At 53.7% G+C, this 57,671-nt stretch carries 57 protein-coding genes, 1 tRNA gene, 1 pseudogene and 2 riboswitches (2 of these 61 running past the window's edge); of the genes and pseudogenes, 12 read left to right on the forward strand and 47 right to left on the reverse strand.

Translation table 11 applies throughout. The annotated features are described in order from the left end of the window. Positions 1 to 290: the 3' portion of a hypothetical protein gene (locus tag G7K71_RS02355; RefSeq protein WP_166343183.1), read on the forward strand. The gene continues 196 nt to the left of window position 1, outside the view; 290 of the gene's 486 nt are visible here — the last part of the coding sequence; the start codon falls outside the window, past its left edge; its stop codon occupies positions 288 to 290. 19 nt (positions 291 to 309) lie between these two features. Here G7K71_RS02355 and G7K71_RS02360 read toward each other — a convergent pair whose 3' ends face one another. Then, on the reverse strand, positions 310 to 1,176 hold the full coding sequence (locus G7K71_RS02360) for a TIM barrel protein (protein WP_166345010.1): 867 nt from the start codon (positions 1,174 to 1,176) through the stop codon (positions 310 to 312). Between the two features lie 360 nt (positions 1,177 to 1,536). Here G7K71_RS02360 and G7K71_RS02365 point away from each other — a divergent pair, with 360 nt between their 5' ends. The 5 genes from G7K71_RS02365 (at position 1,537) to G7K71_RS02380 (ending at position 4,559) form a co-directional block, all read left to right on the forward strand. Continuing rightward, positions 1,537 to 3,105: an ABC transporter substrate-binding protein gene (locus G7K71_RS02365; protein WP_166343185.1), complete on the forward strand. Its 1,569-nt coding sequence runs from the start codon at positions 1,537 to 1,539 to the stop codon at positions 3,103 to 3,105. Positions 3,106 to 3,207: 102 nt separating this feature from the next. After that, on the forward strand, positions 3,208 to 3,804 hold the full coding sequence (locus tag G7K71_RS02370) for a hypothetical protein (RefSeq protein WP_166343187.1): 597 nt from the start codon (positions 3,208 to 3,210) through the stop codon (positions 3,802 to 3,804). A 149-nt stretch (positions 3,805 to 3,953) separates the two neighbouring features. Then, positions 3,954 to 4,190, forward strand: coding sequence for a hypothetical protein (locus G7K71_RS02375; RefSeq protein WP_013822164.1), 237 nt, complete (start codon positions 3,954 to 3,956; stop codon positions 4,188 to 4,190). Positions 4,191 to 4,267: 77 nt separating this feature from the next. Beyond that, entirely contained in the window at positions 4,268 to 4,396 is a 129-nt protein-coding gene (locus G7K71_RS19735; protein WP_279286267.1) for a hypothetical protein, read from the forward strand. Positions 4,397 to 4,483: 87 nt separating this feature from the next. Further along, positions 4,484 to 4,559 (forward strand) — tRNA-Ala (locus tag G7K71_RS02380). Between the two features lie 316 nt (positions 4,560 to 4,875). On the opposite strand, the gene G7K71_RS02385 is transcribed toward G7K71_RS02380, so the two are convergent. From G7K71_RS02385 to G7K71_RS02535, 32 genes and pseudogenes are all read right to left on the reverse strand, one after another. Next, positions 4,876 to 5,556, reverse strand: coding sequence for an SOS response-associated peptidase (locus G7K71_RS02385; protein WP_228292811.1), 681 nt, complete (start codon positions 5,554 to 5,556; stop codon positions 4,876 to 4,878). 100 nt (positions 5,557 to 5,656) lie between these two features. Continuing rightward, complete coding sequence (locus G7K71_RS02390; protein ID WP_207712593.1) at positions 5,657 to 5,932, reverse strand: hypothetical protein; 276 nt, start codon at positions 5,930 to 5,932, stop codon at positions 5,657 to 5,659. A 781-nt stretch (positions 5,933 to 6,713) separates the two neighbouring features. Beyond that, positions 6,714 to 8,189, reverse strand: coding sequence for a transposase (locus G7K71_RS18985; protein ID WP_207712594.1), 1,476 nt, complete (start codon positions 8,187 to 8,189; stop codon positions 6,714 to 6,716). Then, positions 8,164 to 8,772 carry an IS607 family transposase gene (locus tag G7K71_RS02400; RefSeq protein ID WP_243174535.1) on the reverse strand — a complete coding sequence of 203 codons (609 nt, stop codon included), beginning with the start codon at positions 8,770 to 8,772 and terminating at the stop codon, positions 8,164 to 8,166. The genes G7K71_RS18985 and G7K71_RS02400 overlap by 26 nt, the downstream gene beginning before the upstream one ends. A 42-nt stretch (positions 8,773 to 8,814) precedes the next feature. Next, positions 8,815 to 9,417: an SEC-C metal-binding domain-containing protein gene (locus G7K71_RS02405; RefSeq protein WP_243174537.1), complete on the reverse strand. Its 603-nt coding sequence runs from the start codon at positions 9,415 to 9,417 to the stop codon at positions 8,815 to 8,817. Between the two features lie 209 nt (positions 9,418 to 9,626). Beyond that, entirely contained in the window at positions 9,627 to 10,892 is a 1,266-nt protein-coding gene (gene iscB, locus G7K71_RS02410; RefSeq protein ID WP_166343191.1) for an RNA-guided endonuclease IscB, read from the reverse strand. A 318-nt stretch (positions 10,893 to 11,210) separates the two neighbouring features. Further along, the gene (locus G7K71_RS02415; protein ID WP_313884866.1) at positions 11,211 to 11,819 is read right to left on the reverse strand and encodes a plasmid pRiA4b ORF-3 family protein; all 609 of its coding nucleotides are present in this window, start codon (positions 11,817 to 11,819) and stop codon (positions 11,211 to 11,213) included. A 151-nt stretch (positions 11,820 to 11,970) separates the two neighbouring features. Beyond that, positions 11,971 to 12,822, reverse strand: a complete 852-nt coding sequence (locus tag G7K71_RS02420; RefSeq protein WP_166343195.1) for a helix-turn-helix domain-containing protein — start codon at positions 12,820 to 12,822, stop codon at positions 11,971 to 11,973. Positions 12,823 to 12,841: 19 nt separating this feature from the next. Beyond that, the gene (locus tag G7K71_RS02425) at positions 12,842 to 13,201 is read right to left on the reverse strand and encodes a ComEC/Rec2 family competence protein (protein WP_395858240.1); all 360 of its coding nucleotides are present in this window, start codon (positions 13,199 to 13,201) and stop codon (positions 12,842 to 12,844) included. 110 nt (positions 13,202 to 13,311) lie between these two features. Beyond that, positions 13,312 to 13,545 (reverse strand): hypothetical protein, encoded by a 234-nt coding sequence (locus G7K71_RS18990; protein ID WP_207712820.1) that lies wholly within the window; start codon positions 13,543 to 13,545, stop codon positions 13,312 to 13,314. Positions 13,546 to 13,580: 35 nt separating this feature from the next. Further along, positions 13,581 to 14,270, reverse strand: coding sequence for an MBL fold metallo-hydrolase (locus G7K71_RS02430; protein WP_166343197.1), 690 nt, complete (start codon positions 14,268 to 14,270; stop codon positions 13,581 to 13,583). 61 nt (positions 14,271 to 14,331) lie between these two features. Next, positions 14,332 to 15,018 carry a hypothetical protein gene (locus tag G7K71_RS02435; protein ID WP_166343199.1) on the reverse strand — a complete coding sequence of 229 codons (687 nt, stop codon included), beginning with the start codon at positions 15,016 to 15,018 and terminating at the stop codon, positions 14,332 to 14,334. 116 nt (positions 15,019 to 15,134) lie between these two features. Next, entirely contained in the window at positions 15,135 to 15,530 is a 396-nt protein-coding gene (locus G7K71_RS02440) for a DUF1284 domain-containing protein (protein WP_166343201.1), read from the reverse strand. A 179-nt stretch (positions 15,531 to 15,709) separates the two neighbouring features. Then, positions 15,710 to 17,548, reverse strand: a complete 1,839-nt coding sequence (locus tag G7K71_RS02445) for a DUF3352 domain-containing protein (RefSeq protein ID WP_166343203.1) — start codon at positions 17,546 to 17,548, stop codon at positions 15,710 to 15,712. Between the two features lie 84 nt (positions 17,549 to 17,632). After that, positions 17,633 to 17,833: pseudogene (locus G7K71_RS20165) on the reverse strand (hypothetical protein); the annotation flags it as partial. Between the two features lie 4 nt (positions 17,834 to 17,837). Continuing rightward, the gene (locus tag G7K71_RS02455) at positions 17,838 to 18,026 is read right to left on the reverse strand and encodes a thermonuclease family protein (protein WP_166343205.1); all 189 of its coding nucleotides are present in this window, start codon (positions 18,024 to 18,026) and stop codon (positions 17,838 to 17,840) included. A gap of 350 nt (positions 18,027 to 18,376) precedes the next feature. Beyond that, on the reverse strand, positions 18,377 to 19,588 hold the full coding sequence (locus tag G7K71_RS02460) for a methyl-accepting chemotaxis protein (RefSeq protein WP_166343207.1): 1,212 nt from the start codon (positions 19,586 to 19,588) through the stop codon (positions 18,377 to 18,379). A gap of 31 nt (positions 19,589 to 19,619) precedes the next feature. Then, the gene (locus G7K71_RS02465; protein ID WP_013822130.1) at positions 19,620 to 20,243 is read right to left on the reverse strand and encodes an HD-GYP domain-containing protein; all 624 of its coding nucleotides are present in this window, start codon (positions 20,241 to 20,243) and stop codon (positions 19,620 to 19,622) included. A 315-nt stretch (positions 20,244 to 20,558) separates the two neighbouring features. Then, positions 20,559 to 20,660: riboswitch (cyclic di-GMP riboswitch) on the reverse strand. A gap of 219 nt (positions 20,661 to 20,879) precedes the next feature. After that, complete coding sequence (locus G7K71_RS02470) at positions 20,880 to 21,230, reverse strand: response regulator (RefSeq protein WP_166343209.1); 351 nt, start codon at positions 21,228 to 21,230, stop codon at positions 20,880 to 20,882. Between the two features lie 85 nt (positions 21,231 to 21,315). Beyond that, positions 21,316 to 22,257 (reverse strand): Hpt domain-containing protein, encoded by a 942-nt coding sequence (locus G7K71_RS02475; protein WP_013822128.1) that lies wholly within the window; start codon positions 22,255 to 22,257, stop codon positions 21,316 to 21,318. Between the two features lie 18 nt (positions 22,258 to 22,275). Beyond that, entirely contained in the window at positions 22,276 to 24,621 is a 2,346-nt protein-coding gene (locus G7K71_RS02480) for a chemotaxis protein CheA (RefSeq protein WP_166343211.1), read from the reverse strand. A gap of 10 nt (positions 24,622 to 24,631) precedes the next feature. Beyond that, a complete protein-coding gene (locus G7K71_RS02485) occupies positions 24,632 to 25,003 on the reverse strand; it encodes a PleD family two-component system response regulator (RefSeq protein ID WP_013822126.1) in 372 nt (123 codons plus the stop codon). Between the two features lie 12 nt (positions 25,004 to 25,015). Beyond that, the gene (locus G7K71_RS02490; protein ID WP_166343213.1) at positions 25,016 to 25,831 is read right to left on the reverse strand and encodes a protein-glutamate O-methyltransferase CheR; all 816 of its coding nucleotides are present in this window, start codon (positions 25,829 to 25,831) and stop codon (positions 25,016 to 25,018) included. A gap of 73 nt (positions 25,832 to 25,904) precedes the next feature. Continuing rightward, a complete protein-coding gene (locus G7K71_RS02495) occupies positions 25,905 to 26,483 on the reverse strand; it encodes a HEAT repeat domain-containing protein (RefSeq protein ID WP_013822124.1) in 579 nt (192 codons plus the stop codon). Then, on the reverse strand, positions 26,480 to 27,529 hold the full coding sequence (locus G7K71_RS02500; RefSeq protein WP_243174540.1) for a chemotaxis response regulator protein-glutamate methylesterase: 1,050 nt from the start codon (positions 27,527 to 27,529) through the stop codon (positions 26,480 to 26,482). Before G7K71_RS02500 ends, G7K71_RS02495 begins: the two co-directional genes overlap by 4 nt. Next, on the reverse strand, positions 27,519 to 29,021 hold the full coding sequence (locus G7K71_RS19210) for a chemotaxis protein CheW (RefSeq protein WP_313884868.1): 1,503 nt from the start codon (positions 29,019 to 29,021) through the stop codon (positions 27,519 to 27,521). The genes G7K71_RS02500 and G7K71_RS19210 overlap by 11 nt, the downstream gene beginning before the upstream one ends. A 19-nt stretch (positions 29,022 to 29,040) precedes the next feature. Beyond that, positions 29,041 to 30,978 (reverse strand): methyl-accepting chemotaxis protein, encoded by a 1,938-nt coding sequence (locus G7K71_RS02510; RefSeq protein ID WP_166343217.1) that lies wholly within the window; start codon positions 30,976 to 30,978, stop codon positions 29,041 to 29,043. Positions 30,979 to 32,079: 1,101 nt separating this feature from the next. Further along, positions 32,080 to 32,217 carry a hypothetical protein gene (locus G7K71_RS02515; protein WP_166343219.1) on the reverse strand — a complete coding sequence of 46 codons (138 nt, stop codon included), beginning with the start codon at positions 32,215 to 32,217 and terminating at the stop codon, positions 32,080 to 32,082. Between the two features lie 175 nt (positions 32,218 to 32,392). Then, entirely contained in the window at positions 32,393 to 32,950 is a 558-nt protein-coding gene (locus tag G7K71_RS02520) for a flavin reductase family protein (protein WP_013822117.1), read from the reverse strand. 50 nt (positions 32,951 to 33,000) lie between these two features. Next, entirely contained in the window at positions 33,001 to 33,639 is a 639-nt protein-coding gene (locus G7K71_RS02525) for an alpha/beta hydrolase (protein ID WP_166343221.1), read from the reverse strand. 83 nt (positions 33,640 to 33,722) lie between these two features. Then, entirely contained in the window at positions 33,723 to 34,094 is a 372-nt protein-coding gene (locus tag G7K71_RS02530; protein ID WP_013822115.1) for a cyclophilin-like fold protein, read from the reverse strand. A 149-nt stretch (positions 34,095 to 34,243) separates the two neighbouring features. Beyond that, positions 34,244 to 34,612, reverse strand: coding sequence for a hypothetical protein (locus G7K71_RS02535; RefSeq protein WP_166343223.1), 369 nt, complete (start codon positions 34,610 to 34,612; stop codon positions 34,244 to 34,246). 194 nt (positions 34,613 to 34,806) lie between these two features. On the opposite strand from G7K71_RS02535, the gene G7K71_RS02540 reads away from it, so the two are divergent. Both G7K71_RS02540 and fbp read left to right on the forward strand, forming a co-directional pair. Next, the gene (locus tag G7K71_RS02540) at positions 34,807 to 35,352 is read left to right on the forward strand and encodes a pyruvate kinase alpha/beta domain-containing protein (protein ID WP_013822114.1); all 546 of its coding nucleotides are present in this window, start codon (positions 34,807 to 34,809) and stop codon (positions 35,350 to 35,352) included. A 179-nt stretch (positions 35,353 to 35,531) separates the two neighbouring features. Further along, positions 35,532 to 36,626 (forward strand): fructose-1,6-bisphosphate aldolase/phosphatase, encoded by a 1,095-nt coding sequence (gene fbp, locus G7K71_RS02545; RefSeq protein ID WP_013822113.1) that lies wholly within the window; start codon positions 35,532 to 35,534, stop codon positions 36,624 to 36,626. Positions 36,627 to 36,798: 172 nt separating this feature from the next. On the opposite strand, the gene cobT is transcribed toward fbp, so the two are convergent. The 3 genes from cobT to G7K71_RS02560 all read right to left on the reverse strand — a co-directional run bounded on the left by cobT (position 36,799) and on the right by G7K71_RS02560 (position 40,346). Further along, a complete protein-coding gene (gene cobT, locus G7K71_RS02550; RefSeq protein WP_166343225.1) occupies positions 36,799 to 37,866 on the reverse strand; it encodes a nicotinate-nucleotide--dimethylbenzimidazole phosphoribosyltransferase in 1,068 nt (355 codons plus the stop codon). 85 nt (positions 37,867 to 37,951) lie between these two features. Continuing rightward, a riboswitch (cobalamin riboswitch) is annotated at positions 37,952 to 38,233 on the reverse strand. A 77-nt stretch (positions 38,234 to 38,310) separates the two neighbouring features. Next, positions 38,311 to 38,841 (reverse strand): ferredoxin domain-containing protein, encoded by a 531-nt coding sequence (locus G7K71_RS02555; protein ID WP_166343227.1) that lies wholly within the window; start codon positions 38,839 to 38,841, stop codon positions 38,311 to 38,313. Between the two features lie 17 nt (positions 38,842 to 38,858). Beyond that, positions 38,859 to 40,346 (reverse strand): DUF342 domain-containing protein, encoded by a 1,488-nt coding sequence (locus tag G7K71_RS02560; protein ID WP_013822110.1) that lies wholly within the window; start codon positions 40,344 to 40,346, stop codon positions 38,859 to 38,861. A 267-nt stretch (positions 40,347 to 40,613) separates the two neighbouring features. On the opposite strand from G7K71_RS02560, the gene G7K71_RS02565 reads away from it, so the two are divergent. Further along, positions 40,614 to 40,913 carry a transposase gene (locus G7K71_RS02565; RefSeq protein WP_166343229.1) on the forward strand — a complete coding sequence of 100 codons (300 nt, stop codon included), beginning with the start codon at positions 40,614 to 40,616 and terminating at the stop codon, positions 40,911 to 40,913. 107 nt (positions 40,914 to 41,020) lie between these two features. On the opposite strand, the gene G7K71_RS19740 is transcribed toward G7K71_RS02565, so the two are convergent. Continuing rightward, positions 41,021 to 41,143: a hypothetical protein gene (locus G7K71_RS19740; protein WP_013822108.1), complete on the reverse strand. Its 123-nt coding sequence runs from the start codon at positions 41,141 to 41,143 to the stop codon at positions 41,021 to 41,023. A 448-nt stretch (positions 41,144 to 41,591) separates the two neighbouring features. On the opposite strand from G7K71_RS19740, the gene G7K71_RS02570 reads away from it, so the two are divergent. From G7K71_RS02570 to G7K71_RS02580, 3 genes are all read left to right on the forward strand, one after another. Beyond that, positions 41,592 to 43,418, forward strand: coding sequence for an NADH-dependent [FeFe] hydrogenase, group A6 (locus tag G7K71_RS02570; RefSeq protein ID WP_166343231.1), 1,827 nt, complete (start codon positions 41,592 to 41,594; stop codon positions 43,416 to 43,418). Positions 43,419 to 43,549: 131 nt separating this feature from the next. Then, positions 43,550 to 45,565: a glycoside hydrolase family 15 protein gene (locus tag G7K71_RS02575; protein WP_166343233.1), complete on the forward strand. Its 2,016-nt coding sequence runs from the start codon at positions 43,550 to 43,552 to the stop codon at positions 45,563 to 45,565. Between the two features lie 56 nt (positions 45,566 to 45,621). Beyond that, positions 45,622 to 46,302: a Crp/Fnr family transcriptional regulator gene (locus tag G7K71_RS02580; protein WP_207712596.1), complete on the forward strand. Its 681-nt coding sequence runs from the start codon at positions 45,622 to 45,624 to the stop codon at positions 46,300 to 46,302. A 66-nt stretch (positions 46,303 to 46,368) separates the two neighbouring features. Here G7K71_RS02580 and codY read toward each other — a convergent pair whose 3' ends face one another. From codY to G7K71_RS02630, 10 genes are all read right to left on the reverse strand, one after another. Further along, positions 46,369 to 47,154 (reverse strand): GTP-sensing pleiotropic transcriptional regulator CodY, encoded by a 786-nt coding sequence (gene codY, locus G7K71_RS02585; RefSeq protein ID WP_013822102.1) that lies wholly within the window; start codon positions 47,152 to 47,154, stop codon positions 46,369 to 46,371. 15 nt (positions 47,155 to 47,169) lie between these two features. Next, positions 47,170 to 48,579, reverse strand: coding sequence for an ATP-dependent protease ATPase subunit HslU (hslU, locus tag G7K71_RS02590; RefSeq protein WP_013822101.1), 1,410 nt, complete (start codon positions 48,577 to 48,579; stop codon positions 47,170 to 47,172). A 25-nt stretch (positions 48,580 to 48,604) separates the two neighbouring features. After that, on the reverse strand, positions 48,605 to 49,135 hold the full coding sequence (hslV, locus tag G7K71_RS02595; protein WP_166343235.1) for an ATP-dependent protease subunit HslV: 531 nt from the start codon (positions 49,133 to 49,135) through the stop codon (positions 48,605 to 48,607). Positions 49,136 to 49,202: 67 nt separating this feature from the next. Further along, positions 49,203 to 50,105 (reverse strand): tyrosine recombinase XerC, encoded by a 903-nt coding sequence (xerC, locus tag G7K71_RS02600; protein WP_166343237.1) that lies wholly within the window; start codon positions 50,103 to 50,105, stop codon positions 49,203 to 49,205. A gap of 18 nt (positions 50,106 to 50,123) precedes the next feature. Further along, positions 50,124 to 51,437, reverse strand: a complete 1,314-nt coding sequence (gene trmFO / locus G7K71_RS02605) for an FADH(2)-oxidizing methylenetetrahydrofolate--tRNA-(uracil(54)-C(5))-methyltransferase TrmFO (protein ID WP_166343239.1) — start codon at positions 51,435 to 51,437, stop codon at positions 50,124 to 50,126. Continuing rightward, positions 51,437 to 53,680 carry a type I DNA topoisomerase gene (gene topA, locus G7K71_RS02610; protein ID WP_166343241.1) on the reverse strand — a complete coding sequence of 748 codons (2,244 nt, stop codon included), beginning with the start codon at positions 53,678 to 53,680 and terminating at the stop codon, positions 51,437 to 51,439. Before topA ends, trmFO begins: the two co-directional genes overlap by 1 nt. An 85-nt stretch (positions 53,681 to 53,765) precedes the next feature. After that, the gene (dprA, locus tag G7K71_RS02615) at positions 53,766 to 54,875 is read right to left on the reverse strand and encodes a DNA-processing protein DprA (protein WP_166343243.1); all 1,110 of its coding nucleotides are present in this window, start codon (positions 54,873 to 54,875) and stop codon (positions 53,766 to 53,768) included. A gap of 570 nt (positions 54,876 to 55,445) precedes the next feature. Then, the gene (locus G7K71_RS02620; RefSeq protein WP_207712597.1) at positions 55,446 to 56,078 is read right to left on the reverse strand and encodes a DNA polymerase domain-containing protein; all 633 of its coding nucleotides are present in this window, start codon (positions 56,076 to 56,078) and stop codon (positions 55,446 to 55,448) included. Positions 56,079 to 56,081: 3 nt separating this feature from the next. Continuing rightward, a complete protein-coding gene (locus tag G7K71_RS02625; protein ID WP_166343245.1) occupies positions 56,082 to 57,626 on the reverse strand; it encodes a recombinase family protein in 1,545 nt (514 codons plus the stop codon). Next, a protein-coding gene (locus tag G7K71_RS02630) for a hypothetical protein (protein WP_166343247.1) crosses the window boundary here: on the reverse strand, positions 57,623 to 57,671 show its final stretch. The gene runs 119 nt beyond the window's last position; the window shows 49 of its 168 coding nt (coding positions 120-168); its start codon lies beyond the right edge, outside the window — the gene reads right to left on this strand; its stop codon occupies positions 57,623 to 57,625. Before G7K71_RS02630 ends, G7K71_RS02625 begins: the two co-directional genes overlap by 4 nt.

The raw sequence follows: 57,671 nt of genomic DNA on the forward strand, positions 1-57,671 counted from the left end.
TGCTGGGTGGCCTGGCCGGTCTGGTGGCCGGTGCCGGAGCCCTGGCTATCCCCGGCATCGGACCAATAGTAGCCGCCGGCCCCATTGCAGGATTGCTCTCCGGCGCTGCTACCGGGGGCATTGCCGGAGGATTGATCGACTGGGGCATCCCGGCAGAACGGGGACGCTACTACGAAGAAAAGGTCAAACAGGGCAACATCCTGGTTTCCGTACGGTGCGATGATAACAAAGCCAATGACGCAGCTGCGGTTTTGCGCCAGTTTGGCGGCCAGGACGTAGAAACCCACTAGAATTCCAAGGCGGGGGGAATCAACCCCCTGCCTTTTCTTTTATTTGCTCGTAAAGTGCTTTAAAGACGAGGGCGTCTTCCACCTGGCGATCATAGGATTCGCAGATAATGGTGGGAGTGAGATTTCTTTCCACGATCAGCCGGGCCAAAAGGCTGAAATCGGGACCAAAACCATCATCCAATGTGGTGCGGTGTCTTTTTTCCCCGGCTTTGGTGAATTCAATGGGGCTGAAATGAATATGCAGTTTCTGAACCGCCTCTTTGCCCAAAAGGCTTTCAACCCGATCTAAAACGGCTGCAAAATCCTCTACCGTTTTCAATGCCCCCTGACCGGCCGCATGTAAATGGGCAAAGTCCACGGCCGGCACCACCCGGGGGTCCAGGGTACAAAACTCCAGCACCTCGTCCAGATTCCCCAGTTGTGCCGGTTTGCCCGCCGTTTCCGGCGCCACACGGATATCCCCCAACCCCATTTCCTCCGCTACCGCTAGAATCTCCAGCAAGAGCTCCCTGGCCCTGGCCATAGCGCCGGTTCTGTCCTTTCCACCTCCCGTTCCCGGGTGAAAGACCACCGGGGAAGCCCCCATCCACTGGGCGGCCTGCATAGATTTCAGCAAGTGCATCTTTGTTTTTTCCCTGAAAACAGGATCAGTAGTCCCTAAAGTAATGTAATAGGGGGCATGAACGCTTAAGAACACCCCGTTTTCCCGGGCCACTTTCCCAAGTTTCCTGGCCGTGGCTTCTCCGATATGCACTCCCCGAACACACTGATATTCATAGGCATTAAGACCCTGCCCCCTTAACCAGGCGGGCATGTCCAGGGAACTTTTATACCCCTGGGCCTGAAAGGATGGCGGGTTTCCTGCCGGCCCGAAACGTATGCCCATCACAATACCCCTTCCCCTTGCCAAAGATCAACACTTCTTCTCCTGAAATTGTACTTGCCTGTCGTTTGCACGCGTTCTCCGGTGACCCAGCACTCACCGAGTCAGGATACCTACGCAGGCATTTAAACTGAATATAGTTGGCAATCATCTCATCAGAAAACTCTGGTTGTAGTGAGTGCTGGGCAGGTCAAAACTTCTACTTGTAAAAAAGCAGTGGCCAGTAATTTCGACAACAGCTGCCCTTTTCCTCCCCGAAAAAAGGAAAAGTTTAACCATTATTTATTAGAGGTTTTTTCCGTTAGAGGTAGAATTATTCATATATTCCTTATATAGTATGATATGGTATCAGGAGGAGTAGCCATGCTCAAGCGAATCATTTTTCTGTTAACCCTCTTTTTGTGTCTCTGGCTTTTTTACATAAAGGGACTGGTGCCGGTGGTACCTACATCCTGGTTAAAGGAAAAACAGGAGTTTTTAGTTTATTTGCAGGAAACAGAAGCTCGCACCCTGGACCCGGCGCGGGCAGACGACCTGGCTTCCGCCCGCGTGCTGGCCAATATCTTCGAGGGATTGGTACGGCTCAGGACGGGTACGGAAATTGAACCATGCCTGGCCACACGCTGGGAAGTTTCCCGGGATGGGCGGCAGTGGACGTTCTATCTCCGGCCCAACGTAACCTTTCATGATGGCACTCCTTTTAATGCTGAGGCGGTAAAGTTTAATGTCGAGAGGTTGCTCAATCAACAAAATCGTTATACTTACGCCGCTTTTACTTACGGTATGGTCCAATCGGTAGAAGTGATAGACTCCTTAACTGTACGATTTAATTTAAAATACCCTTATGCTCCTTTTCTTTATAACCTGGCCATGCCCGTGGCCGCTCCGATGGTCAGTCCCCGAGCGGTGCAACAGTACAAGGAGGAGTTCTGGAAACACCCTGCCGGAACGGGTCCATTTATCTTTCAACAGTGGAAAGAGAACAACGAAATAATTCTTGTAGCCAACCCCCGCTATTGGGGGGTTAAGCCATCCATACCAGGAGTAATCTTCCGTACTGTTCCTGATCCAAACATGAGAGTAAAACTCCTTTTATCCAGAAGCGCCCAGATCAGTGAAGGTATTCCCCCGCAAGGGCTGGCAGCCTTAAAAAACAAGGGGTTCCGGGTGATCAATACACCCGGTCTTGACATTAGCTACCTGGGCTTTTATACCAATAAGGGTCCATTTCGTGACGCAGTGTTACGCCGGGCGGCCCGGCAGGCCTGTGACCCCCAGGAACTGGCGGAACGATTATTCCCCGGGCAAACAATCATGGCCAGAGGCCCCCTGCCTCCCGGGACACTGGGTTATGAACAAACTCCCGAACCGTTGTCACCAGAACCCGAAAGGGCCCGCCGGGATTTAATTGCCGCCGGCTACACCCCCGGGTTGCAAATTACTCTTCTGGCCTATGCCAGTACTCGCCCCTACAACCCCGCGGGGGGAGAAAGACTGGCCCGGGCTCTGGGCGAACAACTTGAAAGGGCCGGTTTTTCCTGTTCCATTAGGATTTACCCTTGGGACGAATTTAAAAAAGCACTCTTCCGCCAGGAAGGAGACGCCTTTATTTACGGGTGGACGAGCGATAACGGTGATCCGGACAATTTTCTTTATACGCTCTTCTCTTCGGCACAAACTGCCAGCGGTCTTAATACCACCCGTTATCGCAACCCCCGGGTAGACACCCTGCTCATTACTGCGCAACAAACAGTGGACAGCAGCCTTCGGGCACGGCTTTACCGGGATGTTCTCCTGTACATCAAGGAGGATGTTCCCATGGTATTTCTCCACCATAGTTTACACACGCTCGTTGTCGCTGATAATGTTCAAGGTGTAATAATACGCCCCCACGGAATACCTTATCTGGGAAACGCACAAATAAGCGAATAACTTTACAATTTGTATAATACCTAAAATATACCAGTTATAAAGCTGGAATTTTTCAACCATACTATGGCTGAAAAGCACAATCATTTTGAGGAGGAGTGTCAAGTGCACCGGATCGTCCAAATGCAGCAGCAAATCCAAAGATTAAGGGATGAAGCAAACTCCATCAGCCAGCTCTGCAACCAACTTCAGCAACAGCAATTACAACGCCTCACTTTTCTCGCCGGCCAAATGCAACAGGATCTGAATAGCCTGAGCAGTATGGCCCAACAAATTAGTTCCACAGTTCAGGCCCAGGGTCAATTCGGGCAAACCGCAGGCGGCTACGCCGTGCAATACGGTGTGGGACAGACAGGAGTTGGCGGATATGCCCAGGGTTATCAACCCTTCACCGGCCAGTACGGTCAGGCTGGCGAACAATTTGGCACCGCCCGCTTCGGAACTACCGGCACTGGGGGTTATAACATCAGCCAGTACGCAACACAGCCCACTAGTTACGGCAATGTCTCCGGATATGCCACCCAGGGCACTACCGGACAATTCGGTGGTTACCAGACCGGCCAGCAATTCGGTGCCGCAGGACAGTACGGTGGTTTCCAGCAACCAGGCCAATCCGGGTTACAGGGCGGCGGATTCCAAGGTAGCATTTATGAGCAGGGCAATTACTCGCCAAACTACACCGGGGTAATATCAAACAACTAAAATTGACGGTTTAACGGGGTCCCAATAAAAGGCCCCGTTGTTATTTTTTTACTACAAAAGTAGGATCTTTTAGACACCGTCTACCTCTTAACAATTTTTCCTGGAAATGTATAATAGGTATAAGAATTGATTTTGGGGGGGAAATCTTAGTGAAAACACTGCGGGACGGTGCTTCATACAGTCACCGGGAAGTGGTGGACTTGCTGGTGGAATTTTCTGCCTTTAAAGACCGCGTGGAGAAGAAGTTTAAAGAACTGGCTAAAGAACTTGATGGCAAAAATAACGAACACGAACTGTGGGTGAACCTCTACCTCATATCCACGGACTATGCGGAAGAGCAATACAATAAAAAGCAAAAACAAGAAGCTATGCAAAAGGTTTCATAAAACACACCCTACCCTCACGGGTAGGGCTTTGTTTCAAAACTTCCCGCCCAGGAAATAATAAACCTGGAGGTGTGGAAATGTTCAAAGCAGATACAAAGAGAAACCCTTCCACCTGGTGGGCCATACCTGTGGGTTTACTCATGGGTGCGGGCTGGTTGTCCCTGGCGGCCTACTTCATTTACAGCTTTATCCAACCCAGAGATTAGCCACAGGCGCGGGACGACAATTTCTCCGGCTCAGAATTTAAACCCCTTGTAACAAGGGCGTTTTCATGGTATAATGCAAATTGCCGTGGGGGCATAGCTCAGCTGGGAGAGCGCTAGAATCGCACTCTAGAGGTCGTGGGTTCGAGTCCCATTGCCTCCACCAGGAAAATCAAGGCTTTCCGGGGTTTTCTGCGCCCCGGAAAGCTTTTTTACTAACGTTTTGCAAACATTTTGCTAACCACCGCGGACGGTACTCTCTCCTTGCCCATTCTTTTTGCCAAAAAGTAGACTGTCTACACTTCTAGCCGCTTCTTTTTGTACTCTAGGCACCACATGGGTGTAAGTCTCCATCAGTGTCTTGGTATCGGCGTGTCCTAAACGAGCGGCGGTTATCTTCGGGTGCTCCCCCGCTTCCAACATTAAGTTGGCATGTGTGTGGTTTTCCTAGCATGCAATTAACCGGGCTTAACAAGCGAGTATTACGGTTCTGCACTTCCATCTTCCAGGATGAGCTCGGGCATGTCGTTTTTTGGTGAGTTGACCAATTTCGAAACGGGGTAAACATGAAGCTTTCCCTCATAGGGGCGGAGAATTTTCCTCAAGGCGTTAAAATCTCCAGTCTCAAGCCACTCAACGTACTCTTCCTCGTCGCTAAGTATGACAGGCATCCTGTCGTGGATCTCCTTTATGGATTCACTTGCCTCGGTAGTAATTATTGTAAAAGAAAACACGCTTCCTTCTGGGGAATCCCACCTGTCCCAGAGACCGGCAAAGGCAAACACCTCTTTGCCGGGAAGCACTATCCTGTAAGGGGTGCTCTTTTTTCCCTCTCTTTTCCACTCGTAAAAGCCGTCGGCGGGAACGAGGCACCTTCTCCGGTATCGCAAGGAGTCCCTGAAAGAAGGCTTTGTCAAAACAGTTTCAGCCCGCGCGTTGATGAGTTTGCTCCCAATTGAGACGTCTTTCGCCCAGTGAGGAATAAGACCCCAGCGCATAGCTTTGAGAAGCCGCCCGGATTCCTCTCCGACGATTACAGGGACGGCCTGCCCCGGCGCGATGTTATACCGCGGAGAGTACGGGATATCGAACGGGACGCAGAAGGTTTTGCTGATTGTTTCCGGAGTAGCAGTTAAAGTAAAGCGACCGCAGATGATGAGCACCCCCTCCGTGGATAGTAAATTTCCCGCCGCTAAAAAGAGGAAAATTTCAACAACGCGGCCTTCTTTATCACATCCTTCCCGTACTTTTCCCTCAGTTCATCTATTTTAAATCCAATTCGATTTCTTTCTTGGCGCAACAAAATTTATATTTTTGGCAGCTACCACAAGGACAAGGGCTATAAGGATCGATAAGATTTCTTTGCTGCTTTATTGCTTTTTTGGGATCCGTAATGTCTTCAATCGCTTCAAACCCTATGATATAATCTAACCCATAAGTACCACATATCTCAGCAACTTTCCTTGCTCTCTCTTCGGAATTGACCTTCACAATAACTGGGCGCTGCTCTGATCCTAATAGTGGCATTAAATTCATCACTCCTTACTTTTCCTTTCCTTCTCCAAATCCCGGAGCCTCTCCAACACATCATCCCGGTGGGTAACGTTTTTTCTAACGCCAGGCGGTAAATGCTCTCTGCTTTATCGTAATCGCATGGGGCCTTGCTGTCCCGAAACAGCCAGTACATGTTTCCCCAGCCGATGTACGCCCAGGCGGAATCGGGGAATTCATTCACCAGAGCCTGAAAAGCTTTTTCTCCTTGTTCGACTAGACCAAGGGCGAAGTAAGATTCCGCTTCCGCCCTCTTCATGTTTTCGATGATCAGCCTCTCTGTTTCCGGAAACAGAGAGCAAAACTCCCGGCAGTATTCTATCCTCTTCTCGTAAAAGAGGTCAATTTTCCCTATACAAGGTTATACATTAGTTGACTAAATATAACCCTGTACCAAGGTACTCATTGTGCAGATGGCATTGCCACCGACGGCTACCTCCGTCACCGTCTGGCCCGACTTAAACCCCAGAAGGGGAAGCCCCACATACCTGCAAAGCAAGTATGCACCTGGCAGGCTTGTGGCTTTAAGGCGGCACTCCAGCGTTTTTCCGTCCCGCAGAACAAACTTCCTGCTTACGCAAGGAGTTGCCTTTTGGGCACATACCGGAGGGGGGAGTTACCCCGCCTACCTGCCGCCCCCGCTCTCCCCTTGAACGGTTACTAAACCGCGAACGTTGCTCCATCCGGTCGGATACCCTGCTCTTTTCTATCACGGGCGCCGGCTTCCCAGGAAAGCCGGGCATAAGGCAGGAACGGCAGGCTTGAAAGTTTATGCAACTTTTAGCTTCGCGTAGGTCAGGTAATTTTCGATTGTCCAGCTCTTTTTATAATCACCGTTTTTCCTGGCTTTTTGGCGGGCGGCCTTGACTATGCCGAAAAGCTTGCCCCAGGTGGAAAGGTGCGGCTGTCCTTCCTTCGGCGCCAGCAGCCTTTTAATTTCCCTGGGCAGCTTTTCTTTGTAGCCCAGTGCCCGCCTGGCGATGACCAGAGCAGCGGCCTGGTGGACGGCCAGGCCGTAGGTATCTTTATACTTGGCAAACCCGATGAAGGAAGTAAACTTCGGGTTTACCGTAAAAACTGCAATCCCTTCTTTTCTTAAACGGATGACCAGGTTGGTGAACATGGCTTTATGCGAAAAGTTGTGGCTCATACGGTTGAAGAAGCGGTTGGTGTCGTGGTCCTGATTGAAAAACAGCTCCTCTAACGCAACCTGGGTGACGCTCTGTTTCTTTAACCACCAGGCAATTTCTTTACAGAGGCTGCCGATGATGTGTAGTCTTTTTTCGTGGCTCACGTAGGGCAGGTCCGGACAGGGAAAATTGCGCGAAATCAGGTAGTTACCGTTGGGGTGAACGATGGTTACCGAAATGACCTGCAGATTCAGGTCTATCCCGGCCATTTTTAAACTCCGGTCAACTTCTTTGGCATCTTCCAGGGAAAAGGAAATGTGGCAGAAAAACCGGTTCTTTTTGCGAATGACCTGTACCGTGTACGGCCTGCCGGTTGCCAGGTGTTCGGCCAGGTACTTCACGTAAGGGGCAGGAATAGACAGCGGCAGTGTCACCCAGTCCTCATCCCGGCGGGGAATCCCCCGGCCCAACTTTACATCTTCATCGTTCGGAGGCAAATAAATATTCAGAAAGAAATTCTCCCCGTCGAAGAAGATTTCCGTATTGGCGTTGCCCTGCTGGCCTCTAAGTCCTTTCTGATTAGCCTGGCCAACACTGGTAAAGGAATTGCTTCGTAGTTCTTTCCACTCTTCTTTGGAGAGCCTGCCTTGGGTCAAGGCGATGAGGTTTTTCTTGCCGCCGAAGACGGCGGGAGGAACAGTGCCTTTTTCTTTGTGTGATTGCCAGTAAATCAGCTTGTTTTTCAATTTTTCTATTCTGTTTAAAATCCCCTTGCGGTGAGGAGACTTTTTAGTCCGTTCCAGTTTCTCTTCGGCTTTTTTGATTTTTGCTTCCAGGTCGTGAATGTACATGTCGATGAGCTCTTTCTGGGAGCGGATGGTGTCTCCCGCTTCGGCATAGGCCCACTGGCACCAGCGGGCGTTGCGGATGAATTTACTCTGGAGGGAGGAAATAATTTCTTCTCTCTTCACTCCCCGGCGGATGGCCTGGTAGGCGGTGCGCTTGGCAGCCTGAAAGACGCGCATGAAATTAATCAGGATTGCTGCCAGGCGCTCGTCCACGGTTAATATGCCTTTTATAGTGAACATATTATTCGGCTTTTTCGGCGGCTTCAATGTCCTTTATGGCCTCCCTTACTTTTTTTCGGAACTCTTTACTCCGGTGGCCGTACAGCTTGGCAAGAATAGCTAACATGTCAGCAACAAGCTCTTCCTGAAGGGATTTCGGTTCTGCCCCATTGACGATTTCTATCCGGACACCGAAAGCGTTGAGGTATTTTTCGATGTAATTGTAGCCGAACCGGGCCAGCCTGTCTTTGAATTCGATTACTACCAAGTCGATTTTCCCTTCGCGAGCCATTTTAAAAATCCGGTCGAGGCCTTTTCTTTTTTCGTTCAGTCCTGAACCCTGTTCGGCAATGACTGCTTTTATCTCGTAACCCTTTTCCTGGGCATATCTTTCTAAACGCTGCTTTTGGCGTTCCAGATTTCCTTCGCCGGCCTGCTTTGCCGAAGATACCCGGGCATAGATTACGGCCCGAACACCCTCGGGCTGATTTTCTCCCAAAAGGCGAAGGACCTCGCTTCGGGCGTAGCGCCTTTGACCGGAAGGAGTGCGGATGGCCTTAATTTTACCTGCTTTCTCCCACCGGCGCAGAGTTATGGGTACAACGCCCAGAATTTCGCAGACTTTCCTCATTGGTAAATAGACTTCCAGATCATGTTTCATGAGGTAAGTATATCATTGTATAGGGAATATGTCAACTGTTGACAAGACCGGGTCTTTTAGCCCCGCGTTACTCAGTTCCATCTCCAGGTCCTGGCACCAGTTAAAAAGGTTCTGCAGCCCTGAAAAGACTTTTTCCGCGTCATTGATGGACTTCATCTCCGGAGTAAAACGTTTTTTCAGGTGCTCCCACACTTCCAACCATATCCGGCAGCCTTCTTCCTCTTTTCCTTCGCTGCAGAGACGGTACCCTTCCTGCATCATGTCGTCCAGTTTCTCGGAATTAATCATGTGTGGGGCCAACCTTTCCCAAAGGACAACGGCGGCCATCCAGGGGAAGTCCTGGTCGTAGCCTTTCGCGGTAACTTTATTGGTCTTCCACCAATGTTCGGCCAAATCGCATACTGAATAAAAGTTTTCGACTTCTTTAAGAAAGCTTTCTTCGGTTACGTTTATTCCGAAGTCACGCAACTTTAAGATGATCTCTTCTGTGGTAAAAGAGCGGACCTCATCCAAAAACCAGTGCTTTTTCCTGCTCTGACCAAGGCAACATTTCTTATATTTCTTCCCGCTCCCGCAGGGGCAGGGGTCGTTTCTGCCGATTTTAGGCAAAGTCATCCTCCTCAACATCTTATCTGTTCCCTCTGTCAGTTTACGAAGGGACAGCTGCCCACAAATCGAATCATTCCACCTGGGAAACTTTCCATACGCCAACAGCCTGCTCCCAGCTGACACAATTGCATGCCGTCACGCAAAGAACACCTGAAATTTTATAACACTGCTGCGAGTTCATGATCAAATCCCGGCGCGGATACCTCTGAATTTATTCAGGGGAGGAGCGCCGGCTTACCCTCCTTTCTGGGAAGGAACATTAGACCCTTAGCTCTCTCTACTATTTGCAGCCGGTCGGGAACAATATTGACCAACCTATGACCGGTTTTTAAAACACGGGCGTTCAGCCTGCCGCTGGAAAGCAGGGTGTCCACCCGTACCAGTTGGTTAGTTTTCTTATCCCGACAGAGGTCCCCGCGCTTTATGCCCGCTATGTTCTGCCAGGGGTGGCGATAGCGTTTGAAGACACCGCCCTTTTCGGGTTCCGACAGGTACTGCTGGCGAACAGCACGCTGGCGGGGACGAATTTCGTAACCAGAAATATCTGGAATGTAGACACTTTGTCCGTAGGTGCCCATAGCGATGGCGTCGTTGATGTGGGTCTTAGGCAAGTTAAGGCGCTCGCGCTCTTCTTTGGTCTGCCAGCCCTTCTGAATGACTACCTCCGGGATGAACTTTTTGATTTCAGATACAATGTAGTTTTTGGCCGCGTTGATGAAGGCCGCGCCTTTAAATTCTCTCCCGGGCGATATGTCGAGTTTAAGCTTGCCCAGGGTCACCAGACGGTGGCACTTTTCGCACAGCGCAACCAGGTTGTCCGGGTTGTCGGTACCGCCTTTGGCCTTCTGTTTGAGATGGTGGACCTCTTTAATTTCCGCCCCGCAGTTTATGCAGCGCCTATCCCGGTGCTTGACGTATTCCTTAACGTTTTTAAATCCCTTCTGGCGGCCGTTTTGGTAGTCTTCGGGTTTAATGTCCGGGTCCTGCATTTTATGGGTGTCGAAACTGCCTGCTTCGATGATTGCCCTGGTTATTGGGGCGTATTTGGCCAACACTTTGAGCACGTTGATCAGCACGTCGGCCTTCGCTTTTATCGTAGGCGGTAGCCAGCCTTCCGGGCGGCGCCGGTTGTCGAAGCGGGGGGCGCGGTACCTGATGCGGTAACGCCTGGCCCTTCTCCTCTGCCGGCGGACGACCAGCACCTGGCCTTTTGTGGGCTGGTTTATGTAGCGCCGGTGGGTGATTTCGCCCTGGAAAATGATTTTATCGTTGGACTGCAGGGCAACACCGCCTTTCCTAAAACCGGGATCGAGTTTGACGGTCAGGTTCTGAGTGTATTCCGTAGTCTGGTAGGTCAACTGAATAGTAAAAGGGTTCCTGCTGACGATTTTAGCCTTTTTTTCTTTGAGCAATTTTCGCGCCTTGGCTGCATGGGTGGGCATTAAACGCTTTCCTGTTTTGCTTAAAACAAAGACGTACATGGGGTACGTAAGCCTCCTTCCCATCCGGGAGTGACGCCCCTTTTCAAGGGCTGCTGCCTCGTCCATGTTGGCGGCCGGTACACCCGCCGGGCCGTTTCGCCCTCGCTCTCACGGTTGTCTGCACCCGGCAGTCGCAGGGTCCGGAACTGGCGCAACATCCCGGAGTGCGTCCTTGAACTCTTACCGCCAAGATAGGGCTAACTGTAGCCTCAAAAGACATCTTGTTGCCCTCGGACTGGTCAACCCGGCCTGCTTTCGTAATAAGCAGGCCCGTCACCAAAGTGGAAAGTGTGAGATTAACCTATCATGCTTCCCACTTTAGTGGGGAGTAGTTGACTTTATCTTTGCCAGTGCCCGGTTCACTTCGTTGATATAGAAATATTCCGGGTCAAACTTTCTCCCGCCCGTGTCCTTTTCTGCCCAGACCAGGTAATCGTTGTACTCCGGGTGCCCGGGATCACGGATTATGCGCAAAAATTCTTCATAACCCGAAACTCCGCCGACATCCTCCGGTGGCCTGTGGCGGGCACCGGCTACACATACCGGATAACGCCGTCCTTCCTCGACCGGCATGATTGTCTCCAGGATTACATCATGCCGCCAGTTATCCCCAAAGTCGTAGGTATAGACGCATTTTTTGCGTTCACTGAGAAGAGCGTCGATCTTTGTTCTTTTGGCGTTCAGTTCTTTTGCGCCTCCGTACAATTCTCCCGGGGCATAATCAGGGTCGGGAATGTGAACCACCACATCACCGAAGTCAAAATCAAACAGGTGGTAGTCCTGCCAGCCAAAGGCGGCCTGGATGATTTTGTGCAGCTTGTAAAAAGTAATGCCTGCCGGCACCAAAACCCGCCTCCAGATGGGTGGTTCGATTTCCTGTAACGTTATTTTAAGCTGATATACCACATTTGATCCCACATAATCCACCGCCTTTCTTTTTTAAAAAATAACGAGGTTGCCGAAAGGATTGAATACCAGAGTTCAAAGGAAAGTACCGGACCTGACGTGGTGACAGACGGGAAGAGATTCTCCTGGGAAGAATTCGGCAGGATGGTTTACATCTTTGAGGGATGGAATTTTAAGTTGGTTTTCGAAGACGACTAACAAAAAGAGTAAGGTCCCCAAGCCTCTCCCTTACCGCCGGGTTGTACAGCCCCGCCCCAGCGTAGAGCCAGTCCACCACGGCACGGAAGCTCCCCCCGGTGTAGCACAAACACCAGGTCTCACCTGTTACTGTAGCTATCAGATGGAGCTTCCTTGGCAGCCAGCCCGCCCCAACAGCTATAACCCGGTTCATTTCCTCCAGCAGGGGCTGGCTGCCGTACACCCTTAACCTGGGCGTAGGCATCCTCTTTTTCCCGGTGCGGGCTACATCTGCCGAGGAGTGCAGTTCCACCCAGGCCCGTACGAAGCCCCTGTCGTCGATATTCCCGCACGGATACGGCCTCTCCGGGGCCTTCCTGGGCGCCCACCCGTGGCGCTCCAAAAGATTCCTCACCGCAGCTACGTCTGCCGCGCGCGTTATCTTCAGCCGCCACTGGTTCCCGGTCCTGGAGTAGCTTTCGTGTCCTTCCGCCGTAACACCCAGGTATTTCCGCACAACGTTCACGTACCAGCTGTCTCGGTGGCGTACCCAGTAGCCCTCTCCGGATGTGGAGGCGGTTCCCCACAACACCCCCAGCACGTAGGCCCCAATGTCGGTGGCGGTGTCGAGAATCTTTACCGGGCCGGGCTTTCGTTTCCTGTACTGCAGATCGGGCATCCCGGCCTCCCGGAACTTCCGCGCTATGACGCGGGCCATTGAGGGGCTAACGCCTAGCATAGCAGCTATTTCCGTATTGCTTAGGCCCTGTTTCCGCCAGGAGAGCCACTCGGAGGCAATGACGGTGCAGCCTTTGACGGTAAGGGTGTGTTCTCTAATAGTGCCCACTCCATTACCCCTCCTGAAGCTAATACGCCTGCTGAAGTACAGCGGCGGCTTTTTTGTACCTGGGAAGGAAAAGACCATACGCCTGTACGTTCGGGTTGCCGAGGGAGAGCACACCGGAGTCAGGCGCCCTGGGCCTGATGGTGCTGCTCAGCTTTTCAATGGTAATGTTCTTCCCGTCGGACGTAAAAACCACGGTGCCGTCCCGGTCGGTCCGGTAGACATGGATTCCGGCATTCGCCAGTTTAGCCAGCGTCTCTTTATGCGGGTGGCCGTAGTCGTTCCCCGCGCCAACAGAAATGACGGCGTATTTCGGGGCCACCGCCTTCAAAAAAGCCGGGGCAGTGGAACTACTGCTGCCGTTGTGCCCTACTTTGAGCACGCTTGCCTTCAGGTTCGCCCCGGAGGCCAACATTTCTTCTTCCGACGAGCTTCGGCGTCTCCTGTCAGAAGAAATGCCGTACTGCCGTACTGTATCCTTATCACGACGGATCAGTTGTTCAAATCCTCATAATTAGCCGAACGGGGCATGGCGTTATCGTGAAGCATGGCGGCTTCGACGAGAAACTTCGGATCCGGGTGAAGATAGCTAACTTTATCCGCCACTTCCAGTGCTTTGCGGGCGACCGCTTTCCCGTGCTCAACCAACAGATGGTAAAGTTCAGTTCCCGGGTTATAATATTTCCGAAGAATTTTCAAGGGTGCTGCAATCAGCACTTCTAACATTTCCATCATACTCCATTTAATCCGTTGGCCAAAAACTACGCTCTTTCCAGATAGCGTTGCAGATAGCTTTCGATGTACCGCTTGACCTTTTCATAAGGCTGATAAATCCCGAAATGCCCCTCGCAGAGGATATCAGGCTTGAGAGCCAAAAGCCTTCGCATCGATTGTTCCCAGGCGGCCAGATCCGAGCCCCAAGCGGGATGAAACGGACCGTGGATGTCCTGTCCGAAAAGAATCCTTTTCCCTCCGAGGTCAACGTAAGGGGAAATTCCTCCGGGAGTGTGGCCGGGCGTATGGAGAAAGACTAGTTTGAGACCCCCCAGATTCAGGGTTTCTTCATCGCCCCGGAGAACAACGTCCACCTCCACCGGCCTGTACTTCACGCCGTAATAACTTGCCGCGGTCAGCGAGACATTTTTCCCTTCCACTGCCGGGAGTTCATGCTCGTGGGCCACTACTTTGGCCTGTAATTTTTCCTTAAGATAGGCCAGCCCTCCCGTATGGTCAATGTGGCCGTGCGTCGCCACCAGATATTTCACTGAAGCGGCGTCAAGGGCAAGCTTCTTTAGGTTGCCGATCAGGTCGGGGGCACTGCGGCCCAACCCGGCATCGATTATGGCCAGCTCACCGCCACCGTCGAGAAGGTAAACGCAGCAGTCCTCCGGGGCGGTAATTTCCGGACCGCCGATCTGGTAAAGGCCGTCGCAAATTTTAAACGGTTTCACTATAAATCCCTCCAACCGCAAACATGGGGGCACTGTGTTCCTGTTATGGATTTGTGAAGTTTTACTCCTCCTTCACATTACCCAAGTTGTCAACCCAATAGATCCTCAGCGGCAAAGCCCTGCGAAGCCAGGAAATGCGTGAAGCCAGTCTTTCGTATGTAGGAAAGCCATGGGGCAAGGCCAATGCAAGTTCCACCGCGGGGTTCTCGCTTCGGTACAGAATGACGTCAAATACTGCCTGGGCGAAATAATGGCGGGCCTGTGTATAGGAGTTGTTCTCCGGAAACCCTTTGACCGAGACCCATAATTCCCGGTCCTCCGGCGTAACCGCAACTATGTCTTTCCCCTGCGACCTGGACGCAGTGTCCGTAACGCTCCGGATGAAATAACCCTGGCCTGCCAGGTATGCAACCAGCTTAGACTGGATATTCCCCTCCCAGTACCAGGAAGGTGTAGTCTTTGAATCCTTCTCTTTTTCGGATGAAGTTTTGGTCCGGGTGATGTCAGCTATATCCAAATAGTTAGCGTAATTCTCTACCCCTTTTTCAATCCAACTAACTATTTTGATTCTCGCACAAAAAGCGCACTCCCCTTGTCTACGCCTGATCTTTCCCGAATTTGCCAAATAGGTACAGTTCTGATAAACTGTCTGACGTGGATTTATTCCAGTGATCCTGGCCAAGCAATCATCGCACACCGGCACGGCGGTTTCAGAGAGGGTCTTTAGTATACGTTCCCTATGAGTCAATCGTTACCCTCCTGTACATGACATAATCTTGCTAATTTTAGGAAAGAAACAAAACTGCTACAGCCATAAGTATGCGTGTCCCCCATGTTGGCGGCAGTATGGAGGGAAAAGCCGGTTCAACCCAGCCCCAACGCTTTCTTTTTCTCGGCGCACACTTCTCCCCAGTCGCACCCCTCGCAGAAAGCCGCCAGCCACTCTTTGGGCGTCTCCATCACTTTGGCCTTTATTTCATGCCACAGCACCTTTGACCCAACTTCGACACCAAGGTACGCGGCCGCTTCCGCATCCATTTCCCTGATTTCTGCGTCCACCCCAGGCTTGGCGACGCACTTTTCTCCTTGGAGCGTTGGGCAAGCCCGGCAGATGTCGTCCGCGCCTTGAACTATCTCTACTTCCTCGCCCTCCGTAGCCCTGCGCATTACGTTTTCCAGGTTTTCGACAAATTCTCGGTTATATCCCTCGCCCCGGTAGAAGTGCAGGCAAATTAAATGGTGTCCCCGTAGCCTGATCATGCTAATTACTCCCACCTTCTTAGCTAACTAAACCGGCCACTTCAGACCGTTTTGCCGACTATGGTCTTAAATTCCAAATAGGCAGGTTTCACCATGAAACGCATGTCCTCTTCCGGCCTGTTGACCCCAGCTAGTTCAATTATTAACCTGATGATCTGGCGTGCCCTTAGCTTCCACCACTATATGATAACGTCTTTGGCCGGAAAAACTCGATCTTTTTTGTATCTAGTAGTCTCTAGTGGCCAGGCTTCCTTTTCGTAGCTAAGTTCCTTTCTTGAAAAGTTTACAGGCTCTTCCACGAAAACGGCCAGCGTACCGGAGAGGAAGTTGTCATCCGTCCTTGCTTGCCGGTAGCTTACCGCTTGCAGGGGCTTTACAAATGGGTAGACTTCTCGATCAAAAGATCTCCGGTCCAATCTGTCCAGGTTGCTACGTACCGTGTCAACAATTCTTTCCACGTCAATGAAAATACAACCTTCGTATTTGGGCTGAAGGCTGGCAAATGCTTTTTTGTATGTATCGCTGTCGGCCAGGGAGCTGGCGTCGCCCGTTACGGCCTCCTTAACCAGATTTTCCGAGGATCCAATAACCAAAATATTATCCCTGAAACCGTAGCCCAGCATAAATGCCTCAGTATACGGGTCATAGAAATATTTGACGTTCTTGCCGTCGATCTTCACAGAATCCGAAACAAATCCTTCTTCATCTAGCAAATCAGCTATCTTGTCCATTAACCTTTTTGCCTTCTGGACATCCTTTACGGAAAACATGGCGAGCATCCCCAGGTGAGTTTCTTTACCCAATAACCCGTCTCTGTCCGGGACAATAGCCAGACCATATTCACTGCCCAACCAGGAAAGGAGATCACTTTCAATATCTATACCCAAATTGTATTCGATTTCCGCGTCGATGTCTTTAAAATCGGGTTCTTTTTGAATGTCTTCCAGAATTTTTTCCATTACGTAATTCAGGTGGACGCCCCCTATGAATACCAGGGAGTTTTCGGGAGCCAAAGCGATGGTCTTCTCAACTTTTTCGGGAGGGGGAAGGTCTTTGGGTAATTTTCCTTTATCGTAGGCCAGCGAGTAGTCAAAGCGCGCCCCTTCTCCGGTAAAGCTTATGGAAAAGCCCAACCCCTGATATGCTTCCAGGTAGTGAAGGCTTTCAACGGGGAAATCCGTGTTCAACTCGCCCTTTATAATATCGGGAATGTTTTCAGCGTTGATATAGCAAGTACCCGACCTGTTTGCTGGCAGCTTTTTCATTACCTTTTTGTAGTTTTCATTTCTGGCCAGGGTGGCCGCACCTTTTTGTCTGGTCATGTCTATTGCCTTTTCGATGGCTTCTTCGCTTTCCGCCAGCAGCAAAAACCCCTCATGCAGGGCGTAGGCTACCGGTGAAGAACCCCCGGTTTCAACGGTTATCTCGACCCCCTGATAAGTCCGGTCCTTAAATGCCATACCTTCTTTTTCCCAGTGCTGGCGCACTTTTTGTAAGCAGGCCGAAGCTTTTTTCATACTGGTGGTAGAAACAGCGAGCAGGTATGACTCCTCGTTGCTGTAATCAGGGATAATTAGGGCTATTTCCCTGCCAAGCCAGGGTTTTACGTCTTCTTTGAAGTCCAAACCGAATTCATCCTCAAAGTCCCTTCGCAAATCGTCAAAAGCATCTTTAACTTCCGGGATGGAAAAGTAAATGTCTCTGATACGGGCAAAATTTTTTACCTGATCCAGATTGGGGTTAACGACCAAAAATAGGTCGGTATCGCCTGGCGCCAGTTTGGCTGCACGGGCACTGTTAGACGGGTTAAGGAAGGGGAGTACTTGGGCGAGGGATTCTCGGGCAACAAAACCGATAACAAGAAGAAGACAGGTAAGTACGCCGAGCCCAATCCAGATGGCCTTTTTCGATTTCGAAGAACTGGGCGAAGGCGCGGACTCATTCAGGGGAGTACCGCAGAAGGGGTAAAATTTTGCCTCTTCATTCTCGACCGTGACGTTGCATTTCGCACATTCCACTTTGAACCAACTCCTTTCTTGAAGAAAGGGTTTCTTAATTTTCCGAACTTCCCCATGGCTAAAGCCAGGAGGTTCTGAGGAGAACTACCGCGGCCTCTTCCCAACCCCAAAGGGTGGGTCTGCGGCGGCTAGGAATCGGTCATGCATACCCTTCCAGCAGTAGCTCCGCGTGTACCTCTTCGCCCGCACTTCCTTCTCCGTGGACGAGGCCGGCGGAGAGAGCCACACGTAGGCCAGGAGGCGGCCGTATTTATCCTTCTGCTGAACGTCGAACTCCAGCCAGACTTTCTTACTTAATAGTCGCTTTTTGGTGTAGGCTGCCGATTCCCTTCCCGTAGGGCTGCTCTTTAATGCGCAGGTCGGGGTGGGAAATTTCGGGGCAGTTGACGCCGATCATCCGTACTCTTTCGTCACGGTTGTTGAGTTTTACGTGGACGGTGTCACCATCGGAGACGGACGTGACGACCGCGGGGAGCACCTTCGGAGCCTGAGACTACGCCTCGATCCCCACGGCAAACCCCAAAACGATGAGGAAGGCGAGAATGACTGGCAGAACGACCCGGGTTCTCCGCATGAAAAACACCTCATGGAAAGATTCACCGAAGACTACCAGGCTCCCCCACAATGAACTGGAAGGCCGGGCGTGTCCCGCACCATCCAGGTGTTTTTAACCTTTCTGTGGTGGCTGAAATCTTTTTTAATTCACCCGGCTGTCAATAAACAGGTACAGGTCGTCACCCAGGAAATAACAAAAGTCCATATCTTTAGCCGTGTTTCCAGGTCGAAATAGGGTTCCGAAGCAATTCCTTTACCTAAGTCCTTCTCTTTTTAACTTTTGGCTATTTTGGCAATCTCTTTTTTCAGCGCCACGAAGCAACGTAGCAGTTCAAGGGATGCCTGGGCCAATTCTTCGGCTGCTTCTGCCCGAGCTTCTCTCACCAGAGCAGCACCGACAGTATGAACCAGGCGGTGAGGCTCGTCTATAGCCCGCCAGGCAGGCAAGTGGCCGAACTGCCTGCCGCCCTCACCTATATACCAGCGCCCAAAGGCGCATTCGGTATGATCAGATATCTTTTCGCCTGTTCCAACTTTCGCCACTACAGTGTTAATAAACCGGGCATGGTCGAAAAGCCTGGCTGCCAGGGTATGAACCGGCGTATCCTCAGTTATCTCGACCAGGAGTTCTTCCAGAACCGGCAGGGTGGTTTCACGGATGTGGCTGGTATTGGCCGTACAGGAGTCACCGAAGGCTGTTATTTGGGCAAGCCGCTGGGACGACTGGGCAAGATCTGTTGTCGTAGTGGCAACCTGATTCATGACCTGGGTTATTTCGTCGAGGGCGCTGGCTGCAAGTTCCACCTGCTTCATGCTTTCGTCTATGCTTTGTACTACAGAGGTAACCTGCCTGGAATAAACCTCAAAGGAATCCGTTACCTCTTTGCTGCTACGGTTGGCTGACTCTGATAATTGACCCACTTCTGCAGTTAATTCTTTCACAGTCCCTACCGCATCCTTCGTTTTTCCCGCCAGCTTCCTTACTTCTTCGGCTACTACGGCAAAACCACGCCCGTGTTCGCCAGCCCGGGCAGCTTCTATAGCAGCGTTCAGTGCCAGGAGGTTGGTCTGTTCTGCAATCTCCGCAACTTCTTCGCCAATCTGGTTGACCTGATTAAAACGCTGACTTACTTCATTCAGTTGGTCTCTCATATACTGTATCCCGGTAGCCACAACTTTTAAAAGCCTGTCCATCTCCGCCAGTGCCGAGCGATTGGCCTCTGCCAGCTGTTTCATTTGGTGATGAGCGGCAGCCGATTCTTCCACGGAAGCATTAACTTCCTCGATAGTGGCAGAGAGTTCTTGAGAACCCGATGCCTGAACCTCCGCCTCGCGGGCCGCTTCATTTGCCCTCAAGCGGCTCCACAGGGCCAGGAGATCTGTGTGTGCCATAATGAAACGACCTACGCTAAGCCCAAAAAGCAAATCAGCCGAATTGAAGGTATTGGATGTACCCGGCTCACTTTTCTTTCTGAATAACAGCAACTAAGCCCCACCCTTTCCTTTTCGTGAACGTTTAAATTTTGGAATAAAAATTAGTCGTAAATTCTTGTTCGTAGAGGCTCAAATCAGTTTCTCCCCGTCCTATCAAGCGACTAAAAACTTCCACCAAAAGTGGATCAAACTGCCCTCCGGCACAGCAGTGCATTTCCTTCAGGGCCTCTTCCCGGGATAATGGAAAAGGTCGGTAGATCCTCTCTGTGGTCATGGCGTCGAAGCTGTCGGCCACGGCTAAAATGCGCGCCCCCAGAGGTATATCTTGAGCTGTAAGTCCAACGGGATAGCCCGTTCCATCGTATCTCTCGTGGTGGTGCAGGACCATGAGACTAATTTCCTTCATACCGGGAATGGTAGAGAGAATTTCATAACTGAAAACCGGGTGTCTTTTTATCTCCTCCCATTCCTCGGCAGTCAACTTGCCCCGTTTAAACAGTATAAAGTCGGGGATGCCTATTTTGCCTATGTCGTGCAGAAGGCCAGCTAAGTAGACGCGCTTCTGGTATTTTTCGTCCAGTCCCAACTCCCTGGCCAGCAAGAGCGCATAAAAGGCCACGCGCTGAGAATGCAGGCAGGCCGACTTAAATCGAGATTCCTGCACCCGAACCAGTACCCGAGCAGCGTAAATAAGTGTGGACCTCATGGAAACACCTCTATCATGGAAACGGTAGTAAAAACTCATAAGGACAGTTTCTTATTAGGAATGATGGTGGCGGGTACAAGGGTGGGGAGCGTAAAAAGGGGAACCCAAAAGGAGGGAACCAGAGAAGGGGAACCCCAAAAGAGTTGTTTATAGGGCTAATAAATAAGGCCAGATGTAGACAGGTTACCCCCCCCCCGAACTGGCGTTCCATAAGGGATTCTTTCATACTTGCTCAAACCTCCGCCTTTTACGTTATTCCAAATTTAAGAAAGCCGCAGAGAGACAAGTATACGCTTTCCTGCGGCTATCTTTCTCCCTTGCAACCCAGCCGTCATAGTTCCCCGTGGCAACCTTTTGGGGAACCTTAGACCTGTGGCTTTGCGCCCCCGGCTTTCGCCGAGTTTGCCCTCCAGGATTCGGATTGAACAAAATAGCTTTTTAACTTTTCGACCCCTCTATTCTATTTCGACGTAATTTTAGCTTTCTTGACGTAAGATCGTAAAGTCAGGTTCTTTCTCGAACAAATGTGAGCTTTGAACCTTTTGCTGCATAATCTCCGGAATTAGGGGGCTAACCCGGCTCCGCGGTCAGGATAAATGAGTTGACGTGGTTGGCGTCCAAAACACCCGCCCCTTTCTAGCCCAATCTCTTTAACACTTCGCGAATGCGCTCCTCCTGGAAAGGCTTAATGATGAAATCTATTGCGCCGCTCTGAATCGCTTCGATTACATAATCTTTCTGGCCCATGGCGCTGACCATGACGATCTTTGCCTTCGGGTCGACGGCCTTTATCCGTTTAACGGCTTCCAGCCCGTCCATCTCCGGCATGGTGATGTCCATTGTCACCAGGTCCGGCTGAATTTCGTGGTACTTCGCCACGGCGTCCGCGCCATTTTCGGCTTCGAAAACTTCGTGGCCATGCTTTTTTAAAATATTTCCGAGGGTTAACCTCATAAATTTCGCATCATCTACCACCAGCACCCGCAATGTTTGCACCTCCGCGCAGAGATTGAAAATTCCTGGACCAGGCTACCTAAATGAGGACGGCGTCTTGACGGTTCAACGCCCTCTGCTACGCTTCTTTCGCCGTGGCCGGCCCAGGAATGGTGCCGCTGCAGCTGTCGCTTTCACCAAGTCCCAAAAGTTTCAAAAACTTCTTTGGAAGAGGTTGCTGGGGCAATATAAGCTTAACTTTGGCCAGTCTACTGATCCTGAGGAGCCAGCTCAAGGCGGCCGGGCTGAGTTCCCGCAGGTCGGTTAAATCTACAACCGCCCTATCGGCATTTCTTAAGCGTTCCTCCGGTATCCGCGGGTCCAGGCGCGCGCCTGCCCTAATATTTAGCGTTTTTTCTTCTCCAGACAACTCTACCGCCTTGACGTCAGGAATAGCCTGGAGAGCCTCTTTTACAGTATCCAGGCTCTCCCTGGCGAAAAACCTCGCTTTTATTTCCGTACCTTCAAAACCATGCTCCTTAATCTCATCAAACGAGGGCTTAACCTCAACAATTTCCACCAGTTCCTCCAGGGCCCTTATCACCACGCAAGCGCGAACTGCCTTCATATCGCAGCCATCCTCAAGTTTGATTAATATCTTTTTCGGGCCTGTATGAGCGCCAGCATCATGCCCACCGTGAGCCAGATGCTCCAGTTTATTCACCAGGTTACTCAGCTCAAGGATGCCCTCGTCCTTCCCGCAGAATTTGTCGGCAAGCCCTTTTAGAGCGTCAAGAGAATTTAGTAACGTGTCGATAATTTCCCCGGAAGAAGAAATCTTCCCTTTCCTCATGCCGTCCAGCAGGTCTTCCATGCGGTGGGCCAGAGAAGCCATTTCCTCAAAACCCACCGTTGCCGCATTGCCCTTGAGGTTGTGGGCAATCCTGAAAATATCGTCTATACAGGTGCGGTCGGTGGGGTTCTTTTCCAGGAACACCAGCTTGCTTTCCAATTCCTGGAGCTGTTCAGCGGTTTCTTCCAGAAAGGCCTCCACGTAGGGAAGGGATTCTTCGCTATACATTGTTCCTAACACCTCCGCTTAATGATCTGTCTGCTGGAACTGCCCCCACATACGATGCGGGTCCAGAACCAGCAAGATACTCCCGTCCCCCAGAATGGCCGCCCCGGCAAAACAGGAACCGGAACCAAAACCTGCTGGAAGAGACTTAAGCACAACATCCTCTTGACCCAGGAAATCATCCACGACCAGCGCAAAGCCGCTCGTCAGGATCACCAGGCACAGCTCTTCGTCACCGGTCTCTTTTTTGTCCTCCCCGAAAAACTCACCCAGGAAAAGCACGGGCATTAACTCACCGCGGATCACGGCAATCCTTTTTCCTTGCATGCTGGCCAGATCATCAGGGCGGACTTTAACCATTTCCCTCACATCTGCGATTGGTAACCCGTACTTCCTGCCGTCCTGCACCACCAGCAGGACACGCGAGGTAGCTAAAGTCAGCGGAAGCTCCATTCTCACCCTGGTGCCGGAACCGGGAGTTGTTTTGATTTTTACGCTCCCTCCCAGGCTGTGCACGACCGCCCTGACCGCATCCATGCCCACTCCTCTTCCCGAAACTTCTGTCACTTCTTCCGTCGTGCTGAAACCGGGGGCAAAGAGAAACTCGATCAGCTGTTCCTCGGTCAAGGTTGTGGCCTCCTCCGCTGACACGAGCCCGACCGAAACAGCTTTCTCCCGCACGCGCTCTACGTCGATGCCCCGACCATCATCCTCCACCTCCAGCAGCATTTTGCTCCCCTCCCTGAGGGCCCGGAGAGTTATTGTACCCCTGGCTTCTTTTCCCTGGGCCAACCTTTCCTCAACAGGCTCAAGTCCGTGGTCTATCGCATTGCGCACCAGGTGGACCATGGGCTCGCCGACCGCTTCCATAACGGCCTTATCGATTTCCGTCTCCTCTCCTTCCAAACGCAACTCGACCTCTTTACCAAGCTCCCTGGCCAGATCGCGTACCATGCGCGGAAACTTCCGGAAGAGATAACTGGCCGGGAGGAGCCTCATGTCCATTACTGCATCTTGCAGCTCCCGAACCAACCTGTCCAGCCCCGCATGTTGCTCTTTCAGCTCTCCGGCCACTTCAGCCAGGCCGTATTCCCCTTCCACCTTCCTGGCTACGTAAAGCAGAGCATTGCACGTCACCACCAGTTCGCCTGCCAGCGCCATCAGGTAATCCACCTTGGATTCATCCACACGGATGCTCTTGCCCGCGGCAGCAGGGGCATATGCTTTCGTTCCTTCAGATTTCCCGGAAGCTGAAACAATTGGAGCACTTTCTTTTGCAGTCAAACTCCTGGCCATTTTCTCAGCTTCGTCCAAGAGGGAAAAGAACTCTATCCGCCGTTCGGAACACGGGCTATCCAGGAATTCCTCGGCTTTTTTTCTTATCTCGGGCCTATTAAAATATGTACCTATCCCCGCCAAAATTCTGGCTGCCGAGAGGATGTGACGCGGAAAATCTTCCTCGCTACCCAGCTGCATGAAGCGTTCTTTCTGTTGCGCCAAAATCATCTGTAGAGCTTCAGTTTCTTCTTGAGTTAATTGATCATCTAAAGAAGAAACGCTTTTTTCCCGTCGAAATTTTTCTTCATTAGTCACCTGGGCGTCAGGAAGAAAAACTGGCTTTTCTTCTGGCTCTGCATTATTATACTTGCTGCTTCCGGGAAATACTGGTAAAACGGCTAACCGGGCGCCCGGTGAGTCTCCCAGTATTGTACGAAGAGCATTTTCCAAAGCATGGGCACCGAAATCAGAACTAAGGTAAAAATGCAAGGACAAGCAGGAAGACAAATCCTTTGCCTGGCTGGTGTCCAGGCCTTCTGTTCCGCTTACCGAAACGCGGAGCACCTCTCCGCAGGAGGCCAGCTTACCGTAAACAGCCAGCAAATCGAGTGATTCATCCGCAGCCTGCACCTCCAGGCTCACTTCATAAAGACACTTATTCACTTCTACCTGACCGGCCAATAAATCAAGGCTTTCTTCTGTTTTTTGAGAAATGCCGGCTGATTCAGCACCGCTCAGCAGTTGGTTCAACCGGTCAATCCTTTCCCGGCACGCTTCCTCGTCCACTTGCAGATCCCCTTCTTTTTCTGCGTTCTCCACGGCCTCCAGCAAAAACTCAAAGATGCCGCCGAGGAGCTCAGTTAATTGCTCCGAAACGGCAGCTTCACCCGCTTTCAACCGGTTGAGAACCCTCAGCAAATAAATCGCCAGCCCGTGCCAGGATTCTAGCCCGCACTCTTTCGTAACCTCAACCAAACCTTTTACTTTTTCCAGGAGCTGATTTAATGCCTCACCGCCAGGCTCTTGGGCCAGGGAAAAGGCTAAAAACCCGGTTTTGTCAAGAACTCCTTTAATCTTTTCCAAATTCATTTTTCGCCCGCTACCTCACTCCAGAGATAATCTTGGTCAGAAAAAGAAGCCTTTCCGGTCTTACCGGCTTTACCAGGAAGAGGTTGGCCCCGGCCCGGTAGCCTTCCAGGCGGTCGCTGTCCTTTGCTTCCGTCGAGATGATCACCACCGGCACCCTGACCCCTCTCTCATCCTCCCTTAGCTGCCGCACCAGCTCGTAACCTGACATCTTGGGCATGTTTATGTCCACAATAAAGAGGTCGTAATCAAACTCCACCGACTTTTCCAGGGCTTCGTAACCGTTGGCTGCCTGGTCCACAGTAAAACCGGCTTTGCTCAAGATAGAAGTGTAGTAACCACGCACCGTAGACGAGTCGTCCACCACCAACACCCGCGCGGTCATCTCCCCTTCACCTCATTTCTGATATATAATTGCCTCCTTGAATTTTCTAAGCCTGAAAATAGGGGTAATGCGGCTCATGGATTCCGAGTGCCCGAGGAAGATGAAGCCGCCTTTCCTCAAGGCATCGTAAAAGTAAAGGGCCACCTCCCTGCGGGAAGCATCGTCAAAGTAGATGAGGACGTTGCGGCAGAAGATGGCATCGAAGTCCGCCATTTTCCGCATGTTTTCCCGGTCAAGAAGGTTAAGCCGGTAAAAGAGTATCTGGTGGCGTAGCTCTGGATGCACCTCGAACTGTTCCCCCACCCGGCGGAAATACCGGGCAAGGTAGACATCCGGAACGTCTTTGACGGCGCGCCCGCCGTAAAGGCCTTTTTTCGCTTGCTCCAGCACGTCCGTATTCAAATCCGTGGCGTGAATTTCCCAGGTGACAGGTAGTCCCTTAGTCATTTCCCTCATAATGATGGCTAAAGTATAAGCTTCTTCCCCCGTGGAGCAGCCGGCGGACCAGAGGCGCACCCTTTTGGGGTGCTGGCCGTTTTTGCTCTGCAGGATCTCGGGGAGTACTTCTTCGGCAAAGCAGCGCAATTGCGGATACTCACGGAAAAAGTAGGTCTCGTTGACGGTCAGGGCGTTGAGGAGTTCTTGCAGTTCACGTCCGGAGAGATCAAACCGCATCCAGGCAAAATATGTGCGGAAGCTGTCCAGGTTAACGGCGCGCATGCGCGCTTTTACACGCTTTTCCACGTAGTAAAGCTTCTTTTCTTCAAAGTAAATGCCGGTCTTCCGGTAGATGTAATCCCGAAGTTTAACGAATTCCTCGATAGTCAATCCTAATCCTCCCCCGCCAGCGCCGCATAGAAGGCTTGCGGCACCGGGAAAACAGGTTTCCGCTCCATCCCCTCTATACCTCCATTTTCCTCAAGGCTTCCTCAACTGCATATTCCAAAAACGGATCGGAAAAGCGTTTTCTTACTTTTCGTACTGCTTCCCGGTCCTCGCTGCGCAACCCCATTTCGCCCACGTATTCCACCGCCGCGGCTACCACGTTGATATTTTCATCTTCTTCCACAACCCGGCGCAGAAGTTCCACCGCCTCCTTTACCTTAAGTTCCCCCAGAACGTTCACGGCAAACAGCCGGACGTCCGGGTCAGGATCCCGCAAGAGTTTCCTGGCCACCCCCAGCGATGTGCGTTGCAACAACCGCATTATTTCCACTGCCGCATTTCTTACGTAGGCGTCTTCACTGCGCAAGAGCTCAGCGCATCCTTTTACCACAGCCTCCGTACCAATGGTAATCAAGGTGGTTACAATGGCCTCCTGTACCGGGCGGCTTTTCTCTTCTCCCAGTCTTTTTACCAGGTACTCCACAACGTCATCCTGGGGAAAGCCAGAAAGGTCAAAGGCCGCATAGTATCTTTCCCTTTCTTCCGGGTGAAAGGATAAAGTGTCCATGAGCTTTTTGACCTGGTTGTCCTTCAATCCCTCTTCACTCCTTTAATGATCTGCTCGGCAATGAGATAGGAAGGAGCCACCACTTCGGCACCGCCCCTGAGGTAAGCTTCTCTGGGCATGCCCCAGACTACCGCGGTTTCTTCCGCTTCAGCAATGGTGTAGCCGCCCTGCCTCCTTATTTCCACCATCATGTCTGCTCCGTCATCGCCCATCCCGGTAAGGAGCACCCCTACAACATTCCGGGGCGGCACCTTTTCCAGGACAGATTGCATGGTTACATTAACCGAAGGCATGTACAAAACGTCGGCCGGTTGCCGGCTAAGCCTGGCCACCAGGACGCCGCCGGGCTTTCTCTCTACTTTTAAATGATAACCTCCTTTAGCTACCAAAACCTTTCCCGGCGCCAGTTCGTCGCCGTCGGCCGCCTCTTTGACAGCCATCCGGCAGCTCTGGTTAAGGCGCTGGGCAAAGGGCGCCGTAAAGTTTTGCGGCATGTGCTGCACTACGAGCACCGCGGCGGGAAGATCTTGCGGCAGGTAGGGCAGAATATCCATGAGAGTTCTAGGGCCACCGGTCGACACTCCGATGACCACCACTTTTAGTGAATGTTGCCCGGGGTCTGGCTTAAGGCGCGGGCCAGGCAGACGCGGACCTAAAACGCGCGCCTTCTCCGACCAGCGCAGCTTTACCCTGGCCCGCGCCGCTGCTTTTACCTTCGCGATGATTTCTTCTCTCAGGTGTCTTATGCCGAGAGAAACAGTCCCGTCGGGCTTGGCCACGAAGTCCACCGCGCCTAACTCCAAAGCTTCCAGCGTGGTGAGGGCCCCTTCCTGAGTGAGGGAGGAAACCATGACCACCGCGCAGGGCGCCTTCAAGAGGATGTGCTGGAGGGCAGTGAGGCCGTCCATTTTTGGCATATTTACGTCCATCGTGACAACGTCAGGCCTTTGTTCCAAAGACTTTACTACCGCTTCCTCACCGTCGCGGGCGGTATCCACCACCTCTATCTGGGGATCGGAAGAAAGCATCTCCTTAAGGATTCTTCTCATGAGAGCAGAATCGTCAGCTATCAATACCCGGACCCTCTGCGATTTCCATGCTCCGCCCAAAGTCCACCAACTCCTCCTTTTCTTTAAAGGAGAGGACTTCCTTCATGTTCAACACGATAATCAGCCGCTCACCTTCCCCGGCTTTCGCTATCCCTCTGATAAAACGGGTGTCCACCGAACCGGTCAAGAGATCCGGCGTCGCTTCGATGGCCAGCCGGGAAACCTTCAGCACTTCCCGCGCCGAATCAACGACAAGGCCGGTCAAAAGCCCATCTATCTCCACCACCACGACCCTCGTATGCTCGTCCCTGGCGCTTTCTTCCATCCCAAATCTTTTCCGAAGGTCGATGATGGGGATGATGGTTCCGCGGAGGTTAATCACTCCCTCTACAAAATGCGGAGCTTTGGGTACAGCCACTATATCCGGAACCCTGATGATCTCCCGAACCTCGGAGATGCCCGCGGCAAATTCTTCCTTACCCAGCTTAAAAGTCACCAGCTGTTCTTCCTGTTCATCCATGCTGACCACCTCCTCTTCTTCTCCACTATCTACTGCTCCGCCCACTTTCAGGAGGTCGCCCAAGGCGAGGGAACCAGCCGGGTCTAGCACGTATACCAGCCGTTTTCCTTCCGCTATCTTGCACACCCCGCTTATTCCTTCTCCGCCCCCGGTACGCAGCAGGACCGGTACGGGGTCGATAACCGCCCTGGAAATGCGGAGCACCTCCGTTACCGCGTCGACCACCAGGCCCACGGAAAAATTCCTCTTTTGCTGGTCGCAAAGGTTCACTACTACTATGCGCGCCCGGTCATCCATTTCCTTATCTTTTAGTTGAAAAAGGGCGCGCAGGCTGACCACCGGCAGGACGTGGTTCCGCAGGGTTATAATTCCGAGAAGGTACGCGGGAGCGTCGGGCACCCGGTTAATTGTCTCCGGCAGGTGAACGATTTCCTGCACCATCCCGATGTCAACCCCGTATTCTTCCTCCCCGACCCGAAAGCTGACGAGCTGAACTTTTTCTTCTTTCTCTTCTTTCTTTTTCTCCTCCGCTCGGGCAAGCCCCAGAGATTCAACGGCACCCGTGACCCGGTCCCGGGTTTCCTCGGTCTTCATAAGATGGGCCGGATCTAATACCATCACCAGGCGTTCACCCGCCGCCAGCCTGGCTATGCCCTTGAGAAACTCTGCCCTGGTTTCCTCTTTTTTGACTTCTTCTATTTCGTCGGCGGCTATGTTTACCACCTCGGATACCTTGTCCACGATGAAGCCCAGCCGCTTGCGGCCGTCGTCCAGGACGATAACTCTGCTGGCATCGCTCAAGGGCTGCTTCTCCAAACCAAACCTGACGCTTGTGTTCACTACGGTGAGGATATTCCCCCGCAGGTTGGCCAGCCCTTCCAGATAGGGCGGGGTCCGGGGAACCTTCACCATCCCCGGAACCCGGATTATCTCCTGGACGTACTCGATTTCTATGCCGTAAGCTTCACTGCCCACGGAAAAGACAACATACTGCACGAACCATCCCTCCCTGCCGTTACAGCTGCTGCAGTTCGTCTGCCAGCGCGGCTATCTCTTCAATGGCCCTGGATAGTTCCTGCATTCCCTGGGCCTGCTGCCTGCTGGCGGTCGCGGCCTGTTCGGAAGCCGAAGCTGCTTCCTGGGCCGCCTGGGCAATCTGATCTACCGCTTTTCTGGCCTGCTCAACGGCTGCGGCAATCTGGGCTGCATTCTCGTTGATTTCCCTGGTGCCACCTAAAACGGCCTTCATGTCCTCTTCGATGCGTACCAGATCTTCGGTGGTCTTTTTCGCTTTTTCTACCTCCTGCCTCGTCACTTCCCCTATCTCTTCAATGTCCTTTAACACCACGTTTACCTGGCCCTGGATGCCCTTCACCTGGTCCTTGATTTGATCGGCGTTGCGGGCGCTTTCCTGAGCCAGGTTGCGGATGTCGGAAGCGACCACGGCGAACCCTTTGCCGTATTCGCCGGCCCGCGCCGCCTCAATGGCCCCGCTGACCGCCAGCATATTGGTCTGGATGCCTACAGTAACAATTGTATCCACTATCTTGTCAATCTGCCTTGCCCTCTCTTCCAGAGCTTTGACTTTCTTGACATTTTCTATGTTAGCCTCCAGGGCCAGGGAAATCCCCCTGATCAATTCGTCCACGTTAACTTTGTTGCGGGCCAGGATTTCAGACAGAGCCTCTACCTTCTGGAGGGAAGCACCGGCCTGCTCACTGATGAATCTGACACCGCTTTCTATCTGGGCGGCGGCGCCGGCAGACTCTTCCGCTGCTCTGGCCTGGGCTTGCGCCCCCTTGGAAATCTGGTCCAGGGCCGCCATGATCTCCTGGGCAGACCGGGTAGATTCCTCAATAGCCGCCGAAAGCTCCTCTGCTGCTGCGGCCAGGCCTTCTGCCGATTTGGAAACGTCGGTGGACCGCTTGAGGTCTTCGGCCATTTCGGCCAGCTCACTTGCTGAGGTGCTGATGTCACTTAAAGCTTTGGCCTGTTGATCTACAGCTTTTAAGGCTTCCTCTGCCCCGCTGGACTGCTCCTCTGCCGTCCTGGCAATTTCATTTGCCCCCTGCTGGAAGAGCTGAATGCTGCGCATGGACTCCTGGGAAAGATTGTTGATCTGCCCTGCTGCCGTCACCACTTCTTCCATAGCGGCCCTGATATTTGCCAGGTCATCAGTGATCGCTCTACCCTTTTCTGCCTCCTGCCGGGCACTGGCGGCGGCCTGGTTAATGGCATCGGCCACCACTTTCACATCCTGCTGGATGGCCGCGATCAGCTCGCGGATGTCGTTAGCCGCCTTCTCCGAGGTTTCCGCCAGAGTTCTCACCTCGTCCGCCACCACGGCAAACCCCTTGCCGTGATCTCCGGCCCGGGCCGCTTCAATGGCCGCATTAAGGGCCAGCAGGTTGGTCTGGTCGGCAATTTTAACCACGGTGCGCACAATACTGCCAATGTTTTCGGCCAGCTTTTCCAGCTCGGCCACCAGTCTGGCCGATTCCTCATTTTTGGCGGCAGCCAGATTAACGCCTTCCGCAAGCTTCTCAATGTCGGAGCTGACTTCTTTTACCAGCAGCTGGATGGCTTTTCCCCGGTCTAAAGCCGCGGCGGCATTTTCTGCTGCCTTTCTTGCGCTTTTTTCAATCTGATTGATAGCGGCAAGTGACTCTTGAGTGGCGCTGCTGGCCTCCTCGGCCCCGCTGGCTATCTGCTCCATGGCCGAGCGCAGCTCCTCCACCGCTCCAGAGGCTTCTTCCACTCCGGAGGAAAGCTCTTCGGTGGCTGCGGCAATGCGCTCGGCTATCTGCTGCTGTTTGGCGAAGGTTCTGGCCTGCCTGCGCTGAGCTTCCAGTTTCTTTTGCTCAACCTTCTTTGCGTCAAAATCTGCTTTGCTCTCGGTTTTCTGCTCCTCTGGCCTTACGGGCATCGGTGCCAACTTTCTCTCCTCAACCATTAAACAATACCTCCTTAAATTTTTTCTTCATAATACTTTTTACACACGTAAAACTTTTTTAAAGCTCTTTTAATCTTCCGATATGCTCTCCTCCGCCCTCCCAAATGTTGCGGAAGGTGCTGAACACTGCCGGATCGAACTGTCCCTTACTTTCTGCCATGATCTCCAGAGCTCGACCAGGTTTGACCGGATTAACAACACCCCCATTTCACCCGGCAAACAGATCCCTCACCTCCTCTCCTAAAACATAAAATCACCGCCATAATCCACCGCTGCCGTTTTATAACCTTTTTGCTTCTTCAGCCACCTTGTCCATCGGATTATTGACTCTCAGCTAGAAAAACCAAAGCCCGAAGTAAAAGAAGAATTTTGTGGCAGCTTACTTGGGGGCAATCAATCGGCATGTTGATGCTTGGGTTGTCGAATCCGAGGTAACGCTTGCCGTCATTATCGGGTTAGAACAGGCAGCGTAGCTGAGATCACTTACTGCTGAATTTTAGTTTCTTCCGGCGAGACTTTTCCACGTTCTGCCGTTCTGGTTTCCCATTGTTTTTTCATTGTTTTTTTCCGGTTCGTCCCAGTTGCCACCCATAAATCAACGATATGGAGTTATCAAGGTACGTATTTTTTCTTATGTCCCTGTATGCTTGTGGGTTTATTGTTATTTGCTTCCTGCCAAGAAAAAAAGCAGGTACAGGTGGTAATCAGAAGATACCACCTGTACCTGCTGAAACTTTTTGCGGGGCACAGAAAACATTAAGGAGCGAAGAGAAAATAAAGAGAAAACCCTTCGCCGCAGGTGTATGGATTGTTATTAGGTTAGGAGGTGACTCTACCCCCCCCCCTAGCACACACACAAGGAGGGCTCGTGTCATATTGAACCCTGTCAAGACAAATTTTGATTTTATTATTGCAAACGTTAATTGATGCTTTTCTCTTTTATCTCTTTTATGCCTTGCCACCAACGTCATTTCTCAATCACAGAGGGTGCCCCAGGAAAATTTTGTTCTTTCAAAACGTTTGATTTGGGTTTATTCGACATATTTCCTTGTTTTCCTCCCCCTCCCCCCTCAAAATTAGAATATTAATTTAACTTGAAAGTCAATTGTTCTCTACAGCCACACCAGATAGCTGATCCAGCATCAAGTTGCATACATGGTACACGTAGCGGTCGTAGGTTACCAGAACGCCGGGAACAGTACCGGCCACGGCCAACATTTCCACCAAGCCCGCAGGCATCGCTATGCCCACCGATACGGCCGTGGGAAAGGAAGCTGGTATATCTCCTCCCTGCTCGCGAATAAACCCGGTTGCAGAACCGAGATCTGCCACCCCGAAATAACCGGCGCCGCCATTTGCGCTATTTCCTTTAACTTTGCCAGCAATTCCTTAGTGTTCTGCTCCATGGACACTTTCATTTTTTAGGCCTGGCGAAACCCATATCAGCCAGATGCCTGGTCACTGCCCAGTACTGTCCGGCCACAAAGGCCACCGGTTCCATTTTCTGCACATCTATACGCCCTTTTTCGTCCAGCACCGCCTCATCTACATGCACGGCCAGAATTTCGCTTATAAACATGTCGTGTGATCCGAGGGAAATGATTTGATTCACGCGGCACTCGATGTTAACCGGGCACTCGGCAATCAGGGGAGCCTGTACTTTGACAGCCGGCTGGGGAGTGAACCCGGTCAGGGCAAATTTGTCCTCATCCCGGCCGGAAACCATCCCGCACAGGTCCATTTCCTTTACCCGATCAGCTCCGGGAATGTTCAGGACAAACTCCCTGGCTTTAGTTAAAATACCGTGGGAGTAAGTTTGCGGACGCAAACTTACGCTTAACATGGGCGGCGACGAGCAAACAGTACCCACCCACGCCAGAGTGATAATGTTGGGCCGTCCCTCGGAAATGGTGGTAACTAAAACGCTGGGTACGGGAAACAAAGCGGTGGAAGGCTTTTGAACTTTTTTCATTCTGGGAACCTCCTTAAGATAATTATTTTTTTAAAAAGTAGTACCACCCTTTATCGCCCAAAAGCTAAAACCTGGGCGAAAAAGCCGGCTACTATATTCCCAACCTTCGCTTCGTATCCCCACCAGAAGTGATCAACCCCGGGAATCAACTCAATAATCTTTGGTTCGGCCATACCAGCAGTTTCCTTTAAGACCGAGGAAGGGGGAATTATATTATCTTCCGCCCCAGTAACAATCAACTTTGGTTTGGTGCATTTCTTGAGCACGTTGGCAGGGATAGCTGGGGAAACGGCCGCGATAGCCCGAACTACATCATTGGTGTCACCAACTGCCAGGGCCACCATCCCCCCGAAGGAATAACCCATGATGCCGATCCGGGACGAGTCGATTTCTTCCTGGTTTGCGAGCAATAAAAGGGCCGCCTGCGCGTCTTCCCGTTCCCCGATTCCGTTATCAAAGCAACCCTGGCTGCGGCCCACACCGCGAAAGTTGAAACGCAGGCTGGCTATTCCATTACTGCTCAAAGCCCGGCTAACGGCGAGGATGACGTTGTTATTCATATTGCCACCGTAAAGGGGATGGGGGTGACATAGCACTACCCCGGGAAAGGGACCAGGAACAGGCGGCAGGTCTAGGCAGGCTTCCAGGACCAGACCGGAACTAGGCAGATCAATTTGTATTTTTCTCATATGGGTCACTTCCCTATACACACGAAAATACCTGCAAAAAAACAAAACGGCCTCCTGAGGCTTGACCAAAACGAGGGGAAACCCTAATTATTTTTTTCAATTATGACCTCTGCGCCGTCCTTCACTTGACGCAAATCCTCAAGGTCGCCCTCGATGCGCCCAAAGACGTTCACCGGGCTAGCTGCCCGGATCTCTTCCCCCTCGCTGATTGGAGTCGGTCCGAAAAAAATACAAAATGCATTTCCCGCCGGCCAGTAGCCAAGATCCCCCCTGGACACCAGATCAGAGGCTCCCCCTTCCAGCGGAGCGTTTACCGGAATGGAAAAGTAAATTTCCTCTCCCCAACGGTTGGCTCTACCCTTTATGGGTAGGGCTTCCTGGATTAAGCGTCCCGTCGGGGTGTCGTAAATTAAGGCGGGCCAGGAAAAGTTTCCTGATCTAATTGTTACTTTCAAGCTTCACCACTCCTTTTCACCATTCTATACTAATACAACGTCCCTGGCAAAATATTCTTTATCATTTTTCCGCAGCAAATTAATTTCACGGCCCCGCGGCCGTACTTCTATTTATTTGGTGAGTAGCATGGTGGCCAGAATGGTTATGGCTAATGATCATCCTCAAGAACGAGATTACCTTCGCGAAAAATCAGGGGAGCCGTCGGTCCAACAACCTCAATATCCGTCCTCTGGCTCAGCTCCCTGGCCAGGTTTTCGGTAACCCACAGGTACTCCAGTTCAAGATTGTTTTTGATCAAGGCCCCCTGCAAGTGCTCCACGGTCTCCCCTGCAGCCAGGCTCGCCAGCGCCGCCTCTATGGCCGACCGGTCGTCGGGCATAACGATCGGAAGCATGGCCCGCTGCACGTTTCCGCTGGTGATGTAGTTGAGATAAGTGGTCTTGTGGTCCATTTTATCGACCAGTACCACCGGCTGGGGAAAGATCTGCCTGATTTTGACAAAGCTAAGGCGGCTCATAAGTTCACCTGGCCTTTAACATTAAAGGTATCTTCTGCCTTATCCAACATGGCTAGACCAAATAGTGCATATAAATGATTATACTCCTCGAAAGGCAATTCTGGCCAGACCGTGAAACCCTTTACTTGTCAAAAGCAGGTCCATTGGGCTAAAATAGGGAAGGTAGTCAAGCATATACTTAAGGAGGTAAGAGAATGTACTGGTCCCAAAAAGGTCCTGTTAATACCGACGAGACTATTGCCCTGGCGGTAAAGAGGGCGCGGGAATTATCCATTGACCACATCGTAGTGGCCTCCTGCAGCGGGGAAACGGCCAAAAAGCTCATCGGCAAGGTGCCCTATGTGGTCTGCGTAACCCACCACGTGGGTTTCACCGCTCCGGGAGAAGATGAAATGCCCCCCGGCGTGCGGGAAGAACTGACGGCCAAGGGAGTACGCCTGCTTACCACCACCCACCTCATGGGCGGGCTGGACCGGGGGGTGCGGAACAAATTCGGCGGCGTTTACCCCGCCGAAATCATTGCCCAAACCCTGCGCATCCTGGGTCAGGGTTTAAAGGTGTGCGTGGAAATCGCCGTCATGGCGCTGGACGCCGGGTTGATCCCGGCTGGCAAAGAGGTAGTGGCCGTTGCCGGAACAGGAACTGGTGCCGATACCGCCGCGGTAATTCTTCCTGCCCATGCCAACCATTTCTTTGACACCAAGGTTAAGGAAATCATTTGCAAGCCCAGGGAATTCTAGCGCCAGCTTGTTACTCGCTTATTGGCCAAAATAAGATAACATAATAAGCCTTAACAAAAGAATTGTGTCATAATATTTACGGGTTTAGACTAAAAAATTTTTTTGTGCGGCAGGAAAAAGCCCAGGCTTCAAGAATAATAAATGTAAGTATATCATTTTTTTGTACGGGGAGGATTTTCATGGGCAAGAAAATTACCGTTACGGTCATCAAAGCGGACGTTGGAGGCTGTGTGGGACATTCAAGCGTCCACTCCGCCCTGATTGAAAAGGCCCAGGGCATGCTTAAGGGTAGTTCCCTCCTGATAGACTCATATGTAGCCCATGTAGGCGACGATATTAACCTGATTATGACCCACGAACTGGGCAGAAATAACGGTGAAATCCACCAGCTGGCCTGGGATACTTTTGTAGCCTGTACTGAAATAGCCAAGAAACTGAAACTTTACGGCGCGGGACAGGACCTGCTGGCTGACGCCTTTTCCGGCAACATCAAGGGCCTGGGCCCTGGAGTAGCGGAGATGGAGTTTGAAGAGCGCAAGAGCGAACCCATAATAATCTTTATGGCCGACAAGACCGAACCGGGAGCCTGGAACCTGCCCCTGTACAAAATTTTTGCCGATCCCTTTAACACCGCCGGGCTGGTCATCGATCCCAGCATGCACGACGGGTTCATTTTCGAGGTACGGGACCTGATTGAAAACACGCGGGTTAATTTCTCAGCCCCCGAGGAAATATACGATATGCTGGTATTCATTGGCGCTCCCGGCCGCTACTGCATCAAGCGCGTCTTCCACAAGAAAACGGGGGAAATTGCCGCCGTGTCCAGCACCCAGCGGTTAAATCTGATGGCCGGTCGCTACGTGGGCAAGGACGACCCGGTTTGCATCGTACGCTGCCAGAGCGGCATGCCGGCGGTGGGGGAGGTGCTGGAACCCTTCACGAAACCCCACCTGGTCAGCGGCTGGATGCGCGGCTCCCACAGCGGCCCGCTGATGCCGGTTAGCATGCAGCAGGCCACCCCATCCCGTTTTGACGGCCCGCCCCGGGTGGTCGCCCTTGGCTTCCAGTTAGCCGAAGGCAAGCTCATTGGTCCCCAGGACTTCTTTGCCGACCCGGCCTTTGATCAGGCCCGGCAAATGGCCAACGAAATTGCCAGCTACATGCGCAGTCTGGGACCCTTTGAACCCCACCGGCTGCACCTGGACGAAATGGAATACACCACCATGCCCCAGGTATTGAAAAAGTTAAAAGATCGTTTTGAAAAGCTCCGCTAAACCATTGAACCGGGTAGATAGAGGCTGCTAACCCCTGACCTCTGACCTCTCACCCACCGGACATGGAGGTCCGCATCCGGCAGTTCGCCAAGCTTGAAGGGTTGCCTCGTTAGACTAAGCAGGCCCTGAGCCCGCCTGTAGGCGGTGTTCAGGGCCCTGTTCATTCTTTTGTTTACTTCAATATCTTATCTTCATCAAGATCGGCGATGCCCGCCTCGCTGAAGCTGGCCATCTGGTTAATCACCCGGCAGGCCGCCTCCACCAGGTGCATGGCCAGGGCCGCACCGGTTCCTTCACCCAAACGCATATTCAGGTAAAGCATGGGTACCAACCCCAGGTGCTCCAGCATCAAACGATGGCCCTGCTCACCGGAGAGATGAGAAGCAATCATAAATTCCTTCACCCGGGGCTGCAGGGCAACCGCCACCATGGCAGCGGCAGTGGTAATAAAGCCGTCGATGACCACCGGCACCCGCCGGGCGGCCGCCCCCAGAATAACCCCGGCCAGGCCGCCAATCTCCAGCCCACCTACTTTGGCCAGCACGTCCAGAGCGTCTGCGGGATCGGGCCGGTTCACTTCCAGCGCCCTGGCTACCACATTTATCTTCTGGCGCAGAACCTGGTCGTTGACCAGGGTGCCCCGCCCGGTAACCGCCTCGGGGGCATAACCACCCAACACCGCGGCAATGGCACTGCTGGGAGTGGTGTTTCCGATGCCCATATCGCCAAGGCCAATCAAAGTGGCTCCCCGGTCGATCTCCCCCTGGACCACCTCGATACCCACTTCCACCGACCGTACCGCTTCCTCCCGGGTCATGGCCGGGCCGCGGGCAATGTTCCCCGCCCCGGGACGCACTTTCCGGTTCAGCACGCCGGGGTAATCTACCGGCACCGCTACCCCCACGTCCACCACTACCAGGCGGGCGCCGGCCAGCCGCCCCAGCACGCCGATACCGGCCACCCCCGTGAGGAAGGCTGGAATCTGCTGGTGGGTGATCTCCTGGGGCGCCACACTCACTCCCTCGGCCACCACCCCGTGGTCCCCGGCCATAATGATAATCACCCGGTCGCCAACCACGGGGCGGGGGTTGCCGGTAATACCAGCCAGTTGGACGGCCAGCTCTTCCAGCCGGCCCAGGCTGCCGGGTGGCTTGATCAGGCTGTCCAGCCGTTTTTGGGCTTCAGCCATGGGCTCGGGGTATAACGTTCCCACTTCGGCAATGGTCTTTTCCAGCAGCAAAACGATCAACCTCCCACGTATTAAAGTTTGGTTAAATTAAAAAAGTCCACAGCCCGATCAAGGCCGTGGACTTTACCATCATCCAGCGGTGAAAGAACCAGCAGGCAGGTCTCCTGGCTCCGGATCCTCACAACCAGCCGCCTTCCCAGCCAGCACTCACCAGTGATATGGTTAAACCATGTTGTTACATTTCCATTGCTAAAACAAGTGCCATTGCATGTATCAGCTCATCAGTGAGTGCCGTGCCAGTGGCTTATAACATTGGAGGTTGCTCCCCGATCACAGTGGCGGGACCGCTCAGGATTTTCACCTGATTCCCTATTCTCCCCCGGTTAAAAACGGGGGCACCTGCTGATGTTTAATATTTGCCTGTTTATGTAGTTGTTAGTTCTACGTGCCCGAATATTTTTCCTGCCATGAATCTGAAATTAAAATTTACCGGTATTACTTTACCGGGCGATCAAAATAAATGTTCTTGCCCGTAGCGGAAATGGGAATACCCACCACAATGGGACCCTGGAGCAAACCCATCTGGCGGGCCACCGTACCCACCCGGTACATGATCCGGTTGTCGGCGTTAAAGAGGCTGGCCGTTTTGACCGCCGATCCCAGGGCAATACCCACATCTAAAAGACGCCAAGCGCACAGAGGTCCAGGAAACTCCGGTCCTTCGTGGCTTTGTAAATCCTCACACCGGCTGTAACCGCAGGCCCCGCAATTTAAGCCTAAAGGCTTGTTTTCCGTCAGGGAAATGAGCAATACTGCATCGGAGCGGCGTACATTATCGGCATCGCGGTCGAAATTAACCTTGCCCCGCTCCCTTCCAAAGCGTTCCATTTCATCAGCCAGCCGGGAGAGCTCTTCTCCCGACAGCACCCGGGTACCCACATAATCCTGGCCCAACCCCTTGGGGGCGGTCCGGGCCGACAGGGCCATCAATTGAGCGACCATTAGCATAGGCTCGCGCAAACCCATCACCTTCCATGATTGTATTAATTTCCGGGGACAATATCCAGTTCTCCCTCTTTATTGAGACGGGCTTTAAAGGAGCCCATTTCCTGCGTAAGAACCAGGCGGCGCTGCCCCACCTGCACCACGGACCCCGGGAAGGCCCGCTTTACTCTGATTACGCCGGCCACCCCTACCCGGACCACCGGAGGTGCCCCCAGGGCGCTGCCCAGTTCCTCTACCTCGGCATTACCCTCACAAAAGATCTCCCCGCCCTTGAAAGAACCTTTAACCACCACATCCTGCCCGGCATTAATGGTGGTATTGACACACCCCCGCTGGGTCACATAAACGCTGCCGGAACTCTGGATGGTGGAACTCATGGCCGAAGGGACCACCACATCGGCCGGGTTTTCAGCAGTCTCCTGCAGCAGGGCAGCGGCAGATTCCACATCCTTGATTACATCGCCAAAACTTTTTACCGTCAGGGGATTCAGCCCAACCAGGCAGTTTAAGGAACGGCCGCATCTGGCCACTTCACCGGGCACCTCTGCCCTGATGGCGGCAATTTCCCGCAGGGTGTTTTTCACCAGGGAACGCAGGTTTTTGAATTTTGTATCCATCAGGGTCATAAGGACCCGCCCGAAGTCTACCCGGTCTATGTTTCCCTGGTGCCGCTTTAACTGCTCCAGGGCCTGCTTGAGAAGGTCCAGGTTGGATTGAATGTCCCGGAGCATGAAGGAAAGCTTTTTGGCCCCGGGAAAACCGCTGCCGGCTCGCAGTTTACTGCCGATCACCCCCCGGTGCACCTGCAACTTGCCTCCGCTGATCACCGTGGCCCGGGTCACCAGTCCGGTGATTTCTACACAGCCGGTAGCCTGAACTTCCATGGCCTCGCAGACATTGCCCAGAATTTTCAAGTCCCCTTTAAACCTGATGTTACCGCTTTTAATGCATACATCCCCTTTGTGAACCAGCAGGGGGTCAACATTAAAAACATAAGTGTTCCCGGCCTGTTTATACCAGGGCCGCCCGTTAACCAGGGCCACCACCCGGGTACCATTTTCCTTTAGTTCCACCCCTTTCCCCGCCCGCAGCTCCAACAGCCGTGGCGGCGGGGGAGGGAGATCCTCACCGGTCACGGCCCTGCCGGGCAATCCGGGCTGTGGGGGGTGCTTTACCGCCAGCAAGGCCCCGGATTCCACAGAGACAATGGTACTGGTTTCCCGGAAATCAACGCGCTTTCCCTCGTCCACAGCCCTTTCGAAAAGCGTTCCATCGTCAAAAAGCACCTCCAGCCGCTCATCCACACCCGGTTGCGGCGGCTCCCCTTCCGCCACCAGCAGCGGCTCTGATTGGGGGCTCGCGGCAAACGAGATTACCGCATCTTCTTTGATTCCGAAGACCACTCCTGCCGCCTGCAGCGCCTTATAAACCGATTCCGGATCCAGAACGGCAACTTCCCCCGGAGCAGAAACATAAGCTTTCATTTTATCCTCGCTAATGGCTACTTTCAGGTACTCATCGACCATTATTCCCTCCCCCCAATGCCGCTACACAACATAATTTATTTAATATATCTTTCGGAACGTCGTGATGAAAAATAAGGAGGGCAAGTAACTTTCCTTCATTCATTAAAAGTAAACTTCGCTTCTCTTCGAGGATTTCCTGCCAGACACACCGCTTAATTCCAAACGGCAATACAAACTGAGGAGTTGAGCAAATTTTTGTCCCCTGGGGCAGGAATTTTTTCTTCCCACTCGAAATAAATCAAGTTAAAGGCCTGTTCTTAAGGAAAGATGTACCACCCGGGAGAAATAAAAACACCCGGACTGGAACTGCTCCTGGTTTTCCTGCGCTTGCTTTATTTCGTCGGCGCCATGTTGCTGGTAGCCGGGATAGGCGTTATTCTCCAGGCACCCGCCGTAGTCACCGGCGTTGTGGCCGGTATTACCGCCTATATCCTGCTGTCAAGCGGCCTTTTTGAGGTGATCACCTATCGTTGTTCCCATTGTGGGAATGTCAAGCGCACCATAAAAGATTTCGGTTCCTACCGTTGCTCCAACTGCGGGCAAGAAAGTTACATCAAAGGCATGTAAAAAAAACAACGGTCCCCCGGCGGGGACCAAATTTATTTTAACCAACCTTTTGTATAACGGTGGGTTACTGGGAACGGAAACAACGGAAAAGACACGATAAACCGGTTTCAAGAAACCAGCGCCCGGTTCCAAACATCATCGAAATTATTTCCTATGGCCACCACAACACCATCCACGAAGGCCAGCCACTGGCCCTGGCACTGCACCAGAATAATCCCCTCGGCCGCCATACCCGCACCTCCTCCCGGATAAAAAATTTTAGGCCACCCCAACCGGGTGGCCTTGTCCTGTCAGCTAAACTAAACTTGGGACAAACCATCAGGTTGCAGGCGAGAAAAAGGCAATGACAAATAGGCCGCGCATTTGCATGCCCGACCGGGTCATGGTAGTCATGCCGTTGATCATGCTCGCCAGCAACATGTACAAAAGACCTCCTTATCCAGAATCAGTATAACACTAAATGTCCTTCCAGACAAGGGGTAATTAAGCTGATTCCGCCATATCCCGGGAAAACGATAAAATATCCGCACGATTGTCCGTAGCTCCCCCGGCAATGGGAAAATCTTCCTCCCCCGGCTTGCGTTGCTTTTCCGGCTGCGAAACGCATTAAAAAACAGCCCCGGTTAAACACTAAGGTTAATTGAAACCGCCGTATAACCACCAAGGAGGGGAAGAGGCGTGGAAACAGCCCCAATACCCGCCGGTCATTGCGAACCCGTCCCCCAGCCGGAGGAGGAAAAGGTCAGAATCTGGATCAACGACCGGCCGGTGGAAGTACCCAAGGGGATGAATTTGCTGGAGATCTGCCGCTCCGAAGGTATCGATATCCCCAGCCTTTGCTACCTGCCGGGTGTCCATGAAGCAGGCATATGCCGGGTCTGCCTGGTGGAAGTGGAAGCTAACGGCAGAAGGACTTTACAGGCTTCCTGCGTTTACCCGGCCAGCGAAGGCATTAAGGTATACACCCACAGCCCCCGGGCCAGGCGGACCCGGAAAAGGGTTGTCGAGCTGTTGCTCTCAGAACACGGAGGAGAATGCCCCACCTGTGTACGCAATCTCAACTGCGAGCTGCAACGTCTGGCCGACGAAATGGGTATCCGCAGGGTAAGGGTTACCGGAGAACGGCGCCGTTATCCCATAGCCAATAAAAATCCCTTTATCATCAGGGACTACAACAAATGTATCAGATGCCGCCGCTGCGAGGCGGTCTGCCGGGAGATACAGGGTGTTGGCGTCCTGGGCCCGCGCAACCGGGGTTTTGACCTGGTTATCGGCCCACCCTTCAATAAGGATTTGGGCGAGGTAGACTGTATTAGCTGCGGTCAGTGTGTAATGGTTTGCCCCACCGGCGCCCTCACCGAAAGGGAATATATTGATGAGGTGTGGCGGGCCATTGAGGACCCGGATAAATTTGTGGTGGTACAGGCCGCCCCGGCCATCCAGGTCACTCTGGGAGAAGCCTTTGGCCTGGGAGCGGGAACGGTAGTACGGGGTAAATTGGCCGCCGCCCTGCGGCGCCTGGGTTTCGACCGGGTCTTCACCACCGAACTGGCCGCAGACCTGACCATTGTGGAAGAAGCCCACGAACTGCTGGAGCGGCTGAAAGGGCACGGCAAACTGCCCCTGATCTCTTCCTGCAGCCCGGGATGGGTGAAATTCTGCGAACATTTCTATCCCGAATTTGTGGACAACCTGAGCACCTGTAAATCCCCCATGGAAATGTTTGGCGCCCTGGCCAAAACCTATTATGCGGAAAAAGAAGGCCTGGATCCCAAGAAAATGGTGGTCGTGGGGGTAATGCCCTGTACGGCTAAAAAATTTGAAGCCGCCCGGCCCGAACTGGTTACCCGGGGCTTAAGGGATGTGGATTACGTTTTGACCACCCGGGAATTGGCCCGGATGATCCGCCAGGCGGGTATCCGGTTTGATGAACTGGCAGACGAAGAATTCGACCAACCCCTGGGGTTGTCCACCGGAGCCGGCGTTATTTTTGCCGCCACCGGGGGAGTCATGGAAGCAGCTATACGCACCGCTTATGCCCTGGTGGAAGGCAGGGATTTGCCCACCCGGCTGGAATTCCGGGAATTCCGCGGCCTGCGTGGCATTAAGGAAGCACGGCTAAAACTAAAGAACCAGACCCTGCGCCTGGCCGTGGCCCATGGCACCAGGAACGCCCGCCGCCTGCTGGAGCGGATCAAGAGGGGAGAAAAATTTCATTTTATCGAGATCATGGCCTGCCCGGGAGGATGTGTGGGCGGAGGCGGCCAACCCATTTTGGGACGCCTGAACCGGCGGGAAGCAAACATGGTGGAGCGCCGTATGCAAAGGGCCCAGGCTTTGTATAAAATAGATTTAAACAAAAAGCTTCGCCGCGCCCACGAAAACCCGGCAGTACAGCAAATTTACCGGGAGTTTCTCGGTCACCCATTGAGCGAAAAAGCCAAAGAGATTCTGCACACCCGTTATACTCCCCGGGGAAGAACCAATCACCGCCTGTTGCATTAGAGAGTCATTAAACCTGACTTCCATAACACCCGGCTAAAATACCGGGATTTTTCGTTGTCAGGCGCAGGACGGACCGGTAAACTATAAATATCGGGTCCAGCGCCAATAAAAATTTTGCCGGAGGTAATTCCATGCGTCGCAAACTGCTACCCCTCCTCCCCGGCGCCGTCATTGGCAACGGCCGCATGCTGGCTACCATTAAAAATACCGGGGAGCTTTACCGTCTGTTCTGGCCGCACATTGACCAGGCACAGCATCTCGGCCAGTTTATCGTAGGTATCCGCCAAACCGCCCCCGCCCCGGAAGGGGTCTGGTGGCTGCATGAGTCCCCATGGCACGGCGAACAGCATTACCTGAACGAAACCCCCGTGGTTCTTACCTGCAGGCGCCGGGACGACGTAGGCCTCCTGGTGGAACAGGCCGACTTTATTCTGCCCGAAGAAGATGTACTTGCCCGCCAGTACCGGGTGACCAATCTGTCCGACCGGGCACGCACCTTGAATTTAGTGGTCTACTGCACCTTTCTCATTGACGAATCAGCTCTTTATGATACCATGTACCTCGAGTTAACCCACCAGACGCTAATCCAATTCCGTCGCAACATTTTTCTGGCCTTAAAGGCGCCGGGTTACCCCCTGGTGGGGTATCATACCGGCCGCCGCGATACCCCCGGCGATCCCCTGGCGGCGGCCAGCCGGGGTGAGTTTTACGGCGACTCTTCCACCCTGCGCGCCGGCGCGGGAGCCCTGGCCTGGGAAATGGGGGAGATTTTGCCCGGGGAAACCCGTGAATTGACCCTTTACCTGGCCGCCGCGTCCAGTGAAGCTGCCGTTCTTGAGCTGCTTTTCAGGGTTTCCGGTAAATCGGGTCAACAGTGGCGGGAAGAAACTGCCGGTTTTTGGGAACGCTGGCTGGAACACCAGTCCCTGGCAGAGGGTAAGGGGGAAGAAAACGGTGCCTTTCGCCGGTCCCTGATGGTTTTAAAACTCCTCACCAACCGGGAAACGGGCGGCAGCATTGCTGCCCCTGAATTTGATCCGTTTTATACCGGTTGCGGCGGATACGGCTATTGCTGGCCCCGGGACGGCATGTACACCGCCCTGGCCCTGGACGAAGCCGGCTATCACCGGGAGGCCCGGGATTTTTACCTTTTCGCCGCCCGGGTGCAGGACCCCGATGGAAGCTGGCAGCAGCGCTACTTTACCAATGGCTTTTGGGCCCCCACCTGGGGAAAACAAATCGACCAGGTAGGAGCGGTTTTATGGGGCTACCACCACCACTTCAAACTGACCCGGGACAGGGAATTTTTGCAAAAAATATGGCCTTCAACTTTTTTAGGTGCCGCTTACCTGGTGGAACACCTTTCCCCAAACGGGTTGCCCGAACCGGGACTGGATCTGTGGGAAGACAACTTTATCCAGAGTACCTACGCAGCGGCAGCAATCCATGGGGGACTGAGAGGCGCCGCGGCCCTGGCCGGAAGCATAGGCGCACCCGAAAAGGCAAAAAAATGGAGCGAGGCAGCGGAAACTGTACGGAAATCCATTCTCACCCACCTCTGGAATCCCGACCGGCAGTGCTTCCTGCGGGGGATCAACCGCCGGGTTAGCTGCTACGATTACCAGTGCGCCCTGGACCGGGGCGAACAAGCCTGGAAAGACAGGGAACCCTCGGGATTGTATGAAATTTACTGGGTGGAAAAGGACACCCGCGTTGACGCCGCCGTTCTGGGCCTGGTGTTCCCCTTTGGGGTCCTCGAACCCGAACATCCCTTAATGGATGAAACCATAAAAAGTATAGCCCGGGTACTGGGCAACAACCGGGTAGGGGGCATTCATCGCTATGAATGGGACGGTTACCGCGGCGGAAACCCCTGGATATTAACTACCCTCTGGTTGGGAATCATCCATGCCCTGCGGGGTGAGCAGGATACTGCCCGCGCCCTCTACCGCTGGGCACTGGATAATGCCAGCCCCACCGGTCTGTTGCCCGAACAAGTGGACAAAGAACGGGGCGGGCCGGCCTGGGTAATACCTCTGGGCTGGTCCCACGCCATGTTCATCCTCCTCCACCTCGCCCTGCAGGGAAAACTTTCGTTTGCGAAAGATAAAGTAGGCGACGCTTTCAGCGACACCAACAGGGGATGAAAGCGACTGCCGTTTTGCACGAAGCATTTTGGGGTGTTTTACAAAAGAGGTGAGCTATGTTGCGGGGAGAAATAGAGCAGTTAAGACACATCCCCCTTTTTGCCGGGCTTTCCGATGAGCAACTGGCGGAAATTGCCCGCTTAATCCTGGACAGAAAATACCGCAAAGGACACATTATTTTTATGGAGGGGGAGCCCGGGGAAGCGGTTTACCTTCTAAAATCCGGACGGGTCAAAATCTACAAACAGGATGAGGAAGGGCGGGAACATATCCTGCACTATATCAACCCGGGCGAGGTTTTTGCCGAAGTGGTGCTCTTTGATGGCGGGGAATACCCGGCCTGCGCCGAAGTGGTGGAAGATGCCCACGTGGGGCTGATCCGCAACCGGGACATGGACGCCCTTATCTTAAAAAACCCTTCCATCGCCCTGGCCCTGCTGAAGATTATGGCCCGGCGTTTAAGGATATCCCAGCGGCAAATCATGGAGCTGGCCTTGAAGGATACCACCCGCCGCCTGACCAGCGTGCTCCTGGAACTGGCCCGGGAACACGGTGAACCGGAAGGAAACGGTATCCGCATAACCATGCCCCTGACCAACCAGGAACTGGCCAATCTGGTAGGCACCTCCCGGGAAACAGCCAATCGCATTCTAGGTGAACTTCGCCGGGACAAGGCCGTTGCCGTAACCCGCCAGGGCATTGTGGTATTTAAGGAACGTTTAAAAAGCTGGCTTTAATTTGACCAAGAAAAAAAACCACAGCCGGAGAAAGCTGTGGTTTTCATTCCCCAACTACTCATCTTGTTAATGCTGCTTGAGTCTTTCCAGCTCCTCCAGCAGCCTGTCGTTTAACACCCGAATGTAGGTGCCCTTCATACCCAGGGACTTGGATTCAATCACCCCGGCGCTTTCAAACTTACGCAGGGCGTTGACAATTACCGATCTGGTGATGCCTACCCGGTCGGCAATTTTGCTGGCCACCAGCAGCCCCTCGTCCCCATCCAGTTCCTCGAAAATATGCTGCACGGCATCCAGCTCGGAGTAGGACAGGGTGCCCAGGGCGATCTGCACCGCAGCCCGCTTGCGGGCCTCTTCTTCCATGCGGTCGGCCCGGGCCCTCAGGATTTCCATTCCTACTACGGTGGCCCCGTACTCGGCCAGGATTAAGTCCTCGTCAGTAAAGTTGCTGCCAAACCTCGCCAGGATAAGGGTTCCCAGGCGGGAACCGGCTCCCACGATGGGAACTACCGTGGTTACCTTGTTGTTGAACTTACAGCGCTGGTTGTGATTGAACACGCATGCATTTACAGTCTGGCAAAAGTTGGCCTGTGTTTCGTTAATACGCAACAGGTATTCATTATATTCTTCGGGGAAACCCTCGGGGGACTCCACCATTTCACGCATGATCTCACAGCTGAAACCTTTCATAAAGGCATAACCCAGAGCCTTACCCCGCCGGTCGATAATGTAAACACTGCAACCTATATTTTCACTTAAGGTAGCAGCCATCTCTTTATAATCTACCGGATAACCGGCGGATTTTTGCAGCAGTTTGTTCAATGCACGGGTTTTTTCCAGAAGATTGCGCATGCCTGCACTCCTTTCTTATAAGATGTAGCGACTCAAGTCTTCGTTCTTTACTATGTCGCCTAGTTTTTGCTGGACGTAATCCCGGTCGATGGTAATTGTTTGTCCCTGCAATTCCGGTGCATCAAAGGACAGATCTTCCAGCAGCTTTTCCATAATAGTATGCAACCGCCGGGCACCTATGTTTTCGGTTTGCTCATTTACAGTATAAGCGATTTTTGCGATTTCGACAAGAGAATCTTGTGAAAATTTCACGTTGACACCCTCAGTAGCTAAAAGGGCGGTATACTGTTTAATTAAGGCGTTTTCCGGCTCGGTCAGAATTTGCAGAAAATCCTCTTCTGAAAGGCTCGATAACTCGACGCGAATGGGGAAACGCCCCTGCAGTTCGGGAATGAGATCCGAAGGTTTGGCCATATGAAACGCCCCGGCAGCAATAAAAAGGATGTGGTCGGTTTTCACCGGCCCGTACTTGGTCATCACCGTTGAACCTTCTACAATGGGCAGAATGTCCCGTTGCACCCCGCCCCGGGAAACGTCGGGTCCGGCCCCCCCTTCCCGGCTGGCAATTTTGTCGATCTCGTCCAGGAAGATAATCCCGTGCTCCTCCGCCCGGCGCACGGCATCAGTAGTCACTTCGTCCATATCGATCAGCTTTTGTGCCTCCTGCTGGGTGAGTATTTTCCGGGCCTCGGCCACCGTTACCTTGCGTTTACGCTTCTTTTTGGGGAAAATGCCCCCCAGCACGTCCTGGATATTGATGCCCAATTCTTCCACCCCGGAACCGGTGAACACCTCCAGGGTAGGTACGGTTGTATCTTCCACTTCGATTTCCAGGTATTCGTTTTCCAGCTCGCCCCGGGCCAGCTTCTGGCGCAGGGTCTCCCGTTCGAACTGCACCCGCTTGATCCGGCTTTCCTGCATGGAATCGGTTTCCCCACCTTGCCGGGTCACGCCGCCAAAGGCGCTTCCTAAAATGGCCTCGAGGGGATTGCGGGGTGTTTCCTGGCGGGGCAGGGGGGCGAGCAGCTCGATGATCCGCTCTTCAGCCATTTTACTCGCCTTGTCCATGACCTTCTCCATCTTTTCCTGGCGCACCATGCGGATCGATGTCTCCACGAGATCCCGGACCATGCTCTCCACATCCCGGCCCACATAACCCACTTCCGTAAACTTGGTGGCCTCCACCTTGATAAAGGGGGCCTTCACCAGTTTGGCCAGGCGGCGGGCAATTTCCGTTTTACCCACTCCCGTAGGGCCAATCATCAGGATGTTCTTGGGCACCACCTCGTCCCGCAGTTCCTCGGGCAGGCGGCTGCGGCGGTAGCGGTTGCGCAGGGCAATGGCCACCGCCCTTTTGGCCTCTTTTTGCCCGATCACGTATTTATCCAGCTCGGCTACGATCTGGCGTGGGGTAAGGTTTTCCATCCCTGCTCTCTCCTTAAAATAAAAATTATAGCTCCTCCACGGTGATATTGTCGTTGGTGTAAACGCAAATACCCGCGGCAATCAACAGGGCTTCCCGGGCGATTTCCCCGGCGGAAAGATCCGTATGTTTGGCCAGGGCCCGGGCGGCGGCCAGGGCGTAGGGACCTCCCGAACCAATGGCTGCAATCCCGTCATCCGGCTCAATAACCTCCCCGCCCCCGGAAAGGACGAGCAGATGCCGCCGGTCGGCTACCACCAGCAGGGCTTCCAGGCGGCGCAAGAACTTATCCATGCGCCATTCCTTGGCCAATTCCACGGCAGCCCGCTGGAGCTGGCCGGAATAGGCTTCCAGCTTTCCTTCAAACTTCTCAAATAAGGTGAAGGCGTCGGCTACGGAACCGGCAAAACCGGCAATGACACGATCATTGTGCAGGCGGCGAATCTTCTTCGCCTGGTGCTTCAATATAGTATGCTGGCCGAAAGTCACCTGGCCATCCCCGGCCATGGCCACCCGGCCATCCTTATGAACCGCTACAATAGTTGTGGCATGAAACATATATACCTTCCCTTCATCATCAGGCATCAACACATTATTGTATACTTCCCGGTTCCAAAATGCAACTTCAGGCCCTGGGGTGGGCACGGCGGTAAACTTCCTTTAATCGTTCCCTGGTGACATGGGTATAAATCTGGGTGGTAGACAGGCGCACGTGTCCGAGCAATTCCTGCACGGCCCGTAAATCGGCCCCGTTGTCCAGCAAATGGGTGGCAAAGGAATGGCGCAACACGTGGGGGCTCACCTTCCGCTCCAGGCATATCTGGTGGACATATTTATCGATTATTTTCCTTACCCCTCGTACCGAAAGCCTTTTACCACGGTAATTGAGAAAGAGGGCTTCCCCGGAGCGTGCGGTTGCCAGTGCCGACCGGCCGGCCAAAAGATACTTTTCCAGGGCCCGTACTGCAAACGCACCAACAGGCAGCAGACGTTCCCGGGCACCCTTACCGGCCACCCGTATGGTGGCACGGGTCAGATCTACGTCATCCAGGTTTAAGGCTACCAGCTCCCCCACCCGCATGCCGCCGGCGTAAAGGGTCTCCAGCAGTGCCCGGTCCCGCCGGCCCAGGGGAGTGTCGTCCGGGGGCGCCTCAACCAGGGCCCGGCACTCATCGGCAAAGAGAAACCGGGGCAACTTCCGTTCAATTTTCGGGGAAGAAAGGTGGCCGGCAGGGTTGGCGGTTAACACTTCTTCACGGGTTAGATAACGGAAAAAAGAACGCCAGGTGGCCAGTTTCCGGGCGATGGTGGCCCGGGAAAACCCCTGGGACTGCAGGTGAGCCAAAAAAGACCGCAGCAATTGGCGATTGATGTCTCCGGGCAAAACCAGGTGGTCGGGTTTTCCCAGAGCCCGGGCGAAAAAATCCAGGCCCTGGAAGAGATCCCGCTGGTAGCTATCCAGCGTATGGGGAGAGGCGTTCTTTTCCAGCTGAAGGTAGTAGATAAAGTTGTCTATGTACGGGTACAAACGGTTCACTCTCCCTTTTTATATACCCACTTCCTTTTTCCACCCTTCCAGAGTTTCCAGCGCCCGCTGGGCCAGGGCCAGGTTGCGCCTGCGCCGGTCCCTGATGTTTTCGTCCAGGGGAGGGAATAAACCGAAGTTAACATTCATGGGTTGAAAATGCTTCGGATCCGCGCTGGTAATATAATGGGCCAGGGAACCGTGGGCCGTCTCTGGAGGAAAAACCACGGGCCGCTGGCCCCGGTAAAGCCGGGCGGCATTGACACCGGCCATCAACCCGGAAGCGGCCGACTCCACGTAGCCCTCCACCCCGGTCATCTGCCCGGCCAGGAAAAGTCCGGCCCGCTTTTTGCACTCAAAGGTAGGGTAAAGCAGGATTGGCGAATTGACATAGGTGTTGCGGTGCATCACGCCGAACCGGACGAATTCCGCCTCTTCCAGCCCCGGGATCATGCGGAAAACCCGTTTTTGTTCGTCCCACTTGAGGTGGGTTTGAAACCCCACCAGGTTATAAAGGGTACCGGCGGCGTTGTCCTGGCGCAGCTGGACTACCGCGTAGGGCTGACGGCCCGTGCGGGGGTCAATTAAACCAACGGGCTTCAAAGGCCCGTAGCGCATGGCATCCTTTCCCCGCCGGGCCAGGACCTCAATGGGCAAACAGCCTTCAAAATTAATTTCCTTTTCAAACTCCTTGCGGGGCGCCCTTTCGGCGGTGGCCAGGGCTTCTTGAAAACGTTCGTATTCTTCCTTAGTCATGGGGCAGTTGATGTATTCCCCTTCCCCTTTGCCGTAACGGGAGGAACAAAAGACCTTGTCGAAATTAATGGACTCCCGCGTGACAATGGGCGCCACCGCATCGTAAAAATAAAGATACTCTACGCCGGTTAAATTCCGCAAAGACCTGGACATAGCCTCAGAGGTTAGTGGCCCGGTGGCCAGAACCACTATGCCTTCCCGGGGGATGTCAGCAGCTTCTTCCCGGCAAATCTCAACCAGGGGGTGGTTTTCCAGGATCTCCGTAACTGCCCGGGCAAAACCTTCCCGGTCCACGGCCAGGGCACCCCCGGCCGGCACCCTATGTTTACTGGCACAGGCCATGATCAGGGAGTCCAGCCGGCGCATTTCCTCTTTTAACAAGCCTACGGCATTTTCCAGGGCTATAGCCCTTAAGGAATTACTGCATACCAGCTCGGCAAAGAAGCCAGTGTGATGGGCCGGGGTAAACTTATGCGGGCGCATCTCGTAGAGCTTAACGGGTATGTTCCGCCGGGCCAGCTGCCAGGCCGCTTCCGCGCCGGCCAGCCCGGCACCTATAACCGTTACTGCCTCGACCATTAACTTCTTCCTCCAGTTCCGCGAGTTGCAGTGCGGCCTGATTTTGCCCCCATCAAGGGCAGCAAAGCATCGTTATGCCAGGAGTCAAATGAAGGCTTTTCTTCCACCAGTTTACTCCCGGCGGCCACATCCCGGGCGGCCTCACCGTTGGAACCGGCCTTTTTTTCCCTGTCAACCCGGTACCGGCACTGCTCATTGATACATTCCAGTTCCTCCTGTTCACCCCGCCCCTTTTTAATTACCAGGATGCCGCCGCAGCGGGGGCATTTTTCGCCGGACGGCTCATCCCAAACCACAAAATCGCAATCGGGGTAGCGGCTGCAACCGTAAAACTTGCGGCCCTTTTTACTGCGCCGCACCACCAGTTCCCCCTTACACTGGGGGCAGGGCACCCCGGTAGGCTCCAGCAGGGGCCGGGTGTTCCGGCACTCGGGAAAGCCGGGACAGGCCAGAAACTTCCCGTAGCGGCCCATTTTGACCACCATATTGCGGCCGCACTGTTCGCAGATTTCCTCGCTGACTTCATCGGACACGGTCACCTGACCGATTTCTTCTTCCGCCCGGGCAAGAGTTTCCTGGAAGGGACCGTAAAAGTCCTGGATCACCCGCACCCAATCCATTTCCCCTTCCTCTATGCGGTCCAGGCTTTCCTCCATTTGAGCGGTAAACTCCACATCAATAATATCGGGAAAATGCTTTTTCAATAGATCTACCACTACCATCCCCAGCTCGGTGGGAACAAGCTGTTTTTTCTCCCGCACCACATATCCCCGCTTGATAATTGTTTCCAGAATGGGGGCATAGGTACTGGGGCGGCCGATTCCTTTTTCCTCTAGCGCCTTTACCAGGGTGGCATCGGTATAGCGGGGGGGCGGCTGGGTGAAATGCTGTTTCGGCGTAAGGGATTTGACCTCCAGGGCCTCCCCCTCGGAAAGGGCGGGCAGAACCCCTTCCTCCTCTTTAGTTTCGTCATCCCGGGATTCCACATAAACCCGGGTAAACCCGGGGAATTTGACCACTGACCCGGCAGCTCTGAAAGTATAGCGGCCCCCGGTAATATCAATGCTGGTGGTTTCAATAATGGCCGGGCTCATCTGGCTGGCCACAAAACGAGACCAGATTAATTTATAGAGCTTGTACTGATCCGGCGTAAGGTACTGCTTAATGGCCTCGGGTTCCCGTTCCACCGCGGTGGGCCGGATGGCTTCGTGGGCATCCTGCGCCCTTCCCCTGGCCGCCACCTGCCGGGGTTTTTCCGGAACATACCCGGGGCCGAATTTTTCCTGAACGTAAGCCCGGGCGTCCATTTGGGCCTGCACGGCCACCCGGGTGGAGTCGGTACGTATATAGGTAACCAGACCTACGGGGCCCTCCTTACCCAGTTCCAGCCCCTCGTACAATTGTTGGGCCACCATCATGGTTTTGCGGGCCGTGAAATTGAGCTTGCGGTAAGCCTCCTGCTGCAGGCTGCTGGTGGTAAAGGGCGGGGCCGGCTGGCGGGTTTTTTCCCTGCGGGTAATTTTAACGACCCGGTAGGAGACCCCCTTCAGCTCCTTTAAGATCTCCTCGATTTGCGCCTGGTTTTTTATTTCTGCCTTTTTATCCCCAATCTTGTACAGTTTGGCCTCAAAAGGATCCTTTCCCCGGCGGGTAAATACGGCCGTCAAGGTCCAGTATTCTTCGGGGACAAAGGCGTTAATCTCCTCTTCCCGGTCGCAGATCAACCGCACCGCCACCGACTGTACCCGGCCGGCTGAAAGACCTTTTTTGACCTTGCGCCACAACAGGGGGCTCAGTTTATAACCTACCAGCCTGTCGAGTATCCGGCGGGCCTGCTGGGCATTTACCCGGTTGTAGTCAATGGGCCGGGGTGCCTTCACGGCATTTTGCACGGCCTGCTTCGTAATTTCATTAAACTCAATGCGACAAGGCGCATTCTCGTCAATTTCCAGTACGTTGGCCAGATGCCAGGCAATGGCCTCCCCTTCCCGGTCGGGGTCGGAAGCCAGCAACACCCGGTCGGCCTTTTTGACCGCGGTTCTAAGCTCTTTGATGATTTCTCCCTTGCCCCTTATGGTGATGTACTTGGGTGTAAAACCGTGCTCCACGTCCACCCCGAACTGGCTTTTGGGCAGGTCCCGCACATGCCCCATAGAAGCTTTGATGGTATATTTTTTACCCAATAACTTGCCGATGCTTTTTGCTTTGGCAGGCGATTCCACAATAACCAGCGTTTTGGACAAAGAAGGCCACCTTCTTTTTTTTCCGGTTTAACCATTATATTAACCGCACGAATCTTTTTTAAAAATGTATGAAGACCCCGAGACTTTAGAACCAGGTGGGTTTTTCACGCCGGGCGTAGAGCCGGCCGGGAAACTGCCTGACCAGGCCCTTGACTTCCAGAAACATCAGGGCGGACAACACCTGTTGCGCGGCCAGTCCCGTATTTTCAATAATTATATCCACCGGCACGGGGTCACCAGACAGCATCCCGTAAACCGTTTCCTCTTCAGCAGTAAGTCTGGGCATTACCGGGGACTGAAGATGTTTCCCCGGGAAAAGGCAGGTAATACCCAGTTCCTCCAGGACATCGGCCACGCTTTCCACCAGCCGGGCACCCTGCTTGATTAACTGGTTGGGGCCGCGGCTTTGCGGGCTGGTTACGGGACCGGGCACGGCCATGACATCCCGCCCCTGGTCCAGGGCCAGGTCGGCCGTAATGAGGGCGCCGCTTTTTTCCGCGGCTTCCACCACCACCGTGGCCCGGGATAAACCGCTGATGATCCGGTTGCGCACCGGAAAGTGCCACGCCTCGGGGGGAGAACCGGGGGGAAACTCGCTGATCACCGCCCCGGCTTCGATAATGTCTTCCATTAACCGCTTGTTTTCCCGGGGGTAAACCACATCCACACCGCAGCCCAGCACGGCCATCGTCCGTCCCCCGGCCGCCAGGGCCCCCCGGTGGGCAGCGCTGTCAATCCCCCGGGCCATGCCGCTCACCACGGTTACCCCCGCCCGGGCCAGTTCCCCGCCCAATTTCTCGGCCACAGCCACACCGTAGGGGGTGGGCCGGCGGGAACCTACAACGGCCACTGCCTGCCCCCCGGGCGGGGGCAGAGTACCCCGGACAAAAAGACCGGGCGGGGGGTCAAAAATGACCCGCAGCAGCTGGGGATAGTCCTTATCCTCAAAGGTGATATAGGTTATATTTTGTTCCCGCAACCGGGCCAGCTCTTCCTGAAGATCCAGTTCAGAGCGGCGGCGTACCAGGCTTGCCGCCGCCCGTGGCTCAAAACCGCCCCTGGTGACCAGAGCTTCCCCGGAGGCCATCCAGGCTGCCCCGGGGGAACCAAACCTTTCCACTAGGTTCCAGATGCGCTTGGCACTACCGGGCAGGAGATACTGCCAGCCCATCCAGTAGATTTTCTCATCCACCATGCTCACCTCGGGTTGAAAAGGCATTCGGGAAAGAAAGGGAAAACTCCTGCCCCAATGGGAAAATTTGTACCACCAATGAATATATACTAGAGAAACTGACCGGGGTAGTAAAAAGATACCACGGCATACAGAGGGATGGCAAGATGGGCATCTTCTGAGTTATCCCCGCTTTTCAACTACCCTGTTTTGGCTCCCGCTCGCTCCGGTGAGCCTCGCGGGCCAAACTAGTGCTCGGCTCAAAGCTCCGGCAGGCTTCCCGGCAAATTCGGCATCCTGCCTCAGTTGCCGGCCTCGGGCATCCATGCCCTCGGGCCTGCCTTCGCTTTTCGCCTCGCCAAGTTTGGCCGGCCGCTCGGCTCAAGTCGCTCGCTACCGAGCCAAAACAGGGGCTAAAAAAACTGGGGATACTTCAGGGGCATCTTTTTTATAAGCCTATTGTAGATCAACTGGGGGGCGCATTAAATGCAGGTATAGCTGCCTGGTAGGCAAAGGGGACCTGCCCGCACAAAAGAGCCGGGGGACCAAAAGAACCCCCCGGCAGCACAAACCGGGAAAGAGGGAAGCTATATCTTAACCTTCCGTCCCCAACGTTAATCCATGGGGCCCGGCCAGTATCTCCAGAATGCCGTCCAGCCTTTGTTCCTGCACCAGGAGGTCTCTGAAAAGATCCCCGGTTTCCTTCAGGCGCTCAAAAATAGTGTTTATGTTGAAGTCCACCGGGTTTACGTTCAGGGACTGAACCTCATCCCAGGTTAGAGGGGTTGAAACCAGGGCTCCGGGCAAAGGACGCAGGCTGTAGGGAAAAGCCATGGTTTTACCGCGCCCGTTCTGTAAATAGTCCAGGTAAACTTTCCCCTTTCTTTTGGGCACTGTGCGTTCCAGGGTGGTCCGGGCGGGATAGGCCCGGTTGACCAGTTGGGCGATATACTCCATGGCCCGGGCGACATCCCGGAATGGATATGCCGGCTGGATGGGGATGAACAGGTGCAAACCCCTGGCCCCGGATGTTTTGGCGAAAGCCTGGAGGCCAAACTCCGCCAGGGCCTGACGCACCAAAAGGGCAACCTGCAGGATGTCCCTGAAAGTGGTGCCTTGAGCCGGATCCAGGTCCATTACGGCAATATTGGGATACTCTATATTGTCCCGTGTAGACAGCCAGGCGTGCACTTCAATGCTGGCAACAGATGTTGGCGAAGGGGGCACGTGCTACTTCCGCCCCTTTTCAACGGCCACCGCCGCCGCAGCGGGCGCGAAAGCGGCATACACGGTAACCTGGAAGTCCCCGCCGCCCCCGCTCACCGTCACCTGGCGAACCAGCGTCCTGACCAAGGCACGTTTCTGGTCAAAGCTGAGGGTGTCCAGCATTCCCAGGTACTCCTTAGCGCGGCGGCACACGTCCTTTATCCTGGATTCGTCCGCTGCCGAACGGAGCAGTGCCGCTTCTATTTCGCGCCTGCGCGCTTCCAACCGGCGTTCCCGCTCCCTGAGTTCGTTCAGCAGTTTTGTCGAATCGCTGTCCAGGTCGGCCAGGCCGGACGCCAGCGCCCGGAGAATGTTGCTCCTGCCCTTCCGGACTTCGGACAGGCGTTTCTCTATCCGCTCCAGGTCGGCCCGCAGGTTTTCCGGTTCCATGCCGTTTTTAAGCTCGGCGGCCAGGGCTTCGGGGTCGTTCAGCCAGGAAACCACCAGGTCCCACACGGCGGCCTCAACTCCGTCCGCACGCAGCAGTTTCCTGGGCCTGCACCCCTGCTTGTGCGGGTCGGTGTAATCCCGGCAGCAGGTATAGTAGCGGTCCTTTTTGCCCGACTTCCGCCTGTGGCAGATCCCGTGCATGGGGTTGCCGCAGTCGGTGCAGGTAATTATACCCGACAGCAGGTAGTTTTCCTTCGACCAGCCGGAGTATTTGCGCCGGGCTTCGGCCAGCTTTTCCTGCGCCCGCTCCCATGTGGCGGCGTCCACCAGGGGCGGTACGGGGACAAGTACCCACTCGGAAGTCTTCCTGTCCTCCACTTTCCTCCTGGTGCCGCCGCTTTTTTCCCACCTGGCGCGGTTGTAAGCCAGCTCCCCTTTGTAGGCGGGGTTGCTCAATAACCTTTTGACCGCCGAACGGTGCCAGAAAGAACAGCCTTTTGGGGAGGGTATACCCATGTCTGCCAGCCGCTCGGCTACGGCACCGGGACCGATGTCCTCCGTTGTGAACCACCGGTATATCTGCCGCACTACTTCGGCCTCGGCGGGGTCCTCCACCAGCTTCCCGTTTTCCTGACGGTAGCCGTACGGCTCTTGATATGTCGGCAGGCCGCCCATCCTGGCCTTCTGGAGCTTGCACCGCACCATCCTCTCCCGGATTTTCTCCCGCTCGTACTCGGAAAAAGCCCCCCTGATGGAAGAAAAAAGCCTGCCTTCCGGGGTGTTCTTCCATTCGTGGTCCAGGAACTCCAGCCTGACACCGGCCTTTTCAAACTCCTCCGTAAGCAGGAGCTGGTGTGCCAGCTTGCGGGAGAGGCGGTCCAGGTCGCGGACAATCAGGACGTCAAGACGGCCCTCCCTGGCCCACTCGCGCAGCCTGGTAAGCCCCGGCCTGTCCAGGGCGGCCCCTGACTGTCCGGGGTCGGAAAATACGTGCACTTCAGCCCGTTCCCCGGCAATTTCCAGCGCCCTTTTCCTTCCGGCCTCTTCCTGTTCCGCTATGCTGTAGCCGTGCCGTGCCTGTTCGTCCGTACTCACCCGGACGTAAATGCCTACCCTCAAGCCTGTTTCGCCCCGCTTTCAGGTTCTTTCTCCACGGTTTCTTTC

The organism is Desulfofundulus sp. TPOSR (genome assembly GCF_011393055.1).
Taxonomy (GTDB): Bacteria; Bacillota; Desulfotomaculia; order Desulfotomaculales; family Desulfovirgulaceae; genus Desulfofundulus; species Desulfofundulus kuznetsovii.

What these genes read in the sequence shown, in the direction of transcription:
- G7K71_RS02540 (WP_013822114.1), top strand. Translation starts at nt 34,807, where the DNA reads ATGTACTGGTCCCAAAAAGGTCCTGTTAATACCGACGAGACTATTGCC.
- G7K71_RS02560 (WP_013822110.1), bottom strand. Translation starts at nt 40,346, where the DNA reads ATGGTCGATGAGTACCTGAAAGTAGCCATTAGCGAGGATAAAATGAAA.
- G7K71_RS02555 (WP_166343227.1), bottom strand. Translation starts at nt 38,841, where the DNA reads ATGGGTTTGCGCGAGCCTATGCTAATGGTCGCTCAATTGATGGCCCTG.
- G7K71_RS02565 (WP_166343229.1), top strand. Translation starts at nt 40,614, where the DNA reads ATGTACCACCCGGGAGAAATAAAAACACCCGGACTGGAACTGCTCCTG.
- G7K71_RS02475 (WP_013822128.1), bottom strand. Translation starts at nt 22,257, where the DNA reads ATGTATAGCGAAGAATCCCTTCCCTACGTGGAGGCCTTTCTGGAAGAA.
- G7K71_RS19740 (WP_013822108.1), bottom strand. Translation starts at nt 41,143, where the DNA reads ATGGCGGCCGAGGGGATTATTCTGGTGCAGTGCCAGGGCCAGTGGCTG.
- G7K71_RS02510 (WP_166343217.1), bottom strand. Translation starts at nt 30,978, where the DNA reads ATGGTTGAGGAGAGAAAGTTGGCACCGATGCCCGTAAGGCCAGAGGAG.
- G7K71_RS02485 (WP_013822126.1), bottom strand. Translation starts at nt 25,003, where the DNA reads ATGACCGCGCGGGTGTTGGTGGTGGACGACTCGTCTACGGTGCGTGGT.
- G7K71_RS02515 (WP_166343219.1), bottom strand. Translation starts at nt 32,217, where the DNA reads ATGCCTGCGGGCTTGGTGGAAATGTTGGCCGTGGCCGGTACTGTTCCC.
- G7K71_RS19735 (WP_279286267.1), top strand. Translation starts at nt 4,268, where the DNA reads ATGTTCAAAGCAGATACAAAGAGAAACCCTTCCACCTGGTGGGCCATA.
- G7K71_RS02525 (WP_166343221.1), bottom strand. Translation starts at nt 33,639, where the DNA reads ATGAGAAAAATACAAATTGATCTGCCTAGTTCCGGTCTGGTCCTGGAA.
- trmFO (WP_166343239.1), bottom strand. Translation starts at nt 51,437, where the DNA reads ATGGTCGAGGCAGTAACGGTTATAGGTGCCGGGCTGGCCGGCGCGGAA.
- G7K71_RS02520 (WP_013822117.1), bottom strand. Translation starts at nt 32,950, where the DNA reads ATGAAAAAAGTTCAAAAGCCTTCCACCGCTTTGTTTCCCGTACCCAGC.
- hslU (WP_013822101.1), bottom strand. Translation starts at nt 48,579, where the DNA reads ATGGAAAACCTTACCCCACGCCAGATCGTAGCCGAGCTGGATAAATAC.
- G7K71_RS02465 (WP_013822130.1), bottom strand. Translation starts at nt 20,243, where the DNA reads ATGAGGTCCACACTTATTTACGCTGCTCGGGTACTGGTTCGGGTGCAG.
- G7K71_RS02365 (WP_166343185.1), top strand. Translation starts at nt 1,537, where the DNA reads ATGCTCAAGCGAATCATTTTTCTGTTAACCCTCTTTTTGTGTCTCTGG.
- G7K71_RS02360 (WP_166345010.1), bottom strand. Translation starts at nt 1,176, where the DNA reads ATGGGCATACGTTTCGGGCCGGCAGGAAACCCGCCATCCTTTCAGGCC.
- G7K71_RS02400 (WP_243174535.1), bottom strand. Translation starts at nt 8,772, where the DNA reads ATGAGGAAAGTCTGCGAAATTCTGGGCGTTGTACCCATAACTCTGCGC.
- codY (WP_013822102.1), bottom strand. Translation starts at nt 47,154, where the DNA reads ATGCGCAATCTTCTGGAAAAAACCCGTGCATTGAACAAACTGCTGCAA.
- G7K71_RS18990 (WP_207712820.1), bottom strand. Translation starts at nt 13,545, where the DNA reads ATGTTAGAAGTGCTGATTGCAGCACCCTTGAAAATTCTTCGGAAATAT.
- dprA (WP_166343243.1), bottom strand. Translation starts at nt 54,875, where the DNA reads ATGGTGGATGAGAAAATCTACTGGATGGGCTGGCAGTATCTCCTGCCC.
- G7K71_RS02405 (WP_243174537.1), bottom strand. Translation starts at nt 9,417, where the DNA reads ATGACTTTGCCTAAAATCGGCAGAAACGACCCCTGCCCCTGCGGGAGC.
- fbp (WP_013822113.1), top strand. Translation starts at nt 35,532, where the DNA reads ATGGGCAAGAAAATTACCGTTACGGTCATCAAAGCGGACGTTGGAGGC.
- G7K71_RS02480 (WP_166343211.1), bottom strand. Translation starts at nt 24,621, where the DNA reads ATGAATTTGGAAAAGATTAAAGGAGTTCTTGACAAAACCGGGTTTTTA.
- G7K71_RS02440 (WP_166343201.1), bottom strand. Translation starts at nt 15,530, where the DNA reads ATGATCAGGCTACGGGGACACCATTTAATTTGCCTGCACTTCTACCGG.
- iscB (WP_166343191.1), bottom strand. Translation starts at nt 10,892, where the DNA reads ATGTACGTCTTTGTTTTAAGCAAAACAGGAAAGCGTTTAATGCCCACC.
- G7K71_RS02580 (WP_207712596.1), top strand. Translation starts at nt 45,622, where the DNA reads ATGTTGCGGGGAGAAATAGAGCAGTTAAGACACATCCCCCTTTTTGCC.
- G7K71_RS02535 (WP_166343223.1), bottom strand. Translation starts at nt 34,612, where the DNA reads ATGAGCCGCCTTAGCTTTGTCAAAATCAGGCAGATCTTTCCCCAGCCG.
- G7K71_RS02575 (WP_166343233.1), top strand. Translation starts at nt 43,550, where the DNA reads ATGCGTCGCAAACTGCTACCCCTCCTCCCCGGCGCCGTCATTGGCAAC.
- hslV (WP_166343235.1), bottom strand. Translation starts at nt 49,135, where the DNA reads ATGTTTCATGCCACAACTATTGTAGCGGTTCATAAGGATGGCCGGGTG.